Raw genomic sequence first — 57,671 nt, 5'->3', positions numbered from 1 at the left:
TTCTTTCTCAGCTACATCAGCAAAGTGAGGATAGTCTTTGGACCATTCTTCATGCTCACCGGCAGCAGCTTCGCGCAGGTTCTCAAGTGTAGTTCCGATTACGCCGGCGGGATAGCTGGCGGTTATTTCTACCATGCCTCCTTCGAGAAACTTAAACATGCGTTTGGCGTGCTCTTTCTCCTGATCGGCGGTCTCGGTAAAGATAGCGAAATTTGTTCGTAACCTTCTTTTTTGGCTGCGCTTGCGAAGTAAGTGTAGCGCATTCTTGCTTGTGATTCTCCAGCGAATGAAGTCAGCAGATTCTTCTCTGTCTGAGTTCCTTTAATACTCTTAGTCATAATTCTATTATATTTTTAAAATAGTTGATCACTCTGATGATAGTGTGTAAGTGTAGTACTGTCTTGAACACAAATATACGAATTTTGTTCATAAAAAAACAATTCCGACTTAAAACAAAGCGCTATTTTGTCGCCACAAAACAACCGGCGGACAAATAAGGTGTTTAAAAACATGTTTATACCGATTATTTTATGTAATTTTGTAACCCCTATCTAACAAAGAAACAGGATAGAGATATAACACCTCGTATTTATTATGAAGCTATTTGATTTTAGGCCCAAACTGGTTTCTTCCCTAAAAAACTACTCGAAAGAAACATTCATGTCCGACCTGATGGCAGGTATTATCGTCGGTATTGTAGCACTTCCATTGGCCATCGCATTTGGTATCGCTTCAGGCGTCGCACCTGAAAAAGGTATTATTACCGCCATAATCGCCGGATTTATCATCTCCCTGATGGGGGGAAGTAAAGTCCAGATCGGCGGACCGACCGGAGCGTTTATCGTTATTATTTATGGCATCGTGCAGCAATATGGCGAAGCCGGGCTGATTGTGGCCACGCTTATTGCGGGCGTACTCCTGGTGTTGCTAGGTGTATTCAAGCTGGGGGCTGTTATCAAATTTATTCCGTATCCCATCATCGTAGGCTTTACCAGCGGTATCGCCGTAACGATTTTCACAACGCAGATAGCCGACATATTCGGGCTGACTTTCGGAGGGGCGAAACTGCCTGGCGACTTCATCGGCAAATGGCTAATGTATTTCGAACACTTCGGCACCATCAACTGGTGGAATACAGCCGTGAGCATTGTGAGTGTATTCATTATTGTCATTACGCCTAAGTTCTCTAAAAAAATTCCCGGTTCGTTGATCGCCATTGTTTTGGTGACGGTTATCGTGTACTTCATGAAGCTTTATGGCGGAATAGACTGCATTCCCACAATCGGCGACCGATTCACCATCAACGCCGAACTACCGGAAGCAGTGGTTCCACCACTCAACTGGGCGGCCATCAACGACCTCTTTCCAGTGGCAATCACCATTGCCGTTTTAGGAGCTATCGAATCGTTGTTGTCGGCCACCGTAGCCGATGGTGTGATAGGCGACCGCCACGATTCGAACACAGAATTGATCGCACAGGGTGCTGCTAATATCATCACGCCGTTGTTCGGTGGTATTCCGGCTACGGGAGCCATCGCACGTACCATGACGAATATCAACAACGGAGGTAAAACGCCGGTGGCAGGTATTATCCATGCGGTTGTGCTGCTTTTAATCCTGCTCTTCCTGATGCCGCTCGCCCAATACATCCCCATGGCGTGTCTGGCGGGGGTACTGGTGATTGTTTCGTACAACATGAGCGGCTGGCGCGTGTTTAAGGCTTTGCTGAAAAATCCGAGAGCAGACGTAACCGTGTTGCTGATCACATTTATACTGACTGTCATCTTCGACCTGACGGTAGCTATCGAGATCGGGTTGGTCATCGCCTGTATTCTATTTATGAAGCGCGTGATGGAGACAACCAAGATATCGGTTATCACGGACGAGATCAATTTGCATGAGGAACAAGACTCATCGCTTCCCGAAGAAAATCTGGTGATTCCCAAGGACGTGGAAGTATACGAGATCAGTGGCCCGTACTTCTTCGGTGTGGCTACGAAGTTTGAGGAGACGATGGCGCAACTCGGCGATTACCCGAAGGTGCGTATCATCCGCATGCGCAGAGTGCCTTTCATCGACTCGACAGGTATTCACAACCTAACGTCGCTCTGCGAAATGTCTCACAAGGATAAAATAACCGTTATCCTATCGGGCGTTAACCCGCAAGTAAATGAGGCGTTGGAGAAATCGGGCTTCTACGAGTTAATCGGCAAAGAGAATATCTGCCCGAATATCAATGTAGCACTGGAAAGAGCTAAAGAAATCGTGGAATAAGAACGGGAAGAGCTATTCCCAACTTAGATAGAACCCTTACATTTGCGTCATTATGAGCCCAATAGGCTTATAATGACGCATTTTCGTTAGGCCTAATTACCGCTGCGACGCTGGTCATCCCGCAACTGTTAGAATTGAAACCATTGGCAAGGTTCTGGTGAAGATTTGCACCGTGAGCAACTCCAACGCTTAGGCCGTGCTAAACGAGCTTTCCAGCGTGATGCACACCCGAATGAATCAGCCCAAGAACGTCCGAAGGGTTGGACTACTTCCGTTATATACTCGTCACAGTGGGCATGATTTTGTAGCCCGCATCAAGTAATTCCTTTATCTACCTCGCAATAACAGAGATTTACAATTTCAGGTATTCTTTTCCATTATTAGATATTTCTTTATCCGTATCTAATAATGGAAAACAAATATCTATTTTTAAACCACGCCTACACCCCCAGCCGTTACATTTGCCAGTGATAATTTTAAATCTAATAACACAATGAGAAAAGTAATTTGTATCCTAACAATGCTCTTCGTGTGCATTTGGGTGTCGGCCCAGAAACGTACCGTCTCCGGTATAGTAACCGATGCAAATAAAGAGCCAATGATTGGCGTATCTGTTTTAGAGAAAGGAACGGCAAATGGTATAATCACTGACTTGGAGGGGAAGTTTAGGCTTTCGGTCGGACCTAAAGCCACGCTCAAGTTTTCCTGTGTAGGCTTCTTGACACAGGAAGTAGCGGTAGGTAATCGCCAGGATATCACCGTGGCGCTGGTGGAAGACACCAAGCAACTGAACGAAGTGGTGGTTGTAGGTTATGGCGTTCAGAAGAAAAGCGACCTTACAGGTGCTATTGCTTCGGTCAGCGGAGACGACATCAAGAACCTTTCAACAGTAGATGCTGCCGCCGCGCTACAGGGTAAGGCTGCCGGTATTCAAATCTTGAACACATCCGGTGCTCCCGGTTCAAGCGCTTCAATCCGCATCCGTGGTTATTCATCAAATTCAGACAGACTGGGTCCTCTATTGATTGTCGACGGTTTGCAAGTTGACAATATCCAATATCTTGACCCGTCAATGATTGAATCGATGGAAGTTCTCAAAGATGCGGCTTCAGCTGCAATCTATGGTGCTCAGGCAGGTAATGGCGTTGTTCTCATTACCACAAAGACCGGAAACGGTGCGAACGGCCGTCCGAAAATAATATACGCTTTCAAAGCCATCAACCAGAGCCTTGGCAAGACGCCTGAGATTTTCGGTGCAAAGGATTGGATAAAATATAAAGAATTGTCCGGTTATGACATGAAGGCACTCTGCGAGAGCTATGGCGTTGACTACAACAACCCTAAAGAAACAGACTGGGTGAACGAAGTATTCGGTAGCAGCTGGGCGACTCAGCACTCGATCACATTTCAGGACGGCAATGACAGGGGGCATTTCTTTACTTCTGTAAATTACATTAATAATGATGGTATCGTACGCGGTAAGAAAGATACGTATACCCGTCTTACCGGTCAACTCAACGCAGACTATAAACTCTATAAGTGGATCAAAGTCGGTACAAACACCTCTATCGAGAAGTGGGCTACCCGCGACATCACCCACCAAAGCGCCTATGGTTCTATGCTGGCACCTACTCTTTTGCTAGATCCTCTGACTCCGGTCTATTGGGATAGTGTTGATGACTTCACAACAAGCATGAAGGAACAATATGCCAAGAACCCGGCAAGCATCCTCATCGCTCCGAATGGTAAGTACTATGCTACTTCAAAGTTCCAGATGGATGACAATGGTAATCCTCTACTTCAGCGCGACCGCCGCAATGCAAAGAATTCCGGAATCTCCGTTCGCGGAACAGCTTTCGCAGACTTTACTCCTATCGATGGTATTGTGATGACATCCCGTTTCTCTTACCGTATTGCACAAAACAATAGCCATGACTATGCTGCACCCTACTACATGAATGGCCAGGCGAAAGCTGATGATTATTCGATCTCAGCTGCAGCCAACAACAGCCAATATTATCAGTGGGAAAACTTCGCGAACTTCAACAAGACATTATTCGTAAAGCATAATATCGGTGCCATGATCGGTATGTCATATACTGAATATCGCTCGGACAATGTCTCAGCTTCGGCTACCGGTACAGGTGGCAACAAGATTCTCACCGGTGATGCTGATAACTTTAAGTATCTCAACTTTGTAAACTCGGCCGAGACTACTACAAAAAGCATCGGTAACCTTCCAGGAGTTGCTACAAGCCTTTCCTACTTTGGCCGTTTACTCTATACGTACGACAATCGTTACAGTTTGCAGTTCAACTACCGTACCGACGCATTCGACACGTCCAAACTTCCTGCTGACAAACGTTGGGGTAAGTTCCCTTCAGTTGCCGTAGGTTGGAACATCAGCAATGAAAAGTTCATCAAGGACAACATCAGCAGCGATATTCTTTCATTCTTGAAGTTTCGGGCTTCTTGGGGACGCAACGGTAATGTAAACGTGCTCAATAACTACCCATACATTTCGCCAATCAGTTACAATTCCGCTTGGTATCAGTATGGTGATAACCCTGCTCAGCACTATGGTTCTAATCCTTCCGGCCTTGCTAACCCAAACCTCAAGTGGGAGACATCTGAACAGTTGGATTTCGGTCTTGACATGCGTTTCTTAAACAATCGTTTGACACTTAGTCTCGACTATTATAACAAGAACACGAAGGACCTTCTCATATCCATCAACCCGGTTCCTGAGGTTTATACAAATTCGACTATAGTCAACGCCGGTAAAATCAACAACAAGGGCTTTGAGCTTGAAGCTTCTTGGAAGGATCATATTGGCGACTTGAAGTATAATATCTCCGGCAACTTGTCTACCTTGAAGAATAAGGTTACGTATCTGTACGACGACATCAAGCGTATCATTAGCAATACAGGTGGTGTAGATGGTACTAATAATATGGTACACAGCGCGTTTGAAGAAGGACACTCAATATGGTATTTCCGTGCATACGACTATGCAGGTGTAAATAAGGAAACCGGTGCAGCTCAGTTCCGCAACCATGAGGGTAAAATCGTCTCCTCTTCAGAATTGAGCGAACAGGATATGACTGATATAGGCAGTGCTATTCCAAAGCTTACCTACGGCCTGACTATTAACTTGGAATATAAAGGTTTGGACTTGTCAGTATTTGGTACAGGTGTAGCAGGCAACAAGATTTTCAATATCCTTTATCGGGCAGATACCCCAATGCGTAACTCACTGAAGTATTTCATGGACAATGCTTGGAGCGAAAACAATAAGAATGCTTCGATGCCGGCAGTTGCTGACGTAGCTCACGACCGTTACTTCTGGAGCTCAAGTGCTTCGCTGTTCAATGGTTCTTATTTCAAGATCAAACAGATCCAGTTAGGCTATACATTACCCAAAACACTCACCAAGAAAGTGGCTATGAAGGAACTTCGTGTCTTCGTATCTTTGGATGACTTCTTTACTTTCTCCAAGTATCCCGGTATGGATCCGGAGACTGCAACAACTTCCAGAAATGGTGGTGGAGGATATGATATCGGTACATACCCAACCATGAAGAAGTGTACATTCGGTGCAAGCTTTGCATTCTAATTCCTTGAAAACTAAAAAAAGTAATTCATTATGAAAAAAATAATATATTCCCTTTTAGGAGTTGCATTCCTTTTCAGTGCTTGCGAAGATCGCCTCGATATTGAACAGAAGGGTGTCATCTCGTTCGATAGTTTTTATAAGACTGATGATGATGCACAGAATGCACTCAACAATCTCTATCAGTCATTCTGTTTGAATATAGCTGGTAATGAAGGTGTATATGTAGCCCTTCCGGTACTCTTTGACGAAGCTGGCGATGATATGTTGGCAGCAGGTAATATGTACGGTGACAATGACTTCGGTGCACAGATTAACGAATTCCGCTATGACTCACAAAATGAGGTAATCAGGAATACATACTGGGGACTCTATGGGGTGATTTACGATTCCAACCTTGTACTGGATAATATAAGCCCCACTACACCTGTTAAGAAACGAGTTTGCGCCGAAGCTCGTTCGCTGCGTGCGTGGTCACATCTGATGCTTGCTATTGGTTGGGGCTGTCCACCATTGGTTGATCATATTCTTAAACCAAGTGATAAACCGGCTAACAATGCGGTCGAAGGCGGACACAACGGTCTGCTGGAGTGGTGTGCCAAAGAAGCAGAGGAGGCTGCTAATGACCTTGATGAACGTGAAAATCCATCAGACAAAGTTGGTGCCTCAAAGGTAACGAAGGGTTTCGCCCTTACTGTAGCCGGTAAGGCTCGCCTATTCAAAGGTGACTACCCCGGAGCGAAGACCAATTTGAAGAAGGTCATTGCTTCGAAAAAGTACGAACTCGTTCCTACTGCACGTTGGGCAAATTTGTTCCACGCGTCAGGCGATCTTTGTGAGGAGATGATTTTCCAGGCCAACGCACTTGAAAATCCAGGAATCGGTGACTGGAGCAACAAAATCCAGCGTACGTCCTGGATGTGGATTCAGTTCTGGAACTGGCGTACCGACAAGTTGGCTTCCAAGCCTTCATTTATCGGCCCCGATGGCTGGGGCGGTCACTCGATCCGTGCTGACTTTGCAGAACGCATGTTGGCAAACGATGGTTATTCAACACGTCGTAAAGCAACATTCCTCACCAGCGACGAATTCCTCTATGAAATGGAATGGAACGGCACCAAGGGCCTGAACTTGACTCGCGAAGAGCTGGAGAAATCCGATAAGATTGGTATTAAGGATTTAACAGGTCTTTATGGCTTCGCAGGTTATTTTGCTAACAAGTTCGTTGCATGGCCTGAAGATAACGAGAAGGGTTGGTATGGATTCAAAAATCTCACGATCTTCCGGTATGCCGAAGTTCTCTTGATGTATGCAGAGGCTTGTGCACAGACCAATGATAGCGATGGTTTGCAGTATCTTCAGGAGATACAGACACGGGCAGGTTCTGCGCATGTCTCAGACGAACTTACACTGCAGGAAGTGAAAAACGAAAAGAGTTATGAAATGTGGCTTGAGGCAGTTCGATTCCCCGATATGGTACGTTGGGGTGATACGGATGGCATTGTAAATAATGGCAAGGATATTCCATCTACTCTGGACGCTTTCTTTACCAAGGGGGAGCCTAAGCACCGCATTTATGTGGAGAAGGCAAATCCGAATAAGGGTAAGACAGGTTTCGTGAAAGGTAAACATGAGTATTTCGCATACCCGTTTGCTGCAACTTCAATCAATCCTAATCTGAAACAGAATCCGAGTGGCGAATAAACACAAGAGTGAAACGCCAACCCGATTATAAAACCGAACAGCACAAATTGATCGCAATAGGTTAGTTATTATAGGAGTGAGTATCTACACCGCGTCCGGACAGGCGTGCAAACGCACCTTCGCAGGATGGGTGTAGATATTTCGATTTTAAAGTATATCCGTTTAATTTTAATAATATAAATTATGAAAAGTGTATTGAAACTTGTTTTTTCTTCCCTGTTGGCATTGCCGCTAACGGTGAACGCACAACAACAGAATTTCCCTGAGGGGACTGTCCGCAATGAGCACAACATCAACGGTGCGGAATGGCCGCGCATCGGCAAGGATAACCGCGCGTATTTCCGCGTACATGCTCCCAATGCCCAAAAGGTGGAGATCAGTTTCCGCGGCGAAATGACCAAAGAAGCGGACGGTTACTGGACGCTCGTGTCCAAAGAACCTGAAGTGGAGGGCTTCCACTACTACCAGATCATTGTGGACGGCGTGAGCACAGCCGATCCCGACGGCAAGCCGTTCTTCGGCATGGGCCGGTGGGTAAGCGGCGTGGAAATTCCGGAAAAGGGTGTGGACTATTATTCCATAAAGAATGTACCTCACGGATTGATCACCCAAAGTTTGTATTACTCCAATATCCGCAAAGAGTGGCGCCGTGCCATCGTCTATACCCCCGCGGAATATGACAAAAACCCCTCAAAGAAATATCCTGTTCTCTACCTGCAACACGGAATGGGAGAGAACGAGACTAGCTGGGCGAATCAGGGTAAGATGAATTTTATCATGGATAACCTCATTGCCGAAGGAAAGGCGAAACCGATGATCGTGGTCATGGACAACGGTAACATTGAGTCGTTCTACCTCCTACCGGGTGAGACACGTGAGAACGCGATGGAGCGCTTCGGCGGACAGTTCCCCGACATCCTCGTGAAGGAGATCATCCCTCATATCGAAAGCAATTTCCGCACACTGACCGATCGCGAGAATCGCGCTATGGCAGGGCTTTCGTGGGGCGGGCTGCTGACGTTCAACACCACGCTGAACAACCTCGACAAGTTTGCTGGATAGGCGGATTCAGCGGGGCAGGCAGCATCGACCTGAAGAGCATCGACACCACCTACGGAGGCGTATTCAAAGACCGCAAGGCGTTCAACAACCGGGTACACGCCTTCTTCCTCGGCATCGGAGCCATGGAGAATCCCGAACGTACCAAGGCGCTGAGCGACGGGCTGAAAGCTGCCGGCATCAACAACATTTACTACGAGAGCCCCGGCACCGCCCACGAGTTTCTCACCTGGCGACGCTGTCTCAAGGAGTTCGTACCGCTGTTGTTCAACGCAAAGAAGTAAAACAGCATAAAAGTCATAGAAATGAAGATATTCAACCGAAAGAAAGGGTTGGAAGCATGTCTCGCACTGATGCTGTGCCTCCCCGCGGCGGCACAGCAAACCGGTGCGAACCCGCTTTCCGGGGGATTCCCCCCAAGGCAGGCGTATAAAATACAGACGCCGACGTTCCTTGCCGACTACTTCAGCCAGGCCTCGCCAGGCGCAGTTATGCCTGACGACAAAGGCTTCATCAGGCGCTGGCTGCTGTTGGAACCCATCGAAAAGCCTAACCGCACAAATACCATCTTTACCGACAGCTACCTACGTCAGGCATTCGACACGCTGTACTTCCACAACCAGTTTACTGTACTGCCCCAAGACGGCGAGAAAGTGAAAGTGGGCAAGCAGCGGCTGACGTGGCACGCACTGGACAGCAAGCTCTATAACGTGAAGCTCTACCGGCTTGCCGCTGCACTAAAAAAGCCCGTATACGGTGTGCTTTTTTGGGCGGTCACCATCATCGACTGCCCCGAAGAAATCAGTGAGGTTCGCCTCTCGGCAGGCTCCAACTCTGCATCCACCTGGTGGCTCAACGGCGAGCAAGTCCTACTGCTGTCCGGCGACCGCCGCATGGTAGTGGACGACGGACAGTCACGACGGCTCACGCTGAAGAAAGGCCGGAACATCCTGCGCGGAGCCATCATCAACGGGCCTGGCATGAGCGATTTCTGCGTCCGCTTCCTCCATGAAGACGGAACGCCAGTCAAGAACATTACAATCATCACGCATCAATGACCATGAAGAAGAAAGTAAAGACCATACTGTTGGGCGTGGCGGCCCTCATCTGCGCAGGAACATCCAGCACAGTGTCCGCACAAACCGGTGAACCTTATATCCACGACCCCTCGACCATAGCCGAGTGTGGGGGGAAATACTATACCTTCGGTACGGGTGGAGGCGGACTGATTTCAACCGACGGCTGGACGTGGAACAGCGGCGCAGAGCGTCCCGGAGGAGGCGCTGCCCCCGACGTTGTGAAAATAGGTGACCGCTACCTGATTGCCTACAGCGCCACAGGCGGCGGTCTAGGCGGCGGACACGCGGGCAAAGTACTGACCATGTGGAACAAAACACTGGATCCCAATTCCCCCGATTTCGCCTACAGCGAACCCATCGAAGTGGCGCGCTCCCTTGACGATGAAGACTGCGACGCCATTGATGCCGGGCTGCTGCTCGACCCCACGGATGGACGTCTGTGGTTATCCTACGGTACGTATTTCGGTTTTATCCGGATTGTGGAGCTTGACCCCCAAACAGGCAAGCGCGTGGAAGGCAACAAAGAGATTAACGTCGCCATAGACTGCGAAGCCACAACCCTGATGTATCGTGACGGCTGGTATTACCTCTTGGGCACGCACGGCACTTGCTGTGACGGTCCGAATTCCACCTATAACATCGTGGTAGGGCGCTCGCAAAAGGTAACCGGCCCCTACATTGACAATGTAGGGCGGGACATGTTGGAAGGCGGTGGCAAGATGGTCATTGCCGCGGGTGACCGCAAGACTGGCCCCGGACACTTCGGACGCTTCATCGAGGAGGATGGAGTGGAGAAGATGTCCTACCATTACGAGGCCGACTTCGACCGGGGCGGCCGCAGCGTGCTCGCCATACGTCCGCTCCTGTGGAAAAACGGTTGGCCCGTAGCCGGGGAAGCTTTTAAGGAGGGTACATATGAAATCAAGTCCGAACGTAGAGGCTACGCCCTTGAGCTTTCGGTTGACTTTGTCCGCATGCAGCATAATATATCTCGCTTCTGGGAGAAAAACGACAAGCCCGTCGAACCTTTGAAGTCGCAGACATTGGACGATGTAATAGGTACATGGCCGAAAGGAGATATTAATGTACGTATCGGCGACTACATGTTCCGTCCGCATCAGAAGTGGACCATTACCGCCGTAGCCGATGCCGGTGGATATCTCGGAGCGCCTTATTATAAGATTGTGATCGAAGGGACCAAACGTGCGTTGGCTGCCACAGCGGATGCTGAAGTCGTGACAATCCCCGAGTTTACCGGAGCACCCGAACAGCTCTGGAGAATTGATCAGTTGACGGACGGAACCTACCGGATCATGCCCAAGAAGGTACCCGGTACCGACAGAAAACTGGCGCTGGTGTCCATAGGGGACAGCACTCCCACACTTGCCGCATTCGATATTAACAGTGATAACTCTAAATGGAATTTCCATGACCACTAAATATTTATCATTAGCCTTTGCAATGCTGCTCACCATTGCTGCATCTGCACAAAATCCTTTTATCAAAGGACAATTCACGGCCGACCCCACGGCAAGAGTATTCAACGGAAAGATGTATGTCTATCCCTCGCATGACATTCAGGCACCCGCCGACAAGCCCAATCTCCGCAAAGACTGGTTTTGCATGGAGGATTATCATGTGTTTTCATCCGAAAACCTGACCGACTGGACCGATCACGGCGTTATCCTCTCGCAACAGCAGGTACCGTGGGTGAATGCCGACTCCTACTCCATGTGGGCGCCCGACTGCACGTATCGCGACGGCATGTATTACCTCTACTTCCCTGCCATGGTAAAGCCTGACTCAATAACCCGCAGATTCGGTATGATGATAGGGGTGGCTGTATCCGACCGCCCCGACGGGGGATTCGTACCGATGACCGAGCCCATCAAGGGTGTCTACGGCATCGATCCCTGCACGCTTATCGACGACGATGGACAGGCTTACCTGTACTGGTCGGGACGTGGAATGCATGGCGCGCGACTTAAGCCAAACATGCTCCAGATCGACTCCGAACCAGTTGCGATAGGGAACCTGCCGGACGGATCCCTGAAAGAGGGCCCTTTCGTATTCAAGCGCAAGGGAAAGTACTACTTCACCTACGTGGGTGCCCGTGGAAGGGGAGACCGAAAACCTCTCATATGCCATGGGCGACAGTCCGCTCGGTCCATTTGAATATAAAGGTCTGATTATGGATCAGTCACCCACGAAGTGCTGGACAAACCACCATTCCATCGTGGAATACAAAGGCGAATGGTATCTGTTCTATCACCACAACGATTACTCGCCCCAGTTCGACAAGAACCGTTCCGCTCGCATAGACAAAATCCACTTCAATGACGACGGCACCATACGTAAGGTCACACCGACCTACGTGGGGTGGGCATTACGCCTGCAACCGGTGAAATTCAGCTCGACCGCTACTCGGAACTGAGCAAGAAGGGCGCGGCTATTGCCTACATTGATACGACCGATTATTTTGCAGGCTGGAAGACTGTACTGCATGCAAAAGATGCTTATGTCCGTTACGATGACGTTGATTTCGGAGCCGGACTGACCTCGGTTTCGGCACGGATACTCGAAGGGAAAGGTAAGTTGCTGGTGAAAGTGAACGATAAAACGGTGGGCGAGATCATCGTACGAACCACCGGTACTGTTACAGTCCCTGTGCGCAATGTCCCCACGGGCATACATAGCCTGAGCCTCACCCTCGCCAATGGCGGTCCCATTGAAGTTGACTGGGTACAGTTCCGATGATTCCTTAGAAAAGGGTTTGGACCAATCGGTTTGATTGGTCTAAACCCCTCCCGTTGACTCCTCCACACATTATTCACCATTAATAGATCTGAATATGAAGAATCTGATCACATTGCTTATGCTATTTGGCGTTGTGGCAGTACAGGCTACCGAGCCCGTCATTCGCTCCCTTGAGGGAGGAAAGTACCAGCTTGAAACGGGACCGGTCACCATGACCGTCGACGGCGCCATGGGCGGCAGAATCTTATCTTTCCGGCACGGTGACCGGGAGGTTGTGTCGCAGTCCACCTTCCCCGAATCATTCGGTAGCACCTTCTGGACCAGCCCCCAAAGCGAATGGAATTGGCCCCCCGTGCCCGAGTACGATAAGATGCCCTACACCGTGGAGCGGTCCGACCGGGTACTGGTCATGACCAGTCACCTCTCTCCGAAGCACTACTACCGCATCCGCAAGGAGTTCCGACCCGAAACCCGGGGCATCGCTATCACCTACATCATCACGAACGAGTCCGCCGAGACCCGTCGTGTGGCTCCGTGGGAAATAACCCGCGTCCCCAACGAAGGCCTGATCTTCTTCGATACCCCCACCGAATCCATCTCACCCACCGATCTGATCGCCTTCACCGCCAAGCATGATCTCGCATGGTACCGAACCGACGTACGCGACAATAATCGCAAAGTGAATGCTGACGGACACGGGTGGCTGGCCTATCTCACGGCAGACAACCTGCTCTTCGTCAAACAGTTTCCCGATCTCAACGCCGGCCAGGCCGCGCCCAACGAGGCCGAGATCCAAGTATACGTCAATCGTGGGAAAACCTTCATCGAAATCGAGAATCAGGGAGCCTACACTAAGCTTGCACCCGGAGAATCGCTATCATACACCGTAATATGGAACCTCCAGCCTGCCCAGGACAACCCCAAACAGCTCGCTGCGACCATCAAAAACATCATCAATTAAATACCATGGCAAAAAGTAAATCCACATCTATCCTCCGGAGCCTGACAGGAGCGGCAATCTGCTTCCTCCTCACTACATGTCAGAGCAAACTCGCAGAATCCGGTCCGGCGCTGCTGGCACTGAACGACTCGAACTACTTCGAGGCTCCCGGGCTGAACATCCTCGTGTTCAGCAACTCGTACGACGGCATGTTTGATGATTCAAAAATGGCCGGAGTCGAGATCGTGCACCACGGCCTACGCACAGCTACGAACGGTGACGTGCGCCTGAATCCTACTCCCGGACAATGGGACCTGCACCCCACGCTAGTCGAAAGACGGGTGGAGCGTGACAGCAACCTCATCATCGCACAACTCAAGTACGACGACCCGCAGTTCACCTACCAGATACAAGGGCGTACAGTCGAAGGAGGCTTTTCCATCAGCGTATGGACCGACCAACCCGTGCCCTCCGCACTCGCAGGTACGGCTGGGCTAAACCTCGAATTCACCCCTATGCCCTACTTTGGCCGCACTTGGGTCATGGACGAACGCATCGGCGAGATACCACAGTACCCAGATGGCCAGATGACAACTCTCTCCACCGGCGAGACCGAACCCCTGCCCATTGCTACTGGAAAGCGGTTTAGCATAGCTCCCGACGACCCCGAGCGACACATCACAGTAACCACCTCGGGCGAAGACCTCATGTTCTACGATGGACGCAATAAGGCCCAAAACGGCTGGTTCGTGCTGCGTACCTGCTCCCCGCCGGCAAATCAGGCAAGCTAGTCGAATGGTTCATCACTGCGAATACGATACCTGGCTGGGTACGTAAACCCAACATCGGACACTCGCAGACAGGCTACCTTCCGATACAGCCAAAGCTCGCAGTCATCGAACTCGACAAAAATGATAAATCCCGCCCCAATGCTTCCTTGCTGCGGGTAAACGATGACGGATCAACGACCGAAGTACTCACCACCAAGCCCAAAGAGTGGGGGCGCTGGCAACGCTACGACTACGTCACGTTCGACTTCTCATCCGTCACCAAGCCGGGCGTCTACAAGTTATCCTACGGCAAGCAGACCACGCTGGCATTTCCCATAGCGGACGACGTCTACCAACGCGCATGGCACAATACGCTCGACGTCTTCCTGCCCGTGCAGATGGATCATATGTTCGTCCGCGAGGCATATCGCGTCTGGCACGGGGCACCTCACCTCGATGATGCGCTCCAGGCACCCGTCAACTATTCGCACTGGGACGGTTGGCGGCAAGGCCCGGTCACCGGCAACAAGTACAAGCCGCTTGAACACATCCCCGGACTAAACGTCGGCGGGTGGTTCGACGCTGGCGACTTCGATATCCAAACACCCTCGCAGCAAGCCGTGATCAACGCTCTGGTGCAGCTCTGGGAGGAGTTCGATGTGGCACGTGACGAGACGCTTATCGACCAGGCGAATCGCTACGTCGAGATCCACCTACCGACGGCAAGCCCGATGTATTGCAGCAGATCGAGCACGGTGCCCTACAGTTAGTGGCACAGGTGAAGGCCGTGGGCTATGCCCTACAAGGCATCAACGAGTCTCACCTCTGGCAGTACCGCCACCTAGGCGACGCGGCGAATAAAACCAACAACCGCAACTATACCGGGCAACCTGAGGCACAGACTTACCACCCCCGCTCCGGCGAACGGCCCTACAACCATAACAGTAAGGACTTCGACGATCGTTTTGCCTTCACCACACGATCCGCCCACCTCGACTACGGTTCCGTTACCGCACTGGCCGCCGCCGCACGCACCTTGAGGGGCTATAACGATGCCCTCGCTGCTGAATGCCTTGCGTCGGCAAGAAAGCTCTTCGACGACTGGCAACAGCATCCCATCGAGGACAAAGAACCCTTTGTCGCCGGATACATGACGACCCTTGAAGCCCGCGCTGCTTACGAACTGTGGCGTGCCACGGGCGATGCCACCTACCGTGCCCATCTCGACGAGACACTGCCCAACATGCTCTCTGCCTTCTCCTTCAACGCCCCGGTACTGGCCTCTATGATCCACACCTAGGCAACGACTTTCGAGACAAGCTCGAACCCTATGTACGCGACTGGGTACACAATGTGCTCGAGCCTGCCTCCCGCTCCACGCCGTTCGGCGTCGCTGTCAGCCGCCACAGTTGGGCGGGCAATAGCCTTATCATCTCGCAGGCCACTGCCGCATGCCTGCTGCACAAGCACTACCCCGCGTTGGTGGACACAAAATACGTCTTCGCAGGACTGAGCTATCTCTATGGCACCCACGCCGACTCGGATATTTCGTTCGTCTCGGGCGTGGGAGCATACAACAAGCGCGTGGCCTACGGTAACAACCGGGCCGACTTTTCGTTCATCGCGGGGGGCGTCGTCCCTGGCATACGGCTGCTCAAGCCCGACTTACCAGAAAACCGCAACGACTATCCTTTCATCTGGAGCGAAAACGAATATGTCATCGACATTGCCGCTGCTTATATCCTCTATGTGGTGGCCGTCAACCAAATGACACAGTAATATAAACGCCCGCTAAACTAGGTCTAGTTTAGCGGCGTTTACTATGAGACACCTTCGTCTTGCGCTACAGGGTATGGCAGGACGCTATCATTTTTATTTTTCACGGCTTGTCGATACGCCTGAGTAGTCTGCCGGACATGCTGCATGGTGCCGTCGGGATTGTAGCGGAGCTCGTCGACGCAGACGCTACGCCGGCCAATAGCACCTTGATGTCCATCAATGGTTAGTGTCGCATTATGGTAGAATAGGTAGCTCTTACCGTTGAAGTCAGCGATTCCCGGGTGGATGGTAAAGCTGTTTTCAGCCATACCGGTAAGTTCACCCTGCGGTGTCCACGGACCTTCCATGCTGGGGGCTGTGGCATAGGCGATATTTTCCCGGCCTTCGCCAAACGATGCGTAGGTGAGGTAGTAAGTACCGTTGCGCTTGGAGAGCCACGGACCTTCGACATAGCGGGGCAGATCAATGGTGCGTATTTCACCGTCAAGTTCAATCATGTTGGGTTTCAACTTGGCAAGGAAACACGTACCATTGCCCCAACAGAGCCATGCCTGACCATTGTCGTCAATCAGAGCGGTGGGGTCGATATCGTTCCACCAGCCACGAGCGCCGTTATCGGTCATGTCGTCGGATACCAATGGCTTGCCGAGCGGGTCAGTAAAGGGACCTGTGGGACTGTCGGACACTGCCACACCTACCCCGCGGCTGTTCCACGGTTCGCCGGCAAGGGCAGTGACATAATAGTAGAACTTGCCGTTACGCTCCACCACTTGTGCGGCCCACGCTTCGCCCACGCCCCAGCTGAAGTCGGTCGGACGGAGCACTGCGCCGTGGTCCGTCCACGTCTGCATATCGCGGGTGGAGTAGCACAACCATTCAGTGATGTTGAATTCCTTGCCGCCGCTGGCGGTGTCCTGCCCTTCATAGTACTCGTCGTGACCTACATAGAGGTAGAGAGTACCGTCATGCACCAGCGGAGCAGGGTCAGCGGTAAACTTGTCTTTAACTAGGGGATTCCCCGTGTTGGTAAATGTGGGGAGCTGGGCACAAGCCGCCAATGTGACGGTCATTAGCGCTGTGATAAAAGCAATCTTCTTCATGCGATTCTCATTTTTTATGGTTATAGTTTTGATGGTGTCGAAAGGTGAAAGAGCCGTTGGGACTGTTGCCCTTGGCACCGCAAATGCAGTACATCCCTCAAATAGAGCAAGAGAAGCCGATACGCTGCATCCACGTCAGCCTGTCAGACTCTATTATCTCGGGTTTGATTGGTATTTTCATGAGGAGATGAGTATAGTTTTGCCTTTGCAGGCTGCACGCAAAAGCTAGGGAAACAGTACTTATTATCCATTAGAACGTCTTCATAGCCCATCACTTAAATAAAATCTGGCTAAACCTATACAGATTTTCTCTCCATACCGGCCATGTGTGACCACCCGGATAGTCGTAGTAGCTATAACGGAGACCTATCCTGTCAAATTCTGCCTTCATCTTTTGGCAGTTCTCGTAAGCGATGTCTTCCTTGTCGCCCATCGTGAGAAACAGCGATTTCAAGTTGCGATTGACCAAATCTTTGTTTTTCACCAAATAGTCGTACATCACCGAGTTGTCGGATTGAGTGAACCAGCCGGAAGAGAATACACCCAACCAGGCAAATTTATCGGTATTGGGTAGTCCGGTATTGAGCGTCTGAATGCCTCCCATCGACAGACCGGCAAGTGCACGGTTGGCAGGGTCGGTCAATGTACGATAGTTCTTTTCAACAAAAGGAATGACGCTTTGTAACAACTCCAAGCTGAAAGCATCTTTACCCAAGGCATGACCGAAGTTCATGCTTCCGACATTGCCGTTAGCCATCACGACAATCATTTCGCGAGCTTTTCCTTCGGCTATCAGGTTATCAAGAATAATATCGGTATGACCCTGCTGTGCCCAGCCACGTTCATCTTCTCCACCACCATGTTGAATGTAAAGCACTGGATATTTTTTCGCATTATCCTTATCGTAGCTTGGAGGTGTGTAGATGAACATATGTCGCCATGACTTTGTCAGATCAGAGTAGTAGCGTTGCGAACGAATCAGACCGTGAGGTACGTTTTTCACCTGATAGAATTCGTCACCCTCAAAAGGAATCTCAATGCCGGCAGCCATCCGTCCCATTCCGTAGAATGTTTCGCTGGCAGGGTCGGCCACAGCCACGCCGTCTATCAATAGGGAGTAGTAGTGGAAGCCCGGACTTTGCGGATCGGTGGTGCAGGTCCACACTCCTTCGGCATCACGCTTCATATCGTATTTTTTACCTAAGTCCACCTGGATTTGTTTCGCTTCTGGAGCTATGATCCGGAATTTCACCCGGCTATCCGACAGGATGGCAGGAAATGAGGCATTGGGCACATTGGTCTTAGCAGGAGTAGCCACTACGGAAATCATTTGATCTTTCGGATAACCCAACAATTCGAGCATGGTCTGCGCATATCGTTCTCCAAGTATTCGATAACCTAATGCGTTGAAGTGCAGATTATCAAACGCCACCGGACAGCCTTGCGAGGATACCGTGTGTGCAGCAGGGATGATTTCGGGCAGTTTGTCAATCAGTGCATTGTGGGAAGCACATACACCACCCTGATCGGCATGTACCACCTCGCCCACAAGTAGCGGGATCGAGTTGGACTTCAGTTTAAGATCCTTCAACAGATTGTCATAGACGGCTTTCACTTTTCCCGGCCATGCTGCTTCGTTGGTGTTCGATTCTCCTTGATGTAGCAGGATGCCTTTGATCACGCCGTCTTTCTGTGCCAGCTTCGCCAGCTCTACCAGCCGTCCGTAGGGGTTGCCACCATAGGCTTCGATCATGCCGCGCATCCACTCGGGAGCGGTTTTTGTGTAAGACTGGTAACCCTTCTTGTCGAACAGTTCGATTTTACAACCGCCCACAGCCACCATTATGATGCCTACACGCACGTCTTTTGGCAGGTTTTCCACAAGAGTTCGACCGAACCAGTCAGCGGGAGTTAAACCTGTGTTACACCGAGCCAACGGTGGAACAGCAGTGTACCAATGTCCTTTCTCCCTTTGCAGCTCCGGACAATCCACGGCTGCCATTACACGGAAGCGTGGGTCTATGTTCTCTTTGTCTTGTGGCTCAATTCGAGTATTTCCCTCCATATTAGACTGTCCGAAGCAGAGATAAATATGAAAATTCCGGTCTTGTGCCTGCGTCATAGCGCTGCACAACCATACGGTGACGGCAAGCAGGATGTGTTTCTTCTTCATGATTATATTTATTACTTTATGTACTTACGGATGAACGCCTCCACGATGTCGAGCATCTGCGGAGTCCAAAACTGCCATGACCCGTGGTCGGCATCCTTGAGGGCATAGTATTCGAACGTCTTGCCGTTATCGGCAAGGCAGTGGGCCATTAGGTCGGTCTGCGCAAAAGGTACCACGCGGTCTCGCGTACCCGCAGCGAGCAACACAGGGGCAACGGTAGTTTCAGGTTTTACGTACCAGTTGGGGCTTGCCGCACGTGCCAAGTCGATGTTAGCAGCGATATCCTTCTTACCGATGAGCTGCCCTTCTGGGCTGTTTGCGTCACCCTTGCTGATCGTATTGGGCGCATCCTTAAGCACCGAGAGGTCGGTGGGTGGGAAGTAGGCGATGACGCCGCTCACCGTACACGGTACTTCGGGTGAGTCGGGCTCGTCCAGCTCCTGCCCCGTGGTAATGCCTGTGAAAAGGGAGACGTGTCCGCCCGAAGAGTCGCCCCACACGAAGAGATTGGCGGTGTCGATGCCGAAGCGTTCGGCATTCTTGCGGAGGAATCGAATGGCGTTCTTCGCATCAATCACCTGTGCGGGGAAAGATGCGATTCCCGAGTTCCGGTACTCCATAATGCTACCGTGAAGCCACGTTTGGCCATCTCTATCATATTGGGGATACCCATGTAAACGTTCTGTTTGAACCATGCCGAACCAGGAATGTACATCACGCAAGGTCGCGGTTTGTGATCACTTGTGTTAGGTATGAGCAGTTGCAGCGTCAACTCGATGTCGCCGCGCTTCTCGTACACAATGTCTTTCAGATAGAAGATCGACGTGCCCGTCTGCTCCACCTGGTCAATCAGCTGGACGGACTTTTCGGTGGGCACTGCCGCCGGAATCGTGGCTGGCATATTGGCAATCATGTCTTGCGCGTCAAGCGGAAGGGTCACCATGCAGCCCGTGGCGGCAATGGCAACAGTCAACAGATATTTCTTCATAACAGTATAGCGTTTAATTGTTGTTTCTCATAATCGTACTATTAAAAAGTAGATGCGGCGAAGATACGCCATACCGCCGCCATCGGCTTCTACAAATAGATAATTGATTTACACTTTTAGATAAAAGATGTACTTTGGTTGGAAAGTGATACCGACACTCAGCCGGTGAAGTCGCTGGGCGACTTGCCAAAGTGTTTCTTAAAGGTGGTGCTGAAGTAACCGATGGTCGAGAACCCACACATGCAGGCTATCTCGCCAATGCTGTAGCGATTCTCTCTAATAAGCTTCATAGCATGTTCCATACGCACGCCGCGGATGAAGTCTACCACGGACATACCAGCCAGCGCTTTCATCTTCTTGAAGAGTAAACTCGTGCTGACACCCATCTCTCTGGCAAAGTCGTCCTTGCTAAATTCTGTGTCGTCCAAATACTGCACGACCACCTCCATTGCTCGCTTCACGAAAGCGTCGTTCAGCGTGTTGACCGATTTGCCGGCACTGTCTTCCACCTCGGTCATTGAGCCGGACGCGATAAACCTTCCGCCGAGGATGCGCCGATTGCGTATAATGGACACAATACGTTGTGTCAGCGTCTTCATGTCGAACGGTTTGGTCATATAATCGTCCGCCCCCAGCCCCAGACCGCGCAACTCGTCCGTCTTTTCGGAAAGGGCTGTGAGTAGAATGATGGGTATGTGCGATGTTTCAAAGGTAGATTTCACTAGACGGCAGAGTTCCAGACCGTCCATACGGGGCATCATGATGTCGGATACGATCAAGTCGGGGATTTGCTGCTGGATGTATTCCCATGCTTCAACTCCGTCAGCAGCTGTCTCTACGCTAAAATGCTTGGCCAACGGACGTATCATAAAATTACGCAGGTCGTTGTTATCTTCAACAACCAGAATGCGCATATCCTCGGTTGGACAGTCGTTGGACAGATCGTCCTGTGGTGCGCTTATTTGTTTGCCAGTATCTTTATATTCTTCATTTTTGCAGCGAGGTACAATGATTTCAAACGTAGAACCTTTTCCCTCTTCACTTTCCACGCTAATCTTCCCGTTGTGCAACTCCACCAGCATTCTTGCCATAAACAGTCCGATGCCAGAGCCGGATATCTGTGCGCTGAGTGCATTCTGGCTGCGGTAAAACTCGTGAAACAGCTCGCGTTGGGCCTCTCGACTGATGCCGATACCTCGGTCGACCACTTTTAGCCGCCACTTGTCTTCATCGCTACGAAAATGCACCTCAACGGCAGATTGTTCGGGCGAATACTTGATGGCGTTGGAAAGCAGATTGTCTATCACCCGTTCCATCATATTTGTGTCTATCGCCGTGAGGCAGGTTTCTGTATCAGGGTAATAAGCAATCGTGATATGTTTTGCTGCTGCCATGGTCTCGAACATGCTGACGCGGCAGCCTATAAGTACGACGATATCGGCCATAACCGGTTCGAACTGTTCCTTACCTGTATCTACTTTTTGAAAATCCAATAATTGCTTGGCAACTGACGTCAGTCGCTCTGTCTGTTTTGCCGCTAATTGAAGATACTCTCTATCGTGTCCCGACAAGCTGTTCGTTTGATTCAGTTCATCGATAGGCGCCTTGACAAGTGTGAGCGCCGTACGCAAATCGTGCGCAATATTAGTGAAGAAACGCAATTTGTCTTCGGTATATCGCTGGTTGAGCCGGTTCATGTAGAACCGGAGCAAGAAGTAGGCCAACCAGCCAGCGAACAAGATGTAAGCAATCTTAAACAACCATGTAGCCCAGAAAGGCGGGGTAATGTGAATGGTCAGCGTGCGTTCGGATATGAGTTTGTGATTGTACAGCCGGACAGACAACTGATAGGTGCCCGGATTTAGGTTCGTATAGTTGATGTCACGCTGATCGGTCAGATCGCTCCAGTCATCATCAAACCCTTGCATTTTCCACGAAAAGCGTGCCGCACGCGAATCGTTACCCAGCGGCAGTATGTGAATTGTTACATTTTTCTGTTGATAATTGAGCGTGATGTTACTGATACTGTCCAGCGGAACTTTGTGCAATAAGTCGGGATATTGGCGGATAGACTGACCTGATAAAAGTATGTCCTGAATATAAATGCGACCTGATGGCTCCTGCATATTCAAGGTTTTCGGGTCCAAGATAATAATCCCATCGGACGTTCCCCACGCGAACATACCGTTGTGAAACTGAAAGCATGCGTCCGAATTGTAGGAAACATTGGAAATAGTCATGGGAGAGGAATAGGTGGTAATCGTTTTATCAATCGTGTTAAAACGACAAAGCCCCTTGTCCGTTCCCAACCAAAGGTATCCGTCGGAATAAAGGACGCTGTTCACATAATTGGATATGAGACCTTGCCGCATATCATATTTCTCCACCGCATTTGTACGCATGTTGTAGCTAAGGAGCCCCCTCCGTTACTACCCACCCATATTTTGTCCTGTACCACAGCTACATCTTGTATCATATTATTAGTAAGTAAAGTGGTCAGTTTTTTCGTGTTCTTGTCGAGTAAGAGCAATCCGTTATTGCAGCCTAGGATCAAGGTATGATCGTCCCATTCGTCCATGGTATATATCGGTTTCACCGGGTAGGTTTCAAACTTCCGAGTGAGATAGTCATATTTCAGTATCTCTCCACCCATTCCTGCAAGCCACATGTCTCCGTTTCTGTCTTTTAGAATATCGAACACAAAGCCCGTTTTGGCAAGAATACCCGTCTGTCGCGTGTAATGAGCTATGATTCTCGGATTCTTACCATCCATGACATACACTCCATGCGCATAAGTACCCACCCAGATGTTTCCGTCACTGTCCTCACGGAGCGCTAAGACGATGAAAGCTTCCGAATCTCTTTCTTCAAAATAGTTGATCCATTTGTCAGTATGCGGATTCCAGCAACTTAGGCCACTGTTGGTTCCCGCCCACAGTTGTCCTCTACTATCTTCTATCAAAGCATGAATGTGATTGTTAACCAATGAATTGGGGTTGTTGATGCGGTGCTGTAGGCGGGTAACGGCGGGCGATGTAAGGTCAGCGACGGACACGCCGCCAGTGACGGAACAGACCCAGATTCGTCCAGAACGTTGCCAATAGAGGTCGTAGACGCCGTTGCCACGGATACTGAGAGGGTTGTCGGCGTCTTCCTGCCAGATGTTGAGTACGCGGCTTCCGTCGCGCGAGAGTTTCCACACGCCGCGTCCATCGATACCGCACCAAAGGGTAGAGTCGGACACCAGCTCAATATCCTTAATGCACTGCTGGGGAAAGTGCGGCGCGGTGGCAGCATGCAGCTGGCGCGTGGCGGTATCGACGTACCAAAGCCCATCGCTCTGTGTGCCGATCCACAAGCGACTCATGCCACGGTCGAACAGAAGCGACACGGGTTCGATGTCGGCCCACGTCCGGTTCCACAATTCCACAGAGCGCCGTTCGGTATCGATCAGAAAGATTCCCCGTGGCCCAGCGGCAAGCAGGTGGTGAGTATCGAGGGGTGTCATGTCGGTGACGGCACCCGTTTCAGGGGCTATTTTCACGTACTGATTATCGTGGTAGTAATACAGCCCCGCCGAGGAAGCCAGCCAAAGTCCGCCATCCGGGTCGGCCTCAAGATCGAAGAGCCAAAGACCGGCAACACCGGTGCAGCGGGCGAAGTTGAAGTACCGCTCGAAGCGATCCATAAGCAAGTCGTAACGGAATATCTCGCCTTGATTGGTGAACGCGTAGAGATTGTTGTCTAGGCAGGCGACTTCAACAGATACCGCTACCGATTCAGAGGGCAGTTGGTAAATACGGCTGTCACTGTCCGTCAGACGAATGATGCCTGTGCGGGCGGCTATCCAGATGAATCCGACGCCATCGCGGCAAATAGAGGTTGTTTCGCGCACCGTAAGTCCATAAGCATCGGTCATATTTACAAACTTCAAGTCGTCAACCGGGAGCTGGGCAGCCGTTAACAACAGAAAAGCAAATAGAACCCACAACTGTTTTATGCCTCTATAAATTAATATTAATAAGGTGTCTTTCAAAGGTATCAGTTTATTCAATCCACAAAATAAGCAAAATAATCCCGAATTGTTTCATATTGTGGACACTATTTTTACGACAGGAACGAAGATCCTCCGGAAGCGCGGCATAGAAGTAGAACGGCAGTCATACATCCCGTTTACTCATCTCCTCGCACGTCAAGTGGGAACTCTGGCTGGGCAGCCCGTGTAAAGCGCGAACTTGGCAGCGACACCTTAACGCCTAGTACGATGCCGTAGCCGAAATACCGGATTGCTTTATCAGATCTACAATCCGGTCCAGCTCTTGGGGAGTAGCCTTCTCTAGATCATGATCAGGAGTTTCCCGGTCGATTGTATAAATCATAACCTGACGGGGGGCTATTTCTTTAATTGCCTCCAACCAAGGTAATACATACGTATCTGATGTATTATCTACATCCTTGCCTTGATAGCTTCCTTTCAAAAACATGGTTTGGATAATACAATTTCCCTGATAGGCTTTCATTTTATCTATCATACGCCGAACGGAATAGCTCCCGTTGGGACGATCTACCAAACGAATGTAACCTTCATCCACCGTATCCAATTTGAGTATGTTATTATCTACTTTGTTTAATGCATCAAACACAGCCGGACGAGTTATAAAGGTGGAATTACTCAGTACGCTTACTTTGGCTTCGGGAAAATAAGTATCTCGAAGCTGAAGTGTATCTTCTATAATCTCGGGGAATTTGGGATGTGCGGTCGGTTCTCCGTTTCCGGCAAATGTAAGTACATCAGGTGCCGGACCGTTGATCTGCATATCTTTTAGTTTTTCTTCAAGAGCTTTACGAACTTCTTCACGAGTTGGCAGAGGCGTTTTTGCCCGATGCTCGGCATTATATCCACACTCGCAATAAATACAATCGAACGAACATACCTTACCATCGGCAGGTAGCAAATTAATACCTAAAGAGACCCCTAAACGACGGGAATGAACAGGACCAAATATGGGTGAAGGAAAAATAACAGTCATTTGCAATCTATAATTTAGATTGCAAAGTTAATCAATCGCTATAGGATATACCCGCTTTCTGCTACTTTTTAAAGAAATAAAGTAATTACTTCTCCCGGCACTTTTTTTTCCACAACTTCTAGAACTTAACTCGCAACTGCATTTGCACATCGGCCTTTTTATTTCCTCGTATCAAATCATTGCCGGAACCTATCTCATCCCGATCGGAATAAATCGTTTCTCCGAATTTAGCTATGAACATCCAATGGGTATTTAAATCATAACGCAAATGGGCACTGCAACGAACCCCATGTCCCTGAAAGGACGGTGTAAAAAAGGTGTAAAGTAATCCTTTCTCAGCAGCATATACTCTCGAATCGTAGTCATCCGTAGAAAAATAACTGCCCTGTACTTCCATACGTAGAGGAAAACAGGGCAGTTGATAAGATACCATTTGCGAAGCCAGATATCCATGGCTCGCAGTTTTGCCCTGAATACTAAAATGGTTATAATCTAAAGTTGTACGCAATGAAAACATTTTCGAAGCTGAATAGTTCAATCGATAACGCAATTGATGTGAAAAGGTCGGCAAAGTAACTTCATTATTCGTTCCGGACAGATCACGCTCTCTCTTTTTATAACGATATTTCAAATACATTGTCAAATTATCAAACGGAGAATAATTTGTTTGAAGCACAGTTTCCAGACCTTGAGAGGCTTACTTATTCGATACTTCATCCATGGAAAAGAGAACCAATCGAACGAAGCAAAAAAACGCCAGTGACTGAAAGGTGTAGCTTCGGCAGCTAAATACCATCCATTTTCATTTTGAACGCTTCCTCCCTCTGCAAACGAATGCGCAAACATCGCCCAATATTGATACGAATAATAGCGCTGTATCAAAACCAGTTGATAATCTTCGGTCGGCGAATATTGTATACGGTTTATGGTTGCCATCCCTTGTTTGCCAATGGCCGTCTCCCCTTGGAATGATAAGCGATACCATCTATATGCATAGTCAGTTCCTACATTATAGAAAGTACGCCCATGAAGATTGTATTTAGAATAACCGGTTAATTCCGGTTCATAAGGACGATTGAAGAAGTAATAAATACCCGTTATCCCCCATTTTAAACGGTTTTGTTGATAACTCAAGTTTCCGCCTGTTAATTGCGTGGTAAACAGATTCTTCTTATCTGCTTCCTTCTCACTACGGTGTAATCCAGTTTTATAAATCGAAGTTATCTCACCATCCGTAATTACTCCATCCATTGTTCGGTGTGAATAGAAACCCGATGCCGTCCACCACTTACCAAGTGCGACCGTTGATGCAATTCCCCGAAAATAATTGTATTCATCCGTAGAAGCATGCTTTTTAATTCCGGTACTCCTACTATTGAAGGAAGAAGCATATACCGTTTTTCCCATCATATAATCTGTGCTAATAACCAACCCTTGGCCAAAACTCATCCGATAGTTACCAACAGCCAACGATCTTAGCCGTCCACAATTACGAAGCAGCAGATAAAAAGAGTAATAATCGTATCCATACCGATTATGTAAAGCACCGAAAGGTTCTCCTGCATCTTTCTCGGCAGCCATACCTACATAAAGCTGATCCCGATAGCGATAACCATATTTCACAGAGTTATAAACAGATGGGCCTAAATAAGTTTGTTCATAACCTTTCCGCTTATAAAGAGGTATATCAAAGCGAGTTATCGCCTCATGCTTGCCATACTTCCCCGCATTTCTTAACAGGGTTTTCCACTGAAAAGACTCCTCATTGTTAATAGCTTCCACGCATACAAAAGGAGATAAATAACGAATAGTCTGCTTATCCATTTCCTTCACCAGTTGAAGTTCATAGATAGTCTTCATACCATTATGTATATAGATATATGCCAGCAAATTTTCTATTTGAAGATCATTAAGAAAAGGAAACTGTTCCAATTGCCCGCGCGTAACTTTGTTTAAATTAATAGGATCGTGTATGTGCTCAGCAAGCTCTTGCAATTCATTCTCCCAGGTAGATTCATTAACCGGTTAGTAACATCGTTATTAACAGACAAATCTTCGAATACTTCTTCTAAAAGTGTTTCTGACGGGTTTTGAGCACTACAAGCAGGAATTATTAACAGGCTGTTTATAATACTTATCAACCAAAAGTGTTGACTCGTTTTCATCCCTTATTTATGTTTATTTTATTGTGTTCGTATAGAAACAGAAACGAAGATACTTTAAATAGGTTAATCTCACAAAGAATGCTCAATATAATGAAATTTAAATCATATTTTTGCAAAATGAAATGGAGAGTTAACATAGTAATAATGATGTTGTTCACAACTACCTGTTCGTTGTGCATCCAGGCTCAGACCCCACAAAATGGGGGATACTTAGTCCCGATGTGCTCCTATCAGGGAGAAATGATTCCTTGCATCGAACTACGGACTGTGTATATCTTCGCACCCTTGCAATTCAAAAATGAAAAAGCACGGAGAGAATATAATAAACTGATACGTGATGTGAAGAGGGTGTACCCCATCTCGTTGGAGATTAACCGCGCTATTATCGAAACTTATGAGTATATGCAAACTTTGCCTGATGAGAAGAGTCGCCAAAAACATATGAAACGGGTGGAGAAAGGTCTCAAGCAACAGTATACGCCTCAAATGAAGAAACTTTCATTCTCCCAGGGCAAACTATTGATAAAGCTAATCGACCGGCAAAGTAGTCAGACGAGTTATGAGTTGGTAAAAGCATTCATGGGCCCTTTCAAAGCAGGATTCTACCAAACTTTTGCAGCTCTCTTCGGTGCCAGTCTCAAAAAGGAATATGATTCGGAGGGAGATGATAAACTAACAGAAAGAGTCGTATTGCTAGTCGAAAACGGACAACTTTAAAGTCGGCAAGATAATTGTTTACTCCAATAGTTATCAACAGATACTCTTAATTGACAATCAATCCTTTATACAAGCTATCAACGGGTTATTCACAACCCAATAAGTAGGTATTTCAACTCAGTTTTTTAAATAAATCCCAAATAACAATTCCCGCAGTTACAGAAACGTTCAGCGAGTGTTTGGTACCGTATTGAGGTATCTCGATACAACCGTCCGAATGGTTAATAACCTCCTGTTGAACGCCTTTTACCTCGTTTCCCATTACAATAGCATACTTCTTCGACTTATCCAGTTCCAGTTCATCCAACATGATGCTGCCTTTCGCCTGTTCTACCGAATAAACTACATATCCTTCTTTTCGGAGGTTATCAACAGCTTCCACAGCGTTATTAACATACTTCCAATCGACTGTAAACTCTGCGCCCAAAGCAGTCTTATGCATCTCAGGATGTGGAGGAACTGCCGTTATTCCACATAAGTATATACACTCAATACGAAAAGCATCTGAAGTACGGAATACAGAACCTATATTATGCAAACTACGAATATCATCCAATACCACAACTAGAGGAAGCTTTACTACTTCCTTAAATTCTTCAGCGCTAATACGGTTTAATTCAGTTATTTTCAGTTTACGCATACATTCTTTCTTAATAGTTATATTCCAGGTGCAAAGGTACTTTTTTTCTGTTAACAGTGGTGTTAATAACGGTTTAAAACCTGTCGAAATCATCGGCAAAGATTTTGAGAAATAACCCTTGCATTATTCAAAACAAACGATAAGGAAACATTCGAATGAACATTCCAAAAAAGTTAGCACAAACTTACGCTACTTCCTTAAACACATTTTTCAGCATCAAATAGGTTTATTATCTACATAAAGTTTTTAACTTTGCACTTTATCAACAAGGGGTTAATAGCATTCTCCTATATGATGAAGCTTTCATTGATAATGAAGTGTGTAGATAGTAAATAGAGTTTTTATAATCCGTTCATAACTTATTCATAAAACAGATCTATGAACTAATAACTAATATCCAAAGAAATAGAAAATTTATTTGCTAACACTATTAACAGGCTATCATTACTAACAAAGGATTTTTTTAAAATAAGGAATAGAAAAGAATATTATTATGAATGAACTCATAAAGGCTATTAACGAGCTGAAGAAAGAAAAGAATGCAATCATTTTGGGTCACTACTACCAGAAAGGAGAGATACAAGATATTGCCGATTACGTAGGCGACAGTCTGGCATTGGCTCAATGGGCTGCAAAAACGGAAGCAGACATCATTGTGATGTGCGGGGTTCACTTTATGGGGGAAACAGCCAAGATACTTTGTCCCAACAAGAAAGTGTTGGTACCCGACTTGGAAGCTGGTTGCTCACTGGCTGATAGTTGTCCTGCCGATCAATTCGCTCAGTTTGTAAAAGACCATCCCGGATATACCGTAATCTCATACGTCAACACCACAGCAGCTGTAAAAGCTGTAACCGATGTGGTGGTGACTTCTACCAATGCTCGCCAAATAGTAGAAAGTTTCCCCAAAGATGAGAAAATAATCTTTGGACCCGATCGAAACCTTGGGAATTATATTAACTCAATTACCAACCGCAATATGTTGCTATGGGATGGAGCCTGTCATGTGCACGAACAGTTTTCCGTGGAAAAGATTGTAGAACTGAAAGCGGCACATCCCGAAGTATTGGTATTGGCACATCCCGAATGCAAAAGTGTGGTGTTGAAATTGGCCGATGTGGTTGGTTCCACAGCTGCTCTGTTGAAATATGCAGTGAATCATCCGGAAAACACATACATCGTGGCAACTGAGTCGGGCATCCTCCATGAGATGCAAAAGAAATGCCCGCAAACAACCTTTATCCCCGCTCCCCCGAACGATAGTACCTGTGCATGTAACGAGTGTAGCTTTATGCGTTTGAATACGTTGGAGAAGCTCTATGAGTGTTTGAAAAACGAATCACCCGAAATAACGGTGGATCCTGAAATAGCTCAGAAAGCCGTAAAACCTATCCGAAAGATGTTGGAAATTTCATCCAAGTTAGGATTATAATCTATTTTTAGGCTTTTAGATTCATCCCTGTTTTCGTTTTAATTGAAGAGACGAAGGCAGGGATGAATTATATAAGAGCTTGTTGAGTGAATCTGTAAACTGTTCGGATAATAGGAAAAAAATGTAATGAAAGAAGGATTATATTTTATGGTATAAATAAATATAAGATCTATATAAAGCGGGTACTCCTTTTATTATTATATCTTCTTTTTTTATTGTGTATCCAAACTATTATTTCTAAATTTGAAAAGTTATTTTCAAATAGGCCTTATGTTTTCAGAAAATGACTATTTTTTTCTCATAACTATATATTTAATTAGAACAAGATAATGGATACATGTTTGAATGTTGGAGAAATTGTGAAGCGTGCGAAGATCGTACTAAGCTTTAAAAGAGACAGTGAGTTGGCGGAGTTTTTAGGAATATCTCGCGCTACTCTATCCAATTGGGTTAGCAGGAATAGCATAGACTATCCGTTGATACTAAATAAATTGAAAGATGTTGATTACAATTGGTTGCTCGTAGGTAAAGGAAAACCATATTATGAACCGACCTATTGCGATAATAATTTGATTAGCGGTGAGGTACATATGATTCACAATCCTAAAACCAATGAGGTTAAAAGGAATCGTAGTATCGCATTATACGATATTACAGCGGCAGCTAATTTAAAAACGTTGCTAGCCAATAAACAGGAATATATTGTTGGACACATACAGATCCCAAGCATTCCATTATGTGATGGTGCTCTTTATATAAGTGGCGATAGTATGTACCCTATTTTGAAATCAGGTGATATTGTAGGTTTCAAAGAGATTAACAGTGTGAGCAGTGTTATTTATGGTGAAATGTATTTGGTTTCATTTATTATTGATGGTGATGAATACCTGGCCGTAAAGTATGTCAATCGTTCAGATATTGAAGATTGTCTTAAACTGGTGAGTTATAATCCGCATCATGACCCAATGGATGTTCCTTTTACTTCCATCAATGCCATGGCTATCGTGAAGTTTTCTATTCGCAAAAATATGATGATGTAGAATCTGTTCTTTCCCGCAAAGAACAGATTACTTACTATGATAATGCAGGCAAGACTTTATCCATTCTCTTATCGATGCATACACTTAGATCTGTTGTCACAAATTCACCATTATAAAATAAAGTGAAGATGGTAGCAGGTGTTGGTCCTGCTTGCGCTTCTTCCATTGATTTCAGTTTGATGATTTTCAACGGAATGTTTTTTAAGCGAGCTGTTTCTATCAGTGAATTTTGTATGTGGTATTCCGTAAATGGACAACGATTGGTATAATAAGCTACTAATCCGGTTTTATGAGGACATTTTCCGCTTAATACCGTATCTTTAAATTGAGGATTAGTAGCTTTGGTATCTAGTTTGAAAACTAGTAAACTAAATCCGTAGGGAAGTGTCTGAACTACTTCGAATCCTTGGCGAATCAACCATTTAGTATCACTCATGAAATGGAATTTCTTTGTTCCCGCAACGGTTACCAAACCGGATTTTCCATCTCTTTTAGCATCTTCTATGGCAGAATTTAATAATGCCTTACCATATCCATGTTGTTTATATTGTCCTGAAACCCAGAAACAGTTAATCATTAAGTAATTGGGTGCTTCGATAGGTACCCATGCTTTTTCGGCCGGTACATATTCGATAAAAACTTTGCCACGTTCATTGAGTCGACGGAATACATATCCGTTTTCGAACTCTTTCTTCAACCAATTCTTTTTTAATTCATAACCAGTGCTACATTTTTTATCTGAAAAAGCACAGCAGATATGTTCTTTTTCAATATTCTCATTATTTAAAGTGATAAATTCCGGTTTCATATAAGTTAGTCTGTATAGTTTATATATAGTTTACAAAAGTATAAATATTAATTAGAAGGTGACTAATTTGACCTTCTAATTTACTTGGTAATTCATGTATAGTCTGTTGTGTAATTCTGGTATGTGGATTGAGTTTTCGATGCAAATTTGCTGTATCTGCCTATTTTATGATGTATTTATTAAAAAAGAAGATGCTTTTTTCTACTTTTGCGTTTGAGATAAGAACGATTTGCTGATTATTTAAGAGAATAGAAATTGAAAAAGTCCATTAACTTTGAAATTTTCTTTAAAGAGAATTATTCTCAGTTTTATTTCTTTGCTCTTCATCTGATCGATGATGAAGAAGTGAGTCGGGATATTGTGAGTGATAGTTTTGAATACGCCTTAAATAATTATGGAAGATTGGATGTTGAAAATTGGAAAACCTATATGTATTCTTACATACGGAATAAGTGCATTGATTACATTCGACATCAAGAAGTGAAACGAAAATACATCGATTACTATCTACATGTAACTCGTGAAATAGAAGAGTCCGGATATGAAGAGTACGAAGAGAAAATAAAAGAGATCCGGAAGTTGATTGCATCGCTTACTCCACAGACTCGTTTGGTACTTCGTGAATGCTATATTCGCAATAAGAAATACAAAGAAGTGGCCGATGAGTTGCAGATTAGCGTCAGTGCGGTGCGAAAACATATGGTAAAAGCCTTGAAAGTGATTCGCGAAGGAATTGCTAAAAAAACAAAAGGTGGGGTATCTGATAAGGAATGTTAACCGTCTAATTATAAATCGCCTTAAGAGAATGGGTAAAGATGAAAATAAAATAGAGTCATGGTTTGATGATGCTTTCAAACTTACCACTTCTTCCGATGAAGTATCGGAAGAGGAAATGCGGCGTCTGATGAGTGAAGAAGAAGGTATGCAGATAGGCAGAGAAAACTTAGCTTGCAAAAGAGCTCTGTTGGAAGAATATGCGGAGCATAAGCAGCCGGATATTGATTTGGAGTGGAATAAGTTTCAACAGAAACGTACGGAAAAAACAAGAAGAAAGCGGTATCTGCTTGGAAGTGTCATCGGAGGAGTGGCTGCTTGTTTCCTACTTATTTTCGGATTAAATATACTTCCTTCCGGTAAGCAAGGAGAATTGTTTTTCGCAGCCGACTCACTCGTTCATCAGGTTACTTTGCAAAAAGTAGGTGGCAGCCTACTGGCATTGGATGCTCAAACTCAGGATAGTTTATTAAGCATGATGGGCGTTACACTCACCCAATCGGATTCTTTGCAATTATCTTACCGCTCAAAAACTGTTGAAGAAAAGATCGAAACCCACATTCTTTCTACTCCCCGCGGCCAAGATTTCAGTGTGGTATTGTCAGATGGAACCGTGGTATGGCTCAACGCTGAAAGTCGTTTGGAATATCCTTCCCGTTTCACCGGCGAAGAGCGAATTGTCCGTCTGCAAGGTGAGGCTTATTTCAAAGTAGCCAAAGATAGTCGGCATCCTTTTATTGTACAAACTTCCCAAATGCATACCCGCGTACTTGGAACCGAGTTTAATATACGTAGTTATTCTTCGGATGATTCTCACGTGACTTTGGTGAAGGGAAGTGTGGAGATACGTAGTCAAGCCAATCAAACTTACCTTCGGATGAAACCCGGTGAAGATGCTCATTTGCTAGATGACGGTACTTTCTCGTTGCACGAGACCGATGTAGATACCTATGTTTATTGGAAAGAAGGTTTCTTCTATTTCGATGACGCCCCTTTGACTACCATTCTTCAAGAATTGGGTAGGTGGTACAATGTGAATATTGTTTTTAATAATCCTTCGGCTAAGAATTGGCGAATTCATTATGTATGCGACCGAAAAGATTCCATTGAGCGGGCTGTTTTGTTATTAAGCCGCATTAATAAGTTAAATGTAAGTTTCGATAACAATACAATCTATATCAAGTAAAATCAACCTATCACAACTCCGAATCATCTTTTTAAAATAGTAGTTGCTTTACTTAGCAATGCGAATACTTCCAAATCGAATGGAGTGGATCTCCGCTCAAAAAAACGAAGCATTTGCTTCCTCATAAAGTATCTGAATAAAATTATGCTCTTGGCTCGTATAACTTGAAAATTGGAATATAAATACCTAGTTGTTAGACTACCAATACTTGCGTGCTAGGTAATTAATACCTGAAATCTAACGTGTTAATACTTAAGTACTGGATTATTAATACTTGAAATCTAAGCTATTAATGCCTGAAAAACGGATTATTACTACCTGTATACTTGAACAGAGATACTTGACTGCATGATACTCTTTACACTAAAATAAATATAAGCTAATACTGATAATTGGGTGACGTTTAAACAGCCGAAGAACCTATAAAATATATAGCTACGAACTTTTTGCTTTAAAAGATAGTTAAATGGACTTTTTATCCATTCCAACCGATGCATAATTACTTATTATATATACAAAATGATATATATGATAAGTAAATTGCATTTTTTTAATAGGAAGGGTGTCTTTTATTAAAGTGAAAACGACTACCTCGTGAATATGAATTAAAACGAGTAAAATTAAAACGTGTCGTAGCCTATGAAAAGAACATGGAGTTTAGTTCTTCTATTTCTTTTATTAGTGAGTTTTTATGAGCCTTTGTATGCTCAGATACCTCCTAAAGAAATAAGAATGGAAGTGAAGAGAGAACGTTTGCCGCAAGTGCTTAAACGTCTAGAGAAAATATCCGGATATAAATTTCTATTTGTGAATGCCGACCTGCATCAATTTGTTTTTGATGGAGTAGTTAGAGCGAATTCCATTCAGGAAGCCATGAAGATCGTGTTTGGTTCCCATCCGTTGGAATACACTATTGACGGGCAATTTATCACAATCAATTTGAAGAAACACGTCAGAAGTACAAAACTAGCTCATATATCCGATGTGGATAAATGGGTGATAGTAGAAGGTAAAGTAATTGACAAGCACCAGAATCCGCTTCCGGGTGTGAACATTACGTCGAAAAATCAAGATCGCGGAACCATCAGCCGCATAGATGGTACTTTCGAACTGACCTTGGTAAAAGGACAGCTGACCGATATCGATTTTTCGTTCATCGGAATGAAAACGGAAAAGATGGCTATCAGTTGCAAAGAAGATAAGATAGGCCTAACCATTATGATGGAAGAAGAAGACGCTAAACTGGATGAAGTCGTAATAACCGGTATCTTTAAAAAGGCCAAAGAGAGCTATACCGGAGCAGTGTCCAGCATTTCCTCCGAACAGTTGGAGATAGATATATAAAGGTCAGAACTTACTCCAGACATTAAAAAACATAGATACCTCCATCAATTTTGCTGTCAACAACCTGGTAGGTAGCAACCCGAACGCTCTTCCTCAGATCAATATACGCGGTAACTCATCGCTTCCCACTACATTGCAAGAGTATAATGAAAATGTGCGGAACGATGCTAACACTCCGCTGATTATTATGGATGGGTTTGAAATCTCTTTGAGTCGTTTGATGGACTATAACGACGAAGAAATACAATCGATCAACATCCTGAAAGACGCTGCGGCTACTGCTATTTATGGTTCGCGCGGATCGAACGGAGTAATTGTCATTGTTACCAAACAACCTGAGATCGGTAGGCTGAGAATCAATGCAGAGGTAGGTATGGATTTTGAAGTACCCGACCTGAACTCATATAATTTGCTTAACGCAGCTGAAAAACTGGAATTGGAACGCGTGTTAGGACTGTATAACAATACCGCCAGCCCGAACAACGATGTGTGGTATAAAGAAGCCTACTACAAACGTCTGCGCGATGTCCTTTCCGGTGTAGATACCGACTGGCTCAGTAAACCGCTACGTACCGGAGTCGGAACTCATTATAATTTGCGTCTGGAAGGCGGAAGCGAAGAGTTTCGTTGGAGTGCGACAGCTGCCTATAAAAAGGTAGAAGGAGCCATGAAAGGTTCTTCCCGTAAGAATTTTAATGGATCAATTACATTAATGTATAACGTTAAAAACCTAATATTTAAGAATTATACATCGTACGGTATCAATCGAGGGCAAGAGAGTAAATACGGTTCTTTCAGTACCTACGTACAACAGCAACCTTACAATGCTCCGTATACCAGCGACGGAGAGTTGGTACGTTATTTCGATGGGTTTCATAAGATGTCCGCCAAAGTGCAGAATCCTCTGTACGATGCAACGCTAAATAGCTTTGATAAGAACGGATACAACACGCTGACGAATAATTTCTCTATTGAGTGGAATCCGTTGGATGGACTAACCATGCGAGGACAGTTAGGAATTTCCGGTACAGACAATACGTCCGACATATTCCTTCCGGCCGAACATTCCACCTTTACCGAAGATGACTATTATGAAAGCGATGAAGGTTTTCTGCGTAGGGGTCGGTATACGTATGGCACAGGTACTAGTTATAACTATACCGGCAACCTGACCTTATCGTACAATAAGACCTTTCGGGATATTCACCAGCTTTACGTAGGAGTCGATTATTCGCTGGCCGAATCGAACAGTACCTCTTATCAGATTATTGCGGAAGGATTTACCAATGCGGATATCAATTTTCTGGCAAGTGCCCGGCAGTATGAAAAAGACGGTTCTCCCACCGGTTCAAAAAGTAAGACCAGACGTTTTGGTTTGACCGGTAATGTCAACTACATACTTGACAATCGGTATTATGTCGATCTCTCATTTCGCATGGATGGCAGTTCAACATTTGGAAGTGAAAAGAAATACGCCCCTTTTTGGAGTACCGGTATCGGATGGAATCTACATAACGAGGCTTTCATCAAAGATCATTTTCAATTAGCGAATATCTTGCGACTGAAAGCATCTTATGGTCAAACGGGAACTCAGCAAGGATCTTCCACCGGCTCTACCACTACTTATAAATACCTGACTGATAATAAATACATGAACTGGACGGGAGCCGTTTTGCAGGGATGGGGAAACCCGTATCTAACCTGGCAGAAAACCGATGAGTTCAACGTCGGTTTGGAGTTCGGTCTATTAAACGGACGCATCAAGGGTGAACTGGATGTATATACCAAAAAGACAAGCAACCTGCTGTCGTATATGGATATTCCTTATTCCATGGGCTTCTCTTCGTACTTGTCTAATGTGGGCGAAGTGAAGAACCGGGGTTGGGAAGCTGCCCTTAGCGGTTACCTGATCCGCGATCCACATCGGCGAATCAACTGGATGGTCGGAGCACAACTTGTATACAACAAGAATTATATTTCCAAGCTCTCCGAAGCCATCAAGCAACAAACCGAAGAGCGTGTAAAGCAAGATGTCGAGATTGATAACCTCCTTTATGAAGGAAGGCCTCAGAATGCCATCTATGCTGTTCGTTCATTGGGCATTGATCCGAGCACAGGAAAGGAAGTGTTTTTAGATAAGGATGGGAATCAAACCGATACCTGGTCGCCCTCGGATAAAGTCTTTTTAGGTTCGCGCGATCCTAAATTCCGTGGAAATGCTAACACGATGTTTATGTGGAAGGGATTTACGGTTAATATGTCGGTTGGTTTTTATTGGGGCGGACAGGTGTACAACAGTACCTTGATTGACCGCGTAGAAGTTCCTTTATCAACCTTGCAGTATCAGAATGTAGACGCCCGTGTTTACTACGACCGCTGGAAGAATCCGGGAGATGTTGTTTCTTTTAAAGCATTCGACAATACCAAGACAAGAGCCACCTCTCGTTTTGTGATGGACGATAATGTATTTGAAATTCAGTCAATCGGTTTGCAATACCGTTGGGATAGCGAATGGTTGAAGAAACACACTTCGGTTACTTCCATTACTTTCGGAATGAATATGTCGGATATACTCCATCTATCCACCGTGAAGATGGAACGAGGAACCAACTATCCGTATGCTCGTAATATCCAGGGTAGTGTGAAGTTTTTATTCTAATCTTTAAAATTATAAAGCTATGCATAGAAAAAGAATCTATATATGGATGAGTGTTTTGTTGGCGTTCGGGCTTTCTTCATGCAATGACTGGCTTGACGTACGTCCTGAAACAGAACAACGGGAAGATCAACAGTTTGCTACATACAAAGGTTTTCAGAATGCTGACGGGATGTTACATGAGTTTGGCTGGTCAAGATGTATATGGAAAAGCATTAACGATGAGTCACATCGAATCTTTATCCTCTTTCTGGTATTTCACTTTGCTGCCGACTTCGGAGGAACGATTGGCTGATTATTACCTGATGGCGCACGATTATAAGAATGATTACGCCAAAAGTGCTATAAAATTAATGTATGCCGGATTGTTCAATGCCATTGTACAGGCGAATTTAATAATCAAGCATGGCAATGAAAACAAATCGGTTTTTCCCAATGAGTCTACCCGTTCGGTTATTGTGGGCGAAGCCTATGCCATTCGTGCTTGTTGTCAGTTGGATATTCTCCGGTTGTTTGGTGAACTGCCGCAAGGAGCAACCATTCATGTAGAGTTACCTTATTCGGAAACAACTTCTTTCGATGAGATGCCGGCTTATTATAGTTTGGCTGCCTATGTGAAAAAGCTGGAATCCGATTTGACCAATGCCGAGTCGTTACTGAAAGATAATGATCCGGTGTTTAGTTATACCTTCAGTGCGCTTAACACTCCTACGAGAAAAATACTCGATGATGATTACTTCTATTATCGGCAATCCCGACTGAATTATTGGGCGGTAAAAGCACTTCAGGCGCGTATGTCTCTGTATCTGGGCGAAAAAGAGAAAGCCTATCACCTGGCTATGGAGATTATTGACGGAACCGGAGCGGATGGTAGTCCGGTGATGACACTAAGCGGTCATGCCGATATTGTAAACAAAGGATATAAGGCTTGTCCCAATGAATGCCTGTGGTACTTGAGTAAATATAATGTGAAAACAGTAGCCAAAGATTTAGTGGGAGGAGCCGATGTGCAGGTCAATTTAAACTATTTGTACACCACCAAAGAACGATTGGATAAAATGTTTGAAGGAGAGGCAACCGATTCGCACAATCGGTACCGGTATGTTTGGAATAAAAACGTAAGGAGTCAATACAGCGAAATCTGTGCTGCGATCTTAAAGTATTATTATGCCGACGATGTCGAGAACCAGATGCTGTATCACCAGATTATCCCGATGTTGCGCATGTCAGAGGTCTACCTTATTGCAATTGAAACGACAAGTAGCCTGACAGAAGCCAACCAATTGTACAAAACGTATATGCTCGACCGGGATGTGGTACTGACCGATGATGCTTTTCTGTCTTTAGATGCTGTCAAAGAGAAACTACCGAGCGAGTATCGTCGCGAGTTCTTTGCCGAAGGACAAATGTTCTATGCCTACAAGCGTACCCAGACGTTGAATATGCTTTGGGGTGCGGCACCTATGGCTGAAAAAGATTATATACTTCCCTTACCGGAGACTGAGTTTAATCCTACTAATCTTAATCAATGATTGTTATGAAATACGTCCAAAATATACTTATCAGTTTGGTACTGCTCACCGGATTGGTAGCCTGTGAGAAAGAGCTACCTGTTTATGAATCGACCGTCTGCCAATTGAATTTTAAATACGGAACAGCCAATCTTACCACAGATGAAGTAACAGAAGAGATGCGCATCCGCTCCCATTCATTTGTTCTCAACTCGGGTGAAGGCGTGATGATCGATACGGTTTGGGTAAAAGTAACCAGCATGGGTTATCTTTCCGATACGAATCGAACGATTGAGTTGCAACAACTGTCGACCGGTAAACAGGATGCTGTGGCGGGGAAGCATTATGTCAGCTTCGACGATCCTGAGTTGAAATCCCGTTACTACTTTCTTCCGGCCAATCGCCCGGAGGTTGAAATTCCGATCGTTGTAAAAAGAGATCCTTCCTTGCTACGGATGGAGATGTCAGCTTAAAGTTCACTTTCAAGGAAAACGAAAACTTCAAGCTCGGTTATCCTCAATTTGCGGAATACACCATCATTATATCCGACCGCCTATCGAAGCCAAGTATGTGGACCGATTGTGAATTGGATTATTATTTAGGTGCATACGGCTCGAAGAAACATGAGTTGATGATTTCTTGGACCGGTGAGACCTGGGATAATACCTATATCAATACGCTTTTCTATCAGGCGAATTATAGCGGCACTTTATATTGGGTACCCAAAGACGGAAACTATATGGATTATTTGGCTGGCTGGTTTGCTGATAAGCTGTCGAAAGAGAATGCCGAACGACTTGCTGATCCCACCATTGGAGATGTCTATAGAGAATCGGATGGCAGTCCCGTGGATTTTACCCGAATCCCCTAATTAATCATCAAATACGATTATCAAATGAAGAAATATAAGTTTTTACTTTTCATCAGTTGTGTCCTGAGTCTGACCGGCTGTTATAACGACGACAGTCGCTTAGCTTCCGATGATAAATGGATCGGAGATATTGTGATTGAGAAGATGGATGCTGTAAATGCCATTGCCTACAGCACCGTTTTGGATATCACTCCTACTGTTAACGGATATGCCGACAATCAATTGACGTATGCATGGTATATTTACGGCGGCGAGTTCTCCAAAGAAACACAGGATGGTTATCGCACACATCCGATTAGTGACAAGAAAACGCTGACTTACAAGGTCGATCTGAAGGCCGGAGATTATACCTTGGTTTTTGAAGCGACCGAACCTGCTACCGGATATGCGGTAACCTCCGAAGTGAGCTTGAAGGTGTCGACCCTCTTTTCTCAGGGATTCTATATTCTGAAAGAAACGGCGGAAGGAGATACGGAACTCGATCTTTACAACGCTGCCGATCAAACACATATATCCGATATTCTAGCTTCTACGCAGGGAGAACCGATGACAGGTGCTCCTCGCTTTATGAGTGTGGTTTATGGTCAGGCCTATATTGATCCGGAGACTGCTAAAAGCGCTTATGCCACGGGCCTGTTTATTACCAGTGGGCAACATGAGTTTTCTATTTTTCGGACCAATGATTTTTGAAGATATTCGATCGTTCCAGCCTTTTGTACGAAGAGATGCCTGCTGATGAAGTTCCCTATACAGCGACTACGGCCATGTATAATTTCTATTTTTCATCAAAGGGCGTACGTACGGGAGATACGGAAGTCTTCGGCGGAGAATTTGTAACCGGAAAACTGGGCTATCCCATGGATGAGGGTAGTAGTCAATTTGTGCAGGCGTGTGATGGTAACGGTTTCCTTTATTGGAATGAGCAGAAACATCGACTGATGTATACCAATGGTTCCAATGTCGTTACAATTAACTATCTGAACGGACAAGTGCCCTGGGATAATCTGCACGCTGTGACTACCGGATGGAATCACCTGGCCGGAGAAAACACAATGTGGTATCTACTTGAAGATACCAATAAGCAACGCTATCTGGTTGTTTTGAATAAGAAACACGAAATAATCAGCCTTCGTCCGCTTAATTCCGGTTCACATCTTGCTCAGGCCGACGTGGTGGCTGGCAATGCGCTATCTGCGTATTGTATCTATGCCGTTCATAACAATCAGCTATATAGCTATAGTCTGGACGAAAACGGAAGCGAATCGGCTGCCTTGGTTGTTACCGGTTTGCCGACCGGTGAAAAAATAACCTATTTATCCGATGTCTTTTTTAGCAAGGAATTCGACTATATAGTGATAGGAACCCAAAATGGAAATGAGTATGCTTTGTATATGTACGAAATCAAGGGCGGACAACCTTACGGAGCACCTGTACATACAATTAAAGGAACAGGAAAGGTAAACAATGTGCGGTATGTATCTCAAACTCCAACCTGGAGCTTTTCGCCGAACTATTATGCGTTCACGATTTATGCTTCACTGTATGGTATGGGACCTGATTACCCATATTAACCGATATTATTTAATAAATTAAAATTCAACAATGAAAAAGATTTTAATCATCGCTATGGTAGCTCTTATGTCGCTGCCTGTATTTGCGCAAACCGACTTTCGCCACATCTCTTATGAGGAAGCATTAAAGGCTGCGAAAACGGAACAGAAACTGGTATTTATGGATTTCTATACCGATTGGTGTGGGCCGTGCAAGATGATGATGCGTGATGTGTTTCCCAAAAAAGAAGTCGCCGATTTTATGAATAAGAAGTTTGTTAACATCAAGTTGAATGCCGAAAAAGAGGGACAGGAGTTGGCCAAGAAGTATAAAGTGGCTGCCTATCCTACCTTTATCGTTATCGATGCCAACGAAAAGATTATCATGACCAAAGTGGGCGGAGATTCGAGTCCTGAAAACTTCATAGCAAGCATCGCTCGTCAGATTGATCCGGAAAAAACACCGGAACGATTGAAAGCACGTTATGATGGTGGAGAGCGTACAGCTGATTTGATTTCCGCTTACGCAGGGATGAAGTTGGAAGAAGTGTATGCCGGTAGAAGACCGGATGAGTCCAAAAAGCAGGAAGCTTTCCAACTAGTTCAGGATTACTTCAAGGGATTGAAAGATCCACAGAAGCTTGCTCCTGAAAACTTATTTATCTATACTACTTATACCGAATCTCCTCTGGATGAGATCGCAAAGTATATGATTGCCCATCGTACAGCGTTTGATCCGACAATCAAAAATCAAATAGCCGATCGAATTGCATTGTTGTATAAAACCCAAATTCAGGGTTATATGATGGCACGTTCGGAATACAATGATGTTGAATACAAAGAGATCAAAAAGGGAATTACGGACTTGGGACTAAACAAGGAGAATCAATATACACAGGCTCTCCGCTTTATCGAATCTCAGGGACAAGGAACTCCGGCCGACTTTCTGACATTGTGCGAAACTGAGTTTAAGAATCTGGATCAAGATCAGCAGACTTGTCTGGTAGTCAATTTCTCCGGACTTATCAAAACAGAAGATGAGGCTGTTTTGAAACGGGCGTCTCAATTCCTACGCGGTCAGTTGAAGGATATGGAAGCTTCGGCTCTCTTCTATGCAGCTCAACAGGTTTATCAACTTGAAAATGGCAAACATTGATTTTATGCGTATAAAAAAGGCGTTTATCCATTTTGTACCTCTCATCGTTTGGTTGTTGGCAGCTTGTCCACTGGCTGCCCAACAGCCCAATGAGGGCATTTGTTTCGAGGCTAATAAGTCATTGGCCGAAGTGCTTCAAAAAGCCGGGGCAGAGAGTAAGTTAGTTTTTGTAGATTGCTATACTTCTTGGTGCGGACCGTGCAAACAGATGGCTGCTAAGGAATTTCCCAAGAAGGAAATGGGCGATTATTTCAATCCGAAGTTTGTCTCCGTCAAGATCGATATGGAGAAAGGAGAAGGTCCAGAATTGCTGAAACGATATGATGTAAGTGCTTTCCCTACTTTCCTGTTCTTGGATGCAAACGGAGAGTTGGTGCACCGGATGGTGGGATACAAACCCGCAGAATCCTTTGTGCAAGAGGTGGAAAAAGGAATAACCAATAGTGAGTTGGTGAATTCTAAAAAACGCTATGCAAATGGAGATCGCTCGGCGGCATTTATTGTTGCCTACCTGTCTCTGCTCAACCAAAATATTATGCGTGGGGAAGTGAAACGGATAACTGCGGCCTATTTAGCAGATAAAACTCCCGCTATGCTTGCCAACGATAGTACAGCTTTTCAGGTATTCTGTGATTATATGGACTCGCCTATGGATTCTATTTTTCAGAGAATGTACGGAGGTGAAAAACTCTTGGTTGAAAAGTATGGAGCAACAGCAGACGATAAGTTTTGGCAGGTATGGAGTGAGTATCCGCAGCTATTTTATCAAGCGGATGGTAAGACAATAACCAGCTATGACATGAATCGCTTGAATGAATATATCGGTTTCATGAAGCAATATAAAGTTCGCTATGTGGAAGCAATCCGATTGAACTATACCCTTATTTCCGCCAAGATTCAAAAGAACTGGAAAGAGGCAGCCCGTTTGGCTAAACTTTATTTGAAGCAGCCGAAAATGAGTGATAGCGATGCAATTGACTTCTGTACAGATCTGACTGAGAATATGCCGAGAGACAAGGAACTCGTATCTTTGATCCAAAACCGTTTGAAAGTTCTGGATCAAGAAGAAAAGAGCAATCCGGCTGCTAAGTCTGCCTATCCTCTTTATATTTATAAAGGAGCGAAGCTTTATTCCAAAGCAGCATATTATGAAGTAAGGTATAATGAGTTACTGAAGGAATGGGCTAAATCATAATTCTCTCTCTCTTTCTTTATAGAAAAATCCCCTTACGCGATCCTTGTTCATACATGGAAAAAGGATTCGTGAGGGGATTATAATTTCCTACCTTAGCGTATTCGCCGCTGATGTTATCAGCGTGAGTGTAAAAACTCACAAAGCTTTTCTACAGCTAATGCCCGGTGGCTGATTTGATTCTTTACGTCATTTCCCAATTCGGCAAATGTTTGGTTGTACCCTTCGGGCATAAATACCGGATCGTAACCGAAGCCGGAATCACCACGTTTCTCCAAAATGATTTCTCCTTTTACTACTCCTTCGAAGAGATACTCCTTTCCGTCGAGAATCAATGAAATAGCCGTGCGGAACTGTGCCTTTCGGTTCTCCTTACCTTCCAAATCTTGGAGTAGCTTATGCATATTGGCTAGCGAATCGTGGCCTTCACCTCCGGCATAGCGGGCGGAATAAACTCCCGGTGCACCACCGAGTGCTTCTACTTCCAGGCCGGTATCATCGCCGAAGCAATCCAAGCCATAGTTTTTGGAGACAAAAGATGATTTTAGCCAGGCATTTCCTTCCAGCGTATCAGCTGTTTCGGGAATATCCGTATGACAGCCGATGTCATTCAGGCTGAGGAGTTCTACTTTATCTTTCAGAATAGCAGTTACCTCTTCCAGTTTATGGGCGTTATTTGTGGCGAATACAAGTTTACGTTTCATTGTCTTTTTCTGTTTTTTAAAAGGATAAACGATTGATTGCCGAAGGGTTTACTTAACCTTTAGTTTATCGAATCCTTCACCAAATACCCCGATTACGGAACTCTGTGAAATAAAGGCATTCGGATCAATACTTTTCACCAGTCGGAAGATATCGAGTGACTGACGTTTCTTGGCAAGTACGACCAGTACTTTCGCATCAGTCTTGCTGTACCATCCCGTGCCATTGAGTACCGTAACTCCCCGGTGTGTCTCCTTGATAATGCTGTCGGCTATTTCATCATATTTCTGCGAGAAAATAAGGAACTGAACCGATTGACGTGCACTGTTAACAATCCAGTCGAGGACAACTCCAATAATGAACAACGTAACAAAACCGAAGATTACGCGACGCCAATCCTGAAAAACGAAATAGCAAGAACTGATGATGAATAAGTCACAGATCATAATCATTCTGCCCAACGTCACATCTCTGTATTTGTTGACAATAGCAGCAATGATATCCGTCCCGCCGGTACTTCCGTTGTAATTGAAGGTAATACCCAACCCTATACCACACATGGCGGCACCAATGATACAAGCCATAAAGTCTTGTCCGGCACCCAGCAAGAGAGGCTTACCGTCCGGTGACATATCCGGTACCTTTAAGTAGTTGTTTACCAGCAATTGGAATAGCCAGAGCAAGAGGGTTAATGTAAAGATGGCGTACGTCGTCTTAATACTGAACTTGGGTCCCAATATTCGAATGGCAAAGGTCATCAAAACAGCATTGATAATGAAGTATGACCATTGGATTGGAAATCCGGTTGAGTAGTAAATAATGGCTCCGATACCGGTTGTTCCTCCTGTGGTAATTTGGTAGGGCAGTAAGAATACCGCCCATCCTAACGAGTAACTTATCAATCCGAGAGTGATATAGAGGTAATCTTTTACCTCTCTCATTATTTCCGTTTTTGATAGATTATACATGTATATATTGAATTAATTTAAACGACAACGTTTACAATCTTCTTCGGAACAACGATTACCTTTTTCGGTGTTTTACCCTCGGTCCATTTTTGCGAGCGTTCGTCCGCTAAAACAGCAGCTTGAATTGTATCTGAAGCAGCATCCGCAGCAAACTCCATGTTGAAGCGCGCCTTTCCGTTGAAAGAGACGGTATAGTTGATGGTATCTTCTTTCAGATATTCTTCGTTGCAAACCGGCCATTGGGCATCACATACCGTGGTGGTATGTCCCAACGTCTCCCATAATTCTTCCGATACGTGAGGAGCAAAAGGTGCAAGTACAATCACCAGCTGTTCCAACACCTCCTTTTTGGAACATTTCAGGCTGAACAATTCGTTGACACAGATCATAAAAGCACTGACCGAAGTATTGTAAGAGAATACTTCGATATCACCTGTTACCTTCTTAATTAGTTTATGAAGCGCTTTGAGTTCTTCTTTCGTTGCCGGTTCGTCATTTACCAGGTATTCGCCTGTACGACTGCAGAAGAGCGACCAGAATTTGCGAATGAAACGGTGTACACCGTCTATACCATTCGTATCCCACGGTTTAGCCTGTTCCAACGGACCTAGGAACATTTCGTACATGCGAAGTGTATCGGCTCCGTATTTTTCGACAATCATATCCGGATTTACCACGTTGAACATCGATTTACTCATCTTCTCAACTGCCCATCCGCAGATATATTTACCGTCTTCCAGGATGAATTCGGCTGTGTTAAACTCCGGGCGCCAAGCTTTGAATGCTTCCAGATTCAGTATGTCGTTGGAGACGATGTTCACATCGACGTGAAGCGGTGTTACATCATACTTATCTTTCAGGTTCAGCGATACAAATGTATTGGTATCTTTAATGCGATATACAAAGTTGCTTCTACCTGAATCATTCCTTGGTTAACTAACTTTTGGAACGGTTCTTCAGTGATGGAAACTCCCATGTCTCGCAGGAATTTATTCCAGAAACGAGAATATACCAGATGGCCGGTAGCATGCTCCGTTCCGCCGATGTAGAGATCCACATTCTTCCAGTATTCAACTATTTTCGGATCGACCAATGCTGTTGGATTCTTGGGATCCATGTAGCGCAGATAGTATGCTGACGAACCGGCAAATCCCGGCATCGTATTCAGTTCCAAGGGGAAAATGGTGCTATTATCTATCTTATCGTTATCAACCACACATTTATTGACTGTGTCCCATGCCCACTTCTTAGCATGTCCCAACGGAGGTGCACCGGTTTCGGTAGGTAAGAACTTAACTACGTCGGGCAGTTCGAGTGGCAGACAACTTTCGTCGATCATATACGGCATCTCGTCTTTGTAATAAACCGGGAACGGTTCTCCCCAATAGCGTTGACGGGAGAAAGTAGCGTCGCGCAAGCGGAAATTCACCTTTACGCGTCCCAAATTATTGTCTTTGACGTATTTCTTGGTTGCTTCAATCGCTTCTTTGACGGTCAGTCCGTTCAGCGAAAGATCACAATAAGGAGTTACTCCTTCACGGGGAGAGTTACATACGATACCCTCTTTGGCATCGAAGCTCTCTTCGCTCACGTCACAACCTTCTACCAACGGGCGAATTTCCAATCCGAAATGTTTAGCAAAGGCATGGTCGCGGCTATCATGTCCGGGAACCGCCATGATGGCTCCTGTTCCGTATCCGGCCAATACATAATCGCTGATCCAGATTGGTACGGCTTCTCCTGTGAATGGATTGATGGCATAAGAACCACTAAACACACCGGTAATGCTACGGTCAGAGATACGTTCGCGTTCCGTACGTTTACTTGTGCGGTTGCGGTAAGCGTCTACTTCCGCTTTATGTTCGTCAATAGTTACTTTTTCAACCAGCTCGCTTTCGGGAGCCAGCACCATGAAAGTCACTCCGAACATGGTATCTGCGCGGGTGGTAAAGATGGTGAATTCCAATTCGCTATCTTTCACTTTGAACTTGATCTCTGCACCTTCGCTGCGTCCGATCCAGTTCTTCTGCGTCTCTTTCAATGATTCCGTCCAGTCAATTAGATCCAGTCCGTCGAGCAAACGTTGGGCATAAGCCGAAACACGTAAGCACCATTGGCGCATCTTCTTTTGAACTACCGGATAACCACCGCGTTCGCTCACGCCATCCACTACTTCGTCGTTCGCCAATACTGTTCCCAGCTCCTGACACCAGTTAACCATCATTTCACCCGTGTAGGCGATGCGGTAGTTCATCAGGATCTCTTGCTGTTCTTTCTCACTCATGGCTTTCCACTCAGCAGCCGTAAAGTTGAGATCTTCGTTGCAGGCAACATTCATCCTTCACTTCCGTAGATACCGAAAGCTTGAATCAATTCTTCAATGGGGCGTGCCTGTTTTTCGTCGTTACAATAATAACTATTGAACATCTTTTGGAAAGCCCATTGTGTCCAGTGGTAATAATCCGGTTCACAGGTTTTGATCTCTCTGCTCCAGTCGAACGAGAAACCAATCTTATCAAGTTGTTCGCGATAGCGGTTTATATTTGCTTCGGTAGTAATGGCAGGATGCTGTCCCGTTTGTATAGCATATTGTTCAGCCGGGAGTCCGTAGGCATCATATCCCATGGGATTGAGAACATTGAAGCCCTGCAGTCGTTTGTAACGGGCGTAAATATCCGAAGCAATGTATCCTAGCGGGTGTCCTACATGTAGGCCGGCTCCCGATGGATAAGGGAACATGTTTAGTACATAGAATTTCTGCTTCGATTCGTCTTCCGTCACTTGGTAGGTTTTATTGTCCTCCCACCGCTGATGCCACTTCTTTTCAATCTCCTTGAAATTATACTCCATAGCGATAATCTTTTTATTTATAGTGATTTATACTGTTATTTTGATTTTAATCAGCAAATTTACGTGTTTATTTTCAGATAACCACGCCAAGGCATAAAAAACCTTTCTTTTATAATAAGGTAAAGCCGGTAAATGAGGAAAGACGATGCAAGCACATTTGAATGGATGAATTGAGATAGATACTTACGAACTGATTGATCTTTCTCATATGCTTATGATGATGAAGAATTGAAAACTGTGAATGAGAAAGCGATGTATTATGCTTATAATAAATGCTTTGGTTTTAACGATTGTGAAAAGTTAAATAGGATAGTATATATGGAATATGAATGTAATTAGAACGAAATATTTGAATAAAGTATAGCTTATGTTCCAAGTAATTGTTTACATTTGTCATGTCTGCTTATGGATGATGTCAAAACGATTGGAATATGATTACTAGATTGCTCTTTCACGGCACAGATAAAAAGTGTATTATGAAATATTTGAATTTACTGTTGATGATTTCTTTAATAAACATATCCTGTAGAGAGGATACTTCTATTCCTAATGGGTATGTCAAATATCAAACATTTAACGAATATATTTTAAAAGGTGTCCCTGGTAACATCGATAACCTAAATTCTCCTTATGTATTAGTTAAAGAGGATATTGATACTATTTTTGTAATAAGATCAAGTTGTGAAGATAAGGTTTTAGAATATGTAAATATGAGAGACTTCTGGTATAGTATGCAAACTTTTGAAGAGTTTGATGAACATATAGATATATATTCGGAGATTTTCATCTCGAATGGTACAATATTGACGTGCAATTATAATAGGGAGCGGAAAGATGGGAAAGAATATAATATAATTATTGAAAATGAAAAAGAGAAGATTGTTATATGGCATATGAAAATGGCCTATTCGAATAAAAAAGAATTATACGCCAAAAAACAAAGATACCTACTATTAACGTCATGTTATCGGCCGCCGCATATAGCTTCAAAAGAGCCGTGAGGGTTCTTTAGCTACTCTTAAAAAAAACAGCGAAACACTCGTTTAAGGAGATGTTTCGCTGCAATGTACTTTCAAGGGGCAACTAACTAGTCACTATAACCCTCCGCCTAAAGCATGGTATAGATTAATAACACCTTGTATTTTATCGAATCGATCTTGCATCTGTACAAGTTCTGCATTCAATAAAGATTGCTGGGCAGTCAGTACTTCCAGATAAGTGGTAGAAGAGTGCTGCATCAACAACTCGGTCTGACGTACGACTTCCTGCAATGTCCCGACTTGCTGTGTGCCTATTTCGAGACGTTGTTGTGCGGTCTGCCATTGTGTTAGCGCATCATTGACCTCTTTGCCGGCATCCAGAACTGCCTGATTAAATAAGAGAGTCGCTTCTTCTTGCTGCGCTTTCTTTACTTTCAGGTTAGCAATGTTAGCTCCTTTATTAAACAGCGGCTGCGTGAGTGAACCGACTGCATTCAACAACATCTTACCGGGATTCAGAATTACTCCGCCACCGTTGTTGGTCCATCCTGCCGTACCCGACAAGGTGATGCTCGGATAAAACGCTGAGCGTGCCGACTGGGTAGCATAAAAAGATTGTGCCAAATTGAATTCCGCTTGACGCACATCCGGACGGTTGGACAAAAGCTGTAACGGAATTCCGGTTGACAAATCTTCCGGGAACTGTTGCCCGGCTAACGTACCACGGCCGATGGCTTGCGGAACGGTGTTCAGCAAAGTCGATAAACTGTTTTCCGTTTCACTGATCGTTTTCCGGATCGAGAGAACAGATGCTTCCAGCGACATTAGATTTGCTTTTGCTTGTAGCACGGCGGCTTCTGTCGTTTTACCGGAGCGTTTCAACGCCTCGAGAGTTCTTACCGACTGCTGCCAACTGTCTCGTGTCTGCATATTGATCTGAAGCTGCCCGTCAAGCATTAGCAAGGTGTAGTAACTGTTTGCAATGGTTGCTACCAATTGCGTTTGTACAGCCTGTTCGTACGCCCGACTGCCCTCAAGTGCAGCTTTCGCCTCCTGTTTGGCATTCGTCACCTTGCCGAAAATATCGACTTCCCAACTTGCGGTCGCTCCCAACGTATATGTTTTCGTTGTGTTTCCGTTGTAGCGGCTTACTGCTCCTTCGGGACTCAGCGAAACCGCTGGTAGATACGAAAGCCGGGCATTCATCAGAACCGCTTCCGCTTCTTGTACTTTCAGATGAACGATGCGTAAATTGGTGTTTTTTAGCAATCCCTGTTCAATCAGTTCCTGCAAATACCTGTCCGTAAACAGGGCTCTCCACGACAAAGATCCTATCGACACGGAGTCTCTCGCTTCTACATCCCGGTATAAATTATCAGTTTCAATTTCCGGGCGGGAGTATGAATTGTATATCCCGCAACTTGTCAGCAGACAGGCGGAGATACTTAATAAAATCAATCGTTTCATGCGTCTCATTTTTTTTCAATTTCCTCTAATTCTGCTTGTATCGACCAGTCAGCTCCTTTTTTGCTAATTTGTGTCGGCTTGATTTTCTCCTGCAAATATTGGAATATAATGAAGAGCACCGGCACAAAAAACAGCAACGCTAGCGTTCCCACAAGTATACCGCCTATGATGCCCGAACCAAGCGTATGATTTCCATTGGCTCCTACGCCGTTGGCAAACATGAGCGGAAGCAATCCGAATACCATGGCAAGAACCGTCATTAAGATTGGGCGCAAACGTACCCGGGCCGAGGCTAAGGCCGCTTGTACTAACGACATACCCGCCTGACGCCGTTTGGTAGCGTATTCGGTGAGAAGAATCGCTGTTTTAGCTAACAAACCGATCAACATAATTATACCTGTCTGCATATAAATATTATTCTCCAAACCGAAGAATTGAGCAAACAGAAAACTACCCAATAATCCGCAGGGAACAGACAGGATGATGGCGAACGGAAGGAGGAAACTCTCGTACAAAGCACTCAGCAGCAGATAAACCAGCAACAGACAAATGCCAAAAATAATCACAACATTGTTGGTTGATGTACTTTCTTCGCGCGCAATACCTCCGAATTCATAACTATAGTTTTTCGGCAATACCTGCTTAGCAGTCTCCTTAATCGCATTCAGTGCATCTCCCGAACTGTAACCATGGGCAGGAGTTCCATTGATCGAGATCGCGTTGTAGAGGTTAAAGCGCATCAAGTCTTGCGGTCCGTACGTTTTGGTCAGCTTCACGAACTGAGAAAGCGGAGTCATTTCTTCCCCTGCCCGTACATATAAATGATTGAGCGATTCGGGCGTTACCCGGTATTCCGGATCTGCTTGAATTACCACGCGGTAAAGCTTGGAGAATCGGTTGAAGTTTGATACATACCCACCACCATAATAGCCGGAAAGAGTCTCCAATACATCATTCGGCGAAAGGCCTGCCTGTTCGCACTGAGTTGCGTCGATATCTACCCAATACTGTGGATAGTTGGTTTCAAAAGCTGAATAGACCGCTTCAATTTCCGGGCGTTTGGAAAGCGCCGCCACAAAATCATCCGATACTTTCTTGAAAGCATTCAGATCGCCGGCCGTTTTATCTTGTACATAAAGCTCAAAACCATTACCCATACCATATCCCGGAATCATCGGCGGAGTCATAACGAACATCTGCGCATCCGGAATTTGCGGAGCGATGCCATAAATCTTGCTCACAAGTTCCGAAGCCGATTGTCCTTCCTCCCGTCTTTCGTCCCACGGCGTGAGCGCCAGGAAGTACATACCCATCGACGGACCTGAGCCGGAGAATGAGTAGCCAACCACGCTTGCCCGGTGACTGATTTCCGGTATTTGTTCGAGTTGCTTGTTCACCTGGTCCATTACACGTTGATTCTGTTGCATAGACGTACCCGGCTTCGAGTTCATGCTGATCATAATCATGCCGGTATCCTCTTGAGGAATCAAGCCTGTTTGCGTGCTTCGGACGAGGAAGACAAGTAAAACGATCGTTGTAGCCAACAAACTCCACATCAACCAACGACGTTTGATAAGAACTAAAATACCCTGTACATAACGCTTAGACAACACATCGAAAGTTGTGTTGAACGCTTTACGGAAGCGGGCGGCAAAGTTGTTTTTCACATTACCCTCTCCGTCAATGTACGGGTGTAGCAGCAAGGCGCAAAGGGCAGGCGAGAGTGTAAAGGCATTAATTGCCGAAATACCTACCGCCACAGCCATTGTGATACCGAACTGTGTATAGAATGTACCCGAAGTTCCACCCATCATTGAAACCGGAATGAATACCGCCATGAAGATGAGTGTTGAAGTCAGGATAGCGGTCGAAATGCCCTTCATCGCATCATTAGTTGCCATGTAGGACGACTGATACCCGACGTCAAAACGCGCCTGTACCGCTTCCACAACAATAATCGCGTCATCGACCACCGTACCGATGGCCAGTACCAACGCAAACAGCGTCAGCAAATTGATCGAGAATCCCGCCACATACATGAAAGCGAATGTTCCGATGATGGAAACCAAGATCGAGAGCGTGGGGATCAGTGTCGACCGAAAGTCCTGCAAAAAGACATACACCACCACAATTACAAGCAAGATCGCTTCTAGCAGCGTTTTAATTACTTCGTGAATCGATGCGTGCAAAAAGCGGTTCGTATCGTTCAGCGTGACAAACTCCACCCCTTTGGGAGATCCTGTCCGATCTCTTCCAGTGTAGCGTCAATTTCGTTGATGATTTCCGATGCGTTCGAGCCGGCGGTTTGATACACCATAGCCATGGCTGCCGGATGCCCGTTCAGGTCGGTGGTGTAATTGTAGGCTTCATCGCCCAATTCGATCTCCGCTACTTCTTTCAAACGAAGCACATCACCACCCGGCAATGAGCGTATCACCAAGTTACCAAACTCCTCAGGAGTCGAGAAACGTCCGCGATATTTCATCGTATACTGATGCGTGTTATCGTGGTTCTCTCCAAAAGCCCCCGTAGCGGCCTCTATGTTCTGCTTGGCCAATACGTTGCTAATGTCGGCAGGGATGAGCTTGTATTGTGCCATCTTATCAGGTTTCATCCAGATACGCATGCTGTAATTCGAACCGAACTGCATGACTTGTCCCACACCTGCGATACGTTTGATGCGCGGTTCGACGTTGATCTTCATGTAATTGTTCAAAAACTGCTTGTCGTACGTATCATTCGGACAATAGAGCCAAAGGTTTTCAACTCGGCATTCTGCTGCTTGGTAGTCGTAACACCGATTTTGGTTACCTCGGCAGGCAGCAGGCTTAAAGCGGTAGACACACGGTTTTGAACATTCACCGCTGCCATATCCGCATTGCTTCCCTGTTTGAAAAACACATTAATCGACACATCGCCACTGTTGGATGCTGTCGATGTGATATAGTTCATGTTTTCTACTCCGTTGATCGCTTCCTCCAACGGAACGATAACGCTTTTCTGCACCGTTTCCGCATTGGCTCCCGGATAGTTGGTAAATACCTGTATGGTTGGAGGAGCCATGTCGGGGTACTGTTCCACAGGTAAGATAAACAGGGAGATAATCCCCATCAGGACAATCGTAATAGACACTACGATTGACAGGACCGGACGGTCAATAAAATATCTTAAGTTCATTTGATTACGTTTTTACCTTTTTTATAAGCCGGCTGATTGAACGGTGATTGGCATTCCGTCTTGTAATAAACCTACCCCTTCACGCACGATTGTATCGCCCGGCTGAAGTCCGGTACGGACAATATAATCGTTGCCGTTGTTGAGCCGATCAACTTTGACCGAGGTGGCTACCGCCTTGCCATCGACCACTTTATAGACCAAAATTTTATCTTGCATTTCGTAGGTGGCAGTTTGCGGAATGATCACAGCCGCTGCTTCCGTGTGTGGCAGAATTATATTTCCGATTCCACCGCTAAACAGCAACCGTTTCTCGTTCGGGAACACCCCTCGTATGGAGACGCTTCCGGTTTGTGAATTGATTATTCCACTGATACTTTCTATGCGTCCGTCTGCATCGTACATCGTTCCGTCATTGAGCTGCAGGCGTACCGGGGGCATTTGCTTGATCGTTTCGTCGGGTGAACCGTACTGCCGCACCAATGCACGGAGTTGGTTTTCGGTCATTGAGAAGTAGACATACATCATGCTGTTGTCCGATACCGTGGTAAGCGGTTTCTGCATAGACGGGCCTACCAAAGCTCCTGCGCGATAAGGCAATGTACCCACAATTCCATCCGAAGGACTTTGCACTTCCGTATAAGAAAGGTTGTTACGGGCATTAATTTCCTGCGCTTTGGCTTGCTCGAGTCCGGCTTGTGCTACAGCCAATGCGTTTTGGGCGGTCGACAAGTCATATTCTGAAATCACCTTCTCACGGAAAAGAACTTTTTTACTGTTATAATCCAGTTGGGCGGTAGCTACTTGTGCCTGTGCACTGTGTACATTGGCTACGGCTACTCGCAAGGCGGCTGTATAGGGCACTTGATCGACCACAAAAAGCGTCTTACCTTTTTTTACTTTTTCTCCTTCCGACACACATAGCTTGGAGATCGTTCCCGATACTTGTGGGTAGATCTCAATATCTTGTCTCCCTCGGATGGAAGCCGAGTACGACTCTGTTATCCTGACTGAATCGGATTGAACGGTAAGCACGGGATATGCTTGACTGTATTCTCCGGCTGGGTTATTTTTACAGGAAACAACTAAGAATGAGCATATAATAACGAATGCTCTGATTAAACTTTTCATACGGACATTTTATTAGGTTATCAAATCAGTACCGATTCCCTTCTGAATACGGTTGGGATTTGAGTGTGCAAAATTAGGAAACATCCTTTTTGAGGAGGGTAACAAAAAACGGCTATATTGGGTACTTTTCAATACTAAATGGTGTGAAATAGCCGATAATCTTCTATATTTGTAGTCATTTTCAATCCACGTATGACGAATATAAAACATGCATTCTGTACCGGCGAACAGAAATGTGCAGCGGGAGAGTCTTCCTTGAAAGAGAGTTTGAATCGATCTTTCGATTTAAATGAATGTACGGTTTTGCTATGCACGGAAGGGAGAGCTATTGTCTCTGTCAATTTTCAGAAGCGGACTCTGAGAAAAGGGGATGTCGTATTCCTTTTCTGTGATGCTATATTTGTAATTAACGAGGTTTCGAGCTCATTCTCCGCTTTTTATATTTCACTATCCAACGACATTGCGGAGGAATCCTTGTACAAGATGACCTCTTCTACCTTCTGGCTTTTTACCTACGAACACCCGATCTGTAAAACTACAAAAGAGCAATATGAGTTGATGCATGCTTGGTGCCGGCAGACTAAGTGGATGATGGAAACGTGCATACCGGAGTATCGGTCATCGCTATTGAGTAGCCATATCTATCTTTTGTTTATTTCTGTCGACAGTGAAGTAAGGCGATTTATGCCCGCTTTTGGCGATTCGAGTAAAAGAAATCGGGGATGGGCTTTAATCGGAGAGTTCTTTTCACTTCTGTCCGAACACTTTCGTAAGGAACGGGGGGTACAGTTCTATGCGGATAAATTGTGTATCACTCCCGACTATCTTACCAAGCTGACGCGTAAAGATATGAATCAGTCTCCCAAGGAGATTATCGATCAGCAAATTCTGATTGAGATTAAACTCTTTCTTTCGAATACAAATCTGTCTATTAAGAATATCGCGGCGGAGCTGAACTTCGAAGATCCTTCTTATATGTGTCGTTTCTTCCGTCGGATGACCGGATACACGCCGCTCAATTATCGCAATCGGATTATTAAGTAATTGTTTTTACTTCGACTAAATTTTATTTAGAATATATCCGTGTATATGCATGATTCGCCGTATCTTTGCGGCATATTAAAACCATCGATATGCAACTAAAGCACGGGTACTACCATCTGATTGCTATATTGACAGTAGCCATTTGGGGACTGACCTTTATTTCTACTAAAATTCTGATCAAGCATGGGCTGACTCCTCAGGAAATCTTCTTTTACCGTTTTCTTATCGCATACTTGGGCATCTGGCTGATCTCTCCCAAGCGATTGTTTGCCAGTAATCTGAAAGATGAACTCTGGCTACTTGCCGGCGGAATTTTCGGAGGATCACTTTACTTCTTTACCGAGAATACGGCTTTAGGGATTACGCAGGCTTCAAACGTAGCGTTTATCATCTGTACGGCTCCGTTGCTGACCGTTCTTCTCTCGTTGCTTTTTTATAAAGGCGAAAAAGCCTCGAAGGGGTTGATCGCCGGTTCCTTATTGGCGTTAGTGGGAGTCGGCATGATGGTTTTCAATGGAAGTGTGATCTTGAAGATCTCTCCATTGGGCGATCTGTTGACTTTATTGGCGGCACTTTCATGGGCGTTTTATAGTTTGGTCATTCGCAGGATGACCGGCCGGTATTCGACTGTATTTATTACCCGCAAAATCTTCTTTTACGGGGTGTTGACTATTCTTCCGGCTTTTCTGCTTCATCCTTTGCGCCCCGATTTGGAGGTTCTTTTGCTTCCATCTGTACTCTTCAACCTCCTGTTCTTGGCGGTTCTAGCCTCTTTGGTCTGTTACGTCTTGTGGAATCTTGTATTGAAGGAACTGGGTACGGTAAAGTCTTCTAATTATATTTATCTTAATCCGTTGGTTACCATGGTTGCTTCGGCTGCCATTCTGCATGAGCGAATAACTCCCGTTGCATTGATGGGTGCTGCCTGTATTCTATGCGGTGTGTATCTGGCGGAACGGAAATAGACGGAAAGAAGCCTCTCCTTGCATGGATTTCTTTCCCAAAAAGATCTAGACGTTTTCAAAAAAGAACCTGATCTTTGTATGG

Annotated in this window: 43 protein-coding genes and 6 pseudogenes (1 of these 49 running past the window's edge); 32 read left to right on the top strand and 17 right to left on the bottom strand. The window is 45.5% G+C overall.

What is annotated here, in order from left to right:
- Positions 1-338, bottom strand: a pseudogene (gene rbr / locus JCM10512_RS16650) (rubrerythrin); it reaches 240 nt to the left of the window's first position.
- Positions 339-594: 256 nt separating this feature from the next.
- Here rbr and JCM10512_RS16645 point away from each other — a divergent pair.
- From JCM10512_RS16645 to JCM10512_RS22570, 14 genes and pseudogenes are all read left to right on the top strand, one after another.
- A complete protein-coding gene (locus JCM10512_RS16645) occupies positions 595-2,274 on the top strand; it encodes a SulP family inorganic anion transporter (protein ID WP_044164803.1) in 1,680 nt (559 codons plus the stop codon).
- Between the two features lie 493 nt (positions 2,275-2,767).
- Entirely contained in the window at positions 2,768-5,890 is a 3,123-nt protein-coding gene (locus tag JCM10512_RS16640) for a SusC/RagA family TonB-linked outer membrane protein (RefSeq protein WP_044164802.1), read from the top strand.
- Between the two features lie 30 nt (positions 5,891-5,920).
- Entirely contained in the window at positions 5,921-7,591 is a 1,671-nt protein-coding gene (locus tag JCM10512_RS16635) for a RagB/SusD family nutrient uptake outer membrane protein (protein ID WP_044164801.1), read from the top strand.
- Positions 7,592-7,774: 183 nt separating this feature from the next.
- A pseudogene (locus JCM10512_RS16630) lies at positions 7,775-8,934 on the top strand (alpha/beta hydrolase-fold protein).
- Positions 8,935-8,955: 21 nt separating this feature from the next.
- A complete protein-coding gene (locus tag JCM10512_RS16625) occupies positions 8,956-9,708 on the top strand; it encodes a hypothetical protein (protein ID WP_044164800.1) in 753 nt (250 codons plus the stop codon).
- Between the two features lie 2 nt (positions 9,709-9,710).
- A complete protein-coding gene (locus JCM10512_RS16620) occupies positions 9,711-11,168 on the top strand; it encodes a family 43 glycosylhydrolase (protein WP_044164823.1) in 1,458 nt (485 codons plus the stop codon).
- Positions 11,158-11,904, top strand: a complete 747-nt coding sequence (locus JCM10512_RS16615) for a family 43 glycosylhydrolase (protein WP_262482617.1) — start codon at positions 11,158-11,160, stop codon at positions 11,902-11,904. Before JCM10512_RS16620 ends, JCM10512_RS16615 begins: the two co-directional genes overlap by 11 nt.
- Positions 11,876-12,163: a family 43 glycosylhydrolase gene (locus tag JCM10512_RS24660; protein ID WP_262482616.1), complete on the top strand. Its 288-nt coding sequence runs from the start codon at positions 11,876-11,878 to the stop codon at positions 12,161-12,163. The genes JCM10512_RS16615 and JCM10512_RS24660 overlap by 29 nt, the downstream gene beginning before the upstream one ends.
- Entirely contained in the window at positions 12,109-12,486 is a 378-nt protein-coding gene (locus JCM10512_RS24240; protein ID WP_244437258.1) for a carbohydrate-binding protein, read from the top strand. Before JCM10512_RS24660 ends, JCM10512_RS24240 begins: the two co-directional genes overlap by 55 nt.
- A gap of 94 nt (positions 12,487-12,580) precedes the next feature.
- Positions 12,581-13,447 carry a hypothetical protein gene (locus JCM10512_RS16610; protein WP_148298450.1) on the top strand — a complete coding sequence of 289 codons (867 nt, stop codon included), beginning with the start codon at positions 12,581-12,583 and terminating at the stop codon, positions 13,445-13,447.
- Between the two features lie 5 nt (positions 13,448-13,452).
- Positions 13,453-14,217, top strand: coding sequence for a hypothetical protein (locus JCM10512_RS22585; protein ID WP_052517273.1), 765 nt, complete (start codon positions 13,453-13,455; stop codon positions 14,215-14,217).
- Positions 14,169-14,966, top strand: coding sequence for a cellulase N-terminal Ig-like domain-containing protein (locus JCM10512_RS22580; RefSeq protein ID WP_148298449.1), 798 nt, complete (start codon positions 14,169-14,171; stop codon positions 14,964-14,966). Before JCM10512_RS22585 ends, JCM10512_RS22580 begins: the two co-directional genes overlap by 49 nt.
- On the top strand, positions 14,966-15,496 hold the full coding sequence (locus JCM10512_RS22575; protein WP_052517271.1) for a glycoside hydrolase family 9 protein: 531 nt from the start codon (positions 14,966-14,968) through the stop codon (positions 15,494-15,496). The genes JCM10512_RS22580 and JCM10512_RS22575 overlap by 1 nt, the downstream gene beginning before the upstream one ends.
- Positions 15,497-15,549: 53 nt before the next feature.
- The gene (locus tag JCM10512_RS22570) at positions 15,550-15,975 is read left to right on the top strand and encodes a hypothetical protein (RefSeq protein ID WP_148298447.1); all 426 of its coding nucleotides are present in this window, start codon (positions 15,550-15,552) and stop codon (positions 15,973-15,975) included.
- Positions 15,976-16,016: 41 nt separating this feature from the next.
- Here JCM10512_RS22570 and JCM10512_RS16595 read toward each other — a convergent pair whose 3' ends face one another.
- The 8 genes and pseudogenes from JCM10512_RS16595 to JCM10512_RS16560 form a co-directional block, all read right to left on the bottom strand.
- The gene (locus JCM10512_RS16595; RefSeq protein ID WP_081741412.1) at positions 16,017-17,075 is read right to left on the bottom strand and encodes a glycoside hydrolase family 43 protein; all 1,059 of its coding nucleotides are present in this window, start codon (positions 17,073-17,075) and stop codon (positions 16,017-16,019) included.
- A 271-nt stretch (positions 17,076-17,346) separates the two neighbouring features.
- Positions 17,347-19,248, bottom strand: a complete 1,902-nt coding sequence (locus JCM10512_RS16585; protein ID WP_044164795.1) for a sialate O-acetylesterase — start codon at positions 19,246-19,248, stop codon at positions 17,347-17,349.
- Positions 19,249-19,259: 11 nt separating this feature from the next.
- A complete protein-coding gene (locus JCM10512_RS16580; RefSeq protein ID WP_158332233.1) occupies positions 19,260-19,868 on the bottom strand; it encodes an alpha/beta hydrolase in 609 nt (202 codons plus the stop codon).
- Positions 19,823-20,236, bottom strand: coding sequence for a hypothetical protein (locus tag JCM10512_RS22820; RefSeq protein WP_044164793.1), 414 nt, complete (start codon positions 20,234-20,236; stop codon positions 19,823-19,825). The genes JCM10512_RS16580 and JCM10512_RS22820 overlap by 46 nt, the downstream gene beginning before the upstream one ends.
- A gap of 158 nt (positions 20,237-20,394) precedes the next feature.
- Positions 20,395-22,623 (bottom strand): hybrid sensor histidine kinase/response regulator transcription factor, encoded by a 2,229-nt coding sequence (locus tag JCM10512_RS21575; RefSeq protein ID WP_158332232.1) that lies wholly within the window; start codon positions 22,621-22,623, stop codon positions 20,395-20,397.
- A complete protein-coding gene (locus JCM10512_RS21570; RefSeq protein ID WP_148298445.1) occupies positions 22,578-24,227 on the bottom strand; it encodes a ligand-binding sensor domain-containing protein in 1,650 nt (549 codons plus the stop codon). The genes JCM10512_RS21575 and JCM10512_RS21570 overlap by 46 nt, the downstream gene beginning before the upstream one ends.
- A gap of 265 nt (positions 24,228-24,492) precedes the next feature.
- Complete coding sequence (locus tag JCM10512_RS16565) at positions 24,493-25,266, bottom strand: radical SAM protein (RefSeq protein WP_044164792.1); 774 nt, start codon at positions 25,264-25,266, stop codon at positions 24,493-24,495.
- A 118-nt stretch (positions 25,267-25,384) separates the two neighbouring features.
- Positions 25,385-27,431: pseudogene (locus JCM10512_RS16560) on the bottom strand (helix-hairpin-helix domain-containing protein).
- 117 nt (positions 27,432-27,548) lie between these two features.
- Between JCM10512_RS16560 and JCM10512_RS16555 the strand changes: the two are divergent.
- Positions 27,549-28,148 carry a DUF4294 domain-containing protein gene (locus JCM10512_RS16555; protein WP_044164821.1) on the top strand — a complete coding sequence of 200 codons (600 nt, stop codon included), beginning with the start codon at positions 27,549-27,551 and terminating at the stop codon, positions 28,146-28,148.
- Between the two features lie 112 nt (positions 28,149-28,260).
- Here JCM10512_RS16555 and JCM10512_RS16550 read toward each other — a convergent pair whose 3' ends face one another.
- Positions 28,261-28,788 carry an RNA methyltransferase gene (locus tag JCM10512_RS16550; protein ID WP_044164791.1) on the bottom strand — a complete coding sequence of 176 codons (528 nt, stop codon included), beginning with the start codon at positions 28,786-28,788 and terminating at the stop codon, positions 28,261-28,263.
- 493 nt (positions 28,789-29,281) lie between these two features.
- Here JCM10512_RS16550 and nadA point away from each other — a divergent pair, with 493 nt between their 5' ends.
- Together nadA and JCM10512_RS16540 are read left to right on the top strand one after the other, a co-directional pair.
- The gene (gene nadA / locus JCM10512_RS16545) at positions 29,282-30,220 is read left to right on the top strand and encodes a quinolinate synthase NadA (RefSeq protein ID WP_044164790.1); all 939 of its coding nucleotides are present in this window, start codon (positions 29,282-29,284) and stop codon (positions 30,218-30,220) included.
- Between the two features lie 329 nt (positions 30,221-30,549).
- The gene (locus tag JCM10512_RS16540) at positions 30,550-31,260 is read left to right on the top strand and encodes a LexA family transcriptional regulator (protein ID WP_044164789.1); all 711 of its coding nucleotides are present in this window, start codon (positions 30,550-30,552) and stop codon (positions 31,258-31,260) included.
- A 34-nt stretch (positions 31,261-31,294) separates the two neighbouring features.
- Here the strand turns inward: JCM10512_RS16540 and JCM10512_RS16535 are convergent, their stop codons facing one another.
- Positions 31,295-32,068, bottom strand: coding sequence for an N-acetyltransferase (locus tag JCM10512_RS16535; RefSeq protein ID WP_044164788.1), 774 nt, complete (start codon positions 32,066-32,068; stop codon positions 31,295-31,297).
- 255 nt (positions 32,069-32,323) lie between these two features.
- Here JCM10512_RS16535 and JCM10512_RS16530 point away from each other — a divergent pair, with 255 nt between their 5' ends.
- The 12 genes and pseudogenes from JCM10512_RS16530 (at position 32,324) to JCM10512_RS21555 (ending at position 44,311) form a co-directional block, all read left to right on the top strand.
- Positions 32,324-32,845 (top strand): sigma-70 family RNA polymerase sigma factor, encoded by a 522-nt coding sequence (locus tag JCM10512_RS16530; RefSeq protein WP_044164787.1) that lies wholly within the window; start codon positions 32,324-32,326, stop codon positions 32,843-32,845.
- A gap of 28 nt (positions 32,846-32,873) precedes the next feature.
- Positions 32,874-34,028 (top strand): FecR family protein, encoded by a 1,155-nt coding sequence (locus JCM10512_RS16525; protein ID WP_044164786.1) that lies wholly within the window; start codon positions 32,874-32,876, stop codon positions 34,026-34,028.
- Positions 34,029-34,760: 732 nt separating this feature from the next.
- On the top strand, positions 34,761-35,372 hold the full coding sequence (locus JCM10512_RS21565) for a DUF4974 domain-containing protein (RefSeq protein ID WP_158332231.1): 612 nt from the start codon (positions 34,761-34,763) through the stop codon (positions 35,370-35,372).
- Entirely contained in the window at positions 35,365-38,031 is a 2,667-nt protein-coding gene (locus JCM10512_RS16520; protein ID WP_081741405.1) for a SusC/RagA family TonB-linked outer membrane protein, read from the top strand. The genes JCM10512_RS21565 and JCM10512_RS16520 overlap by 8 nt, the downstream gene beginning before the upstream one ends.
- 19 nt (positions 38,032-38,050) lie before the next feature.
- Positions 38,051-38,323 carry a hypothetical protein gene (locus JCM10512_RS22815; protein WP_158332230.1) on the top strand — a complete coding sequence of 91 codons (273 nt, stop codon included), beginning with the start codon at positions 38,051-38,053 and terminating at the stop codon, positions 38,321-38,323.
- Positions 38,250-39,560, top strand: a complete 1,311-nt coding sequence (locus JCM10512_RS16515; protein ID WP_158332229.1) for a RagB/SusD family nutrient uptake outer membrane protein — start codon at positions 38,250-38,252, stop codon at positions 39,558-39,560. The genes JCM10512_RS22815 and JCM10512_RS16515 overlap by 74 nt, the downstream gene beginning before the upstream one ends.
- 5 nt (positions 39,561-39,565) lie before the next feature.
- Positions 39,566-40,012 (top strand): DUF4843 domain-containing protein, encoded by a 447-nt coding sequence (locus JCM10512_RS16510; protein ID WP_148298443.1) that lies wholly within the window; start codon positions 39,566-39,568, stop codon positions 40,010-40,012.
- A 41-nt stretch (positions 40,013-40,053) separates the two neighbouring features.
- Positions 40,054-40,410, top strand: a pseudogene (locus tag JCM10512_RS16505) (hypothetical protein); the annotation flags it as partial.
- A gap of 24 nt (positions 40,411-40,434) precedes the next feature.
- Positions 40,435-41,100 (top strand): PKD-like family lipoprotein, encoded by a 666-nt coding sequence (locus JCM10512_RS16500; protein WP_044164781.1) that lies wholly within the window; start codon positions 40,435-40,437, stop codon positions 41,098-41,100.
- Positions 41,097-41,981 carry a hypothetical protein gene (locus JCM10512_RS16495; protein ID WP_044164780.1) on the top strand — a complete coding sequence of 295 codons (885 nt, stop codon included), beginning with the start codon at positions 41,097-41,099 and terminating at the stop codon, positions 41,979-41,981. Before JCM10512_RS16500 ends, JCM10512_RS16495 begins: the two co-directional genes overlap by 4 nt.
- 31 nt (positions 41,982-42,012) lie before the next feature.
- Complete coding sequence (locus JCM10512_RS21560) at positions 42,013-43,116, top strand: thioredoxin fold domain-containing protein (protein ID WP_081741404.1); 1,104 nt, start codon at positions 42,013-42,015, stop codon at positions 43,114-43,116.
- A 4-nt stretch (positions 43,117-43,120) separates the two neighbouring features.
- The gene (locus JCM10512_RS21555) at positions 43,121-44,311 is read left to right on the top strand and encodes a thioredoxin fold domain-containing protein (protein WP_200869109.1); all 1,191 of its coding nucleotides are present in this window, start codon (positions 43,121-43,123) and stop codon (positions 44,309-44,311) included.
- 116 nt (positions 44,312-44,427) lie between these two features.
- Here JCM10512_RS21555 and JCM10512_RS16480 read toward each other — a convergent pair whose 3' ends face one another.
- From JCM10512_RS16480 to leuS, 3 genes and pseudogenes are all read right to left on the bottom strand, one after another.
- Complete coding sequence (locus JCM10512_RS16480; RefSeq protein WP_044164779.1) at positions 44,428-45,012, bottom strand: non-canonical purine NTP diphosphatase; 585 nt, start codon at positions 45,010-45,012, stop codon at positions 44,428-44,430.
- A 48-nt stretch (positions 45,013-45,060) separates the two neighbouring features.
- Positions 45,061-45,978: a YitT family protein gene (locus JCM10512_RS16475; RefSeq protein WP_044164778.1), complete on the bottom strand. Its 918-nt coding sequence runs from the start codon at positions 45,976-45,978 to the stop codon at positions 45,061-45,063.
- 17 nt (positions 45,979-45,995) lie between these two features.
- Positions 45,996-48,828: pseudogene (leuS, locus tag JCM10512_RS16470) on the bottom strand (leucine--tRNA ligase).
- A 476-nt stretch (positions 48,829-49,304) separates the two neighbouring features.
- Here leuS and JCM10512_RS16465 point away from each other — a divergent pair.
- Complete coding sequence (locus JCM10512_RS16465) at positions 49,305-49,829, top strand: hypothetical protein (RefSeq protein ID WP_148298442.1); 525 nt, start codon at positions 49,305-49,307, stop codon at positions 49,827-49,829.
- A gap of 93 nt (positions 49,830-49,922) precedes the next feature.
- Here the strand turns inward: JCM10512_RS16465 and JCM10512_RS16460 are convergent, their stop codons facing one another.
- The 3 genes and pseudogenes from JCM10512_RS16460 to JCM10512_RS16450 all read right to left on the bottom strand — a co-directional run bounded on the left by JCM10512_RS16460 (position 49,923) and on the right by JCM10512_RS16450 (position 55,580).
- Positions 49,923-51,275 carry an efflux transporter outer membrane subunit gene (locus JCM10512_RS16460; RefSeq protein WP_044164818.1) on the bottom strand — a complete coding sequence of 451 codons (1,353 nt, stop codon included), beginning with the start codon at positions 51,273-51,275 and terminating at the stop codon, positions 49,923-49,925.
- Between the two features lie 5 nt (positions 51,276-51,280).
- Positions 51,281-54,452: pseudogene (locus JCM10512_RS16455) on the bottom strand (efflux RND transporter permease subunit).
- A gap of 21 nt (positions 54,453-54,473) precedes the next feature.
- Positions 54,474-55,580 (bottom strand): efflux RND transporter periplasmic adaptor subunit, encoded by a 1,107-nt coding sequence (locus tag JCM10512_RS16450; RefSeq protein WP_044164776.1) that lies wholly within the window; start codon positions 55,578-55,580, stop codon positions 54,474-54,476.
- Positions 55,581-55,772: 192 nt separating this feature from the next.
- Between JCM10512_RS16450 and JCM10512_RS16445 the strand changes: the two genes are divergently transcribed.
- Positions 55,773-56,624, top strand: a complete 852-nt coding sequence (locus JCM10512_RS16445) for a helix-turn-helix domain-containing protein (RefSeq protein ID WP_044164775.1) — start codon at positions 55,773-55,775, stop codon at positions 56,622-56,624.
- Between the two features lie 89 nt (positions 56,625-56,713).
- A complete protein-coding gene (locus JCM10512_RS16440) occupies positions 56,714-57,589 on the top strand; it encodes a DMT family transporter (protein ID WP_044164773.1) in 876 nt (291 codons plus the stop codon).
- The last annotated feature ends 82 nt before the right edge of the window (positions 57,590-57,671 follow it).

Source organism: Bacteroides reticulotermitis JCM 10512 (genome assembly GCF_000517545.1).
In the GTDB taxonomy this organism is placed as follows: Bacteria; Bacteroidota; Bacteroidia; order Bacteroidales; family Bacteroidaceae; genus Bacteroides; species Bacteroides reticulotermitis.
This window is presented reverse-complemented; position numbering and strand designations above follow the sequence as displayed.

Excerpts from the sequence above, each read along its gene's own strand:
- JCM10512_RS16615 (WP_262482617.1), top strand. The coding sequence starts at position 11,158 with ATGACCACTAAATATTTATCATTAGCCTTTGCAATGCTGCTCACCATT.
- JCM10512_RS22820 (WP_044164793.1), bottom strand. The coding sequence starts at position 20,236 with ATGAAGAAATATCTGTTGACTGTTGCCATTGCCGCCACGGGCTGCATG.
- JCM10512_RS22585 (WP_052517273.1), top strand. The coding sequence starts at position 13,453 with ATGGCAAAAAGTAAATCCACATCTATCCTCCGGAGCCTGACAGGAGCG.
- JCM10512_RS16500 (WP_044164781.1), top strand. The coding sequence starts at position 40,435 with ATGAAGAAATATAAGTTTTTACTTTTCATCAGTTGTGTCCTGAGTCTG.
- JCM10512_RS16640 (WP_044164802.1), top strand. The coding sequence starts at position 2,768 with ATGAGAAAAGTAATTTGTATCCTAACAATGCTCTTCGTGTGCATTTGG.
- JCM10512_RS16645 (WP_044164803.1), top strand. The coding sequence starts at position 595 with ATGAAGCTATTTGATTTTAGGCCCAAACTGGTTTCTTCCCTAAAAAAC.
- JCM10512_RS16585 (WP_044164795.1), bottom strand. The coding sequence starts at position 19,248 with ATGAAGAAGAAACACATCCTGCTTGCCGTCACCGTATGGTTGTGCAGC.
- JCM10512_RS21565 (WP_158332231.1), top strand. The coding sequence starts at position 34,761 with ATGGAAGTGAAGAGAGAACGTTTGCCGCAAGTGCTTAAACGTCTAGAG.
- JCM10512_RS16635 (WP_044164801.1), top strand. The coding sequence starts at position 5,921 with ATGAAAAAAATAATATATTCCCTTTTAGGAGTTGCATTCCTTTTCAGT.
- JCM10512_RS21560 (WP_081741404.1), top strand. The coding sequence starts at position 42,013 with ATGAAAAAGATTTTAATCATCGCTATGGTAGCTCTTATGTCGCTGCCT.
- JCM10512_RS16440 (WP_044164773.1), top strand. The coding sequence starts at position 56,714 with ATGCAACTAAAGCACGGGTACTACCATCTGATTGCTATATTGACAGTA.
- JCM10512_RS16580 (WP_158332233.1), bottom strand. The coding sequence starts at position 19,868 with ATGGAGTACCGGAACTCGGGAATCGCATCTTTCCCCGCACAGGTGATT.
- JCM10512_RS24660 (WP_262482616.1), top strand. The coding sequence starts at position 11,876 with ATGGGCGACAGTCCGCTCGGTCCATTTGAATATAAAGGTCTGATTATG.
- JCM10512_RS16550 (WP_044164791.1), bottom strand. The coding sequence starts at position 28,788 with ATGCGTAAACTGAAAATAACTGAATTAAACCGTATTAGCGCTGAAGAA.
- JCM10512_RS16460 (WP_044164818.1), bottom strand. The coding sequence starts at position 51,275 with ATGAAACGATTGATTTTATTAAGTATCTCCGCCTGTCTGCTGACAAGT.
- JCM10512_RS16465 (WP_148298442.1), top strand. The coding sequence starts at position 49,305 with ATGAAATATTTGAATTTACTGTTGATGATTTCTTTAATAAACATATCC.
- JCM10512_RS21555 (WP_200869109.1), top strand. The coding sequence starts at position 43,121 with ATGCGTATAAAAAAGGCGTTTATCCATTTTGTACCTCTCATCGTTTGG.
- JCM10512_RS16610 (WP_148298450.1), top strand. The coding sequence starts at position 12,581 with ATGAAGAATCTGATCACATTGCTTATGCTATTTGGCGTTGTGGCAGTA.
- JCM10512_RS16595 (WP_081741412.1), bottom strand. The coding sequence starts at position 17,075 with ATGAAGAAGATTGCTTTTATCACAGCGCTAATGACCGTCACATTGGCG.
- JCM10512_RS16620 (WP_044164823.1), top strand. The coding sequence starts at position 9,711 with ATGAAGAAGAAAGTAAAGACCATACTGTTGGGCGTGGCGGCCCTCATC.
- JCM10512_RS16480 (WP_044164779.1), bottom strand. The coding sequence starts at position 45,012 with ATGAAACGTAAACTTGTATTCGCCACAAATAACGCCCATAAACTGGAA.
- JCM10512_RS16540 (WP_044164789.1), top strand. The coding sequence starts at position 30,550 with ATGGATACATGTTTGAATGTTGGAGAAATTGTGAAGCGTGCGAAGATC.
- nadA (WP_044164790.1), top strand. The coding sequence starts at position 29,282 with ATGAATGAACTCATAAAGGCTATTAACGAGCTGAAGAAAGAAAAGAAT.
- JCM10512_RS16535 (WP_044164788.1), bottom strand. The coding sequence starts at position 32,068 with ATGAAACCGGAATTTATCACTTTAAATAATGAGAATATTGAAAAAGAA.
- JCM10512_RS16625 (WP_044164800.1), top strand. The coding sequence starts at position 8,956 with ATGAAGATATTCAACCGAAAGAAAGGGTTGGAAGCATGTCTCGCACTG.
- JCM10512_RS16510 (WP_148298443.1), top strand. The coding sequence starts at position 39,566 with ATGAAATACGTCCAAAATATACTTATCAGTTTGGTACTGCTCACCGGA.
- JCM10512_RS16525 (WP_044164786.1), top strand. The coding sequence starts at position 32,874 with ATGGGTAAAGATGAAAATAAAATAGAGTCATGGTTTGATGATGCTTTC.
- JCM10512_RS16555 (WP_044164821.1), top strand. The coding sequence starts at position 27,549 with ATGAAATGGAGAGTTAACATAGTAATAATGATGTTGTTCACAACTACC.
- JCM10512_RS16475 (WP_044164778.1), bottom strand. The coding sequence starts at position 45,978 with ATGTATAATCTATCAAAAACGGAAATAATGAGAGAGGTAAAAGATTAC.
- JCM10512_RS16450 (WP_044164776.1), bottom strand. The coding sequence starts at position 55,580 with ATGAAAAGTTTAATCAGAGCATTCGTTATTATATGCTCATTCTTAGTT.
- JCM10512_RS22815 (WP_158332230.1), top strand. The coding sequence starts at position 38,051 with ATGCATAGAAAAAGAATCTATATATGGATGAGTGTTTTGTTGGCGTTC.
- JCM10512_RS16445 (WP_044164775.1), top strand. The coding sequence starts at position 55,773 with ATGACGAATATAAAACATGCATTCTGTACCGGCGAACAGAAATGTGCA.
- JCM10512_RS16565 (WP_044164792.1), bottom strand. The coding sequence starts at position 25,266 with ATGACTGTTATTTTTCCTTCACCCATATTTGGTCCTGTTCATTCCCGT.
- JCM10512_RS16515 (WP_158332229.1), top strand. The coding sequence starts at position 38,250 with ATGAGTCACATCGAATCTTTATCCTCTTTCTGGTATTTCACTTTGCTG.